Origin of the sequence: Streptomyces sp. NPDC007983, assembly GCF_042958345.1 — a bacterium.
Lineage (GTDB): Bacteria > Actinomycetota > Actinomycetes > Streptomycetales > Streptomycetaceae > Streptomyces.
On the sequence record NZ_JBIBJI010000037.1, the window covers coordinates 1 to 49,765 of the forward strand.

At 68.9% G+C, this 49,765-nt stretch carries 42 protein-coding genes and 4 pseudogenes; 15 read left to right on the forward strand and 31 right to left on the reverse strand.

What is annotated here, in order from left to right:
* From ACFZCY_RS43690 to ACFZCY_RS43745, 12 genes are all read right to left on the reverse strand, one after another.
* Positions 1-5,007 (reverse strand): beta-ketoacyl synthase N-terminal-like domain-containing protein (locus tag ACFZCY_RS43690; RefSeq protein WP_391187094.1); only part of this gene is annotated, 5,007 nt, incomplete at its 3' end.
* A 73-nt stretch (positions 5,008-5,080) separates the two neighbouring features.
* Positions 5,081-5,620, reverse strand: a complete 540-nt coding sequence (locus tag ACFZCY_RS43695; protein ID WP_391187096.1) for a flavin reductase — start codon at positions 5,618-5,620, stop codon at positions 5,081-5,083.
* Between the two features lie 123 nt (positions 5,621-5,743).
* The gene (locus ACFZCY_RS43700) at positions 5,744-6,835 is read right to left on the reverse strand and encodes an alpha/beta hydrolase (RefSeq protein WP_391187098.1); all 1,092 of its coding nucleotides are present in this window, start codon (positions 6,833-6,835) and stop codon (positions 5,744-5,746) included.
* Positions 6,832-7,590 carry a 2-oxo acid dehydrogenase subunit E2 gene (locus ACFZCY_RS43705; RefSeq protein ID WP_391187101.1) on the reverse strand — a complete coding sequence of 253 codons (759 nt, stop codon included), beginning with the start codon at positions 7,588-7,590 and terminating at the stop codon, positions 6,832-6,834. The genes ACFZCY_RS43700 and ACFZCY_RS43705 overlap by 4 nt, the downstream gene beginning before the upstream one ends.
* Positions 7,587-7,814: a phosphopantetheine-binding protein gene (locus tag ACFZCY_RS43710; protein WP_391187103.1), complete on the reverse strand. Its 228-nt coding sequence runs from the start codon at positions 7,812-7,814 to the stop codon at positions 7,587-7,589. The genes ACFZCY_RS43705 and ACFZCY_RS43710 overlap by 4 nt, the downstream gene beginning before the upstream one ends.
* Positions 7,811-9,688, reverse strand: coding sequence for an HAD-IIIC family phosphatase (locus ACFZCY_RS43715; RefSeq protein WP_391187105.1), 1,878 nt, complete (start codon positions 9,686-9,688; stop codon positions 7,811-7,813). Before ACFZCY_RS43715 ends, ACFZCY_RS43710 begins: the two co-directional genes overlap by 4 nt.
* A 3-nt stretch (positions 9,689-9,691) precedes the next feature.
* Positions 9,692-10,720: a 3-oxoacyl-ACP synthase III family protein gene (locus tag ACFZCY_RS43720; RefSeq protein ID WP_391187107.1), complete on the reverse strand. Its 1,029-nt coding sequence runs from the start codon at positions 10,718-10,720 to the stop codon at positions 9,692-9,694.
* 44 nt (positions 10,721-10,764) lie between these two features.
* Positions 10,765-11,340 carry a hypothetical protein gene (locus ACFZCY_RS43725; protein ID WP_391187109.1) on the reverse strand — a complete coding sequence of 192 codons (576 nt, stop codon included), beginning with the start codon at positions 11,338-11,340 and terminating at the stop codon, positions 10,765-10,767.
* A 65-nt stretch (positions 11,341-11,405) separates the two neighbouring features.
* A complete protein-coding gene (locus ACFZCY_RS43730) occupies positions 11,406-11,942 on the reverse strand; it encodes a hypothetical protein (RefSeq protein WP_391187111.1) in 537 nt (178 codons plus the stop codon).
* A 100-nt stretch (positions 11,943-12,042) separates the two neighbouring features.
* Complete coding sequence (locus ACFZCY_RS43735) at positions 12,043-13,260, reverse strand: cytochrome P450 (protein WP_391187113.1); 1,218 nt, start codon at positions 13,258-13,260, stop codon at positions 12,043-12,045.
* Positions 13,261-13,380: 120 nt separating this feature from the next.
* Positions 13,381-13,578, reverse strand: coding sequence for a 4Fe-4S domain-containing protein (locus tag ACFZCY_RS43740; protein ID WP_391187115.1), 198 nt, complete (start codon positions 13,576-13,578; stop codon positions 13,381-13,383).
* Positions 13,579-14,368: 790 nt separating this feature from the next.
* On the reverse strand, positions 14,369-15,166 hold the full coding sequence (locus ACFZCY_RS43745; RefSeq protein ID WP_391187117.1) for a tyrosine-type recombinase/integrase: 798 nt from the start codon (positions 15,164-15,166) through the stop codon (positions 14,369-14,371).
* Here ACFZCY_RS43745 and ACFZCY_RS43750 point away from each other — a divergent pair.
* Entirely contained in the window at positions 15,165-15,752 is a 588-nt protein-coding gene (locus ACFZCY_RS43750) for a hypothetical protein (RefSeq protein ID WP_391187182.1), read from the forward strand. The genes ACFZCY_RS43745 and ACFZCY_RS43750 overlap by 2 nt on opposite strands.
* A gap of 201 nt (positions 15,753-15,953) precedes the next feature.
* Here the strand turns inward: ACFZCY_RS43750 and ACFZCY_RS43755 are convergent.
* The 12 genes and pseudogenes from ACFZCY_RS43755 to ACFZCY_RS43810 form a co-directional block, all read right to left on the reverse strand.
* Positions 15,954-16,331: pseudogene (locus tag ACFZCY_RS43755) on the reverse strand (hypothetical protein); the annotation flags it as partial.
* A 251-nt stretch (positions 16,332-16,582) separates the two neighbouring features.
* A complete protein-coding gene (locus ACFZCY_RS43760) occupies positions 16,583-16,888 on the reverse strand; it encodes a helix-turn-helix domain-containing protein (RefSeq protein WP_391187119.1) in 306 nt (101 codons plus the stop codon).
* A complete protein-coding gene (locus ACFZCY_RS43765; RefSeq protein ID WP_391187121.1) occupies positions 16,885-17,268 on the reverse strand; it encodes a type II toxin-antitoxin system RelE/ParE family toxin in 384 nt (127 codons plus the stop codon). The genes ACFZCY_RS43760 and ACFZCY_RS43765 overlap by 4 nt, the downstream gene beginning before the upstream one ends.
* 427 nt (positions 17,269-17,695) lie before the next feature.
* Entirely contained in the window at positions 17,696-18,970 is a 1,275-nt protein-coding gene (locus ACFZCY_RS43770; RefSeq protein WP_391187123.1) for a tyrosine-type recombinase/integrase, read from the reverse strand.
* 312 nt (positions 18,971-19,282) lie between these two features.
* Positions 19,283-19,489 carry an amidase family protein gene (locus tag ACFZCY_RS43775; protein WP_391187125.1) on the reverse strand — a complete coding sequence of 69 codons (207 nt, stop codon included), beginning with the start codon at positions 19,487-19,489 and terminating at the stop codon, positions 19,283-19,285.
* 274 nt (positions 19,490-19,763) lie between these two features.
* The gene (locus ACFZCY_RS43780; protein WP_391187127.1) at positions 19,764-20,399 is read right to left on the reverse strand and encodes an amidase family protein; all 636 of its coding nucleotides are present in this window, start codon (positions 20,397-20,399) and stop codon (positions 19,764-19,766) included.
* Between the two features lie 131 nt (positions 20,400-20,530).
* Positions 20,531-21,685, reverse strand: a pseudogene (locus tag ACFZCY_RS43785) (AbgT family transporter).
* Between the two features lie 197 nt (positions 21,686-21,882).
* Entirely contained in the window at positions 21,883-22,992 is a 1,110-nt protein-coding gene (locus tag ACFZCY_RS43790) for an ATP-binding cassette domain-containing protein (protein WP_391187129.1), read from the reverse strand.
* On the reverse strand, positions 22,985-24,811 hold the full coding sequence (locus ACFZCY_RS43795; protein WP_391187131.1) for an ABC transporter permease subunit: 1,827 nt from the start codon (positions 24,809-24,811) through the stop codon (positions 22,985-22,987). The genes ACFZCY_RS43790 and ACFZCY_RS43795 overlap by 8 nt, the downstream gene beginning before the upstream one ends.
* Before the next feature lie 60 nt (positions 24,812-24,871).
* Positions 24,872-26,020, reverse strand: coding sequence for an extracellular solute-binding protein (locus tag ACFZCY_RS43800; protein WP_391187133.1), 1,149 nt, complete (start codon positions 26,018-26,020; stop codon positions 24,872-24,874).
* A 70-nt stretch (positions 26,021-26,090) separates the two neighbouring features.
* Positions 26,091-28,757 carry an aconitate hydratase AcnA gene (gene acnA, locus ACFZCY_RS43805; protein ID WP_391187135.1) on the reverse strand — a complete coding sequence of 889 codons (2,667 nt, stop codon included), beginning with the start codon at positions 28,755-28,757 and terminating at the stop codon, positions 26,091-26,093.
* Between the two features lie 205 nt (positions 28,758-28,962).
* A complete protein-coding gene (locus ACFZCY_RS43810; RefSeq protein WP_391187137.1) occupies positions 28,963-29,841 on the reverse strand; it encodes an FCD domain-containing protein in 879 nt (292 codons plus the stop codon).
* Positions 29,842-29,988: 147 nt separating this feature from the next.
* Between ACFZCY_RS43810 and rraA the strand changes: the two genes are divergently transcribed.
* On the forward strand, positions 29,989-30,474 hold the full coding sequence (gene rraA, locus ACFZCY_RS43815; RefSeq protein ID WP_391187140.1) for a ribonuclease E activity regulator RraA: 486 nt from the start codon (positions 29,989-29,991) through the stop codon (positions 30,472-30,474).
* Between the two features lie 325 nt (positions 30,475-30,799).
* The gene (locus tag ACFZCY_RS43820) at positions 30,800-31,036 is read left to right on the forward strand and encodes a hypothetical protein (protein ID WP_391187177.1); all 237 of its coding nucleotides are present in this window, start codon (positions 30,800-30,802) and stop codon (positions 31,034-31,036) included.
* Positions 31,037-31,066: 30 nt separating this feature from the next.
* Here the strand turns inward: ACFZCY_RS43820 and ACFZCY_RS43825 are convergent, their stop codons facing one another.
* The gene (locus tag ACFZCY_RS43825) at positions 31,067-31,654 is read right to left on the reverse strand and encodes a TetR family transcriptional regulator C-terminal domain-containing protein (RefSeq protein ID WP_391187142.1); all 588 of its coding nucleotides are present in this window, start codon (positions 31,652-31,654) and stop codon (positions 31,067-31,069) included.
* Positions 31,655-31,773: 119 nt separating this feature from the next.
* Between ACFZCY_RS43825 and ACFZCY_RS43830 the strand changes: the two genes are divergently transcribed.
* The 3 genes and pseudogenes from ACFZCY_RS43830 to ACFZCY_RS43840 all read left to right on the forward strand — a co-directional run bounded on the left by ACFZCY_RS43830 (position 31,774) and on the right by ACFZCY_RS43840 (position 33,932).
* Positions 31,774-32,205 (forward strand): tautomerase family protein, encoded by a 432-nt coding sequence (locus tag ACFZCY_RS43830; RefSeq protein ID WP_391187144.1) that lies wholly within the window; start codon positions 31,774-31,776, stop codon positions 32,203-32,205.
* Positions 32,198-33,206: pseudogene (locus ACFZCY_RS43835) on the forward strand (zinc-binding dehydrogenase). Before ACFZCY_RS43830 ends, ACFZCY_RS43835 begins: the two are co-directional and overlap by 8 nt.
* 39 nt (positions 33,207-33,245) lie before the next feature.
* Positions 33,246-33,932, forward strand: a complete 687-nt coding sequence (locus ACFZCY_RS43840) for a hotdog domain-containing protein (RefSeq protein ID WP_391187146.1) — start codon at positions 33,246-33,248, stop codon at positions 33,930-33,932.
* A gap of 274 nt (positions 33,933-34,206) precedes the next feature.
* Here ACFZCY_RS43840 and ACFZCY_RS43845 read toward each other — a convergent pair whose 3' ends face one another.
* Entirely contained in the window at positions 34,207-34,662 is a 456-nt protein-coding gene (locus tag ACFZCY_RS43845) for a MarR family winged helix-turn-helix transcriptional regulator (RefSeq protein ID WP_391187148.1), read from the reverse strand.
* 57 nt (positions 34,663-34,719) lie between these two features.
* Here ACFZCY_RS43845 and ACFZCY_RS43850 point away from each other — a divergent pair, with 57 nt between their 5' ends.
* Positions 34,720-35,193, forward strand: coding sequence for a MarR family transcriptional regulator (locus tag ACFZCY_RS43850; RefSeq protein WP_391187150.1), 474 nt, complete (start codon positions 34,720-34,722; stop codon positions 35,191-35,193).
* Positions 35,194-35,212: 19 nt separating this feature from the next.
* Here the strand turns inward: ACFZCY_RS43850 and ACFZCY_RS43855 are convergent.
* Positions 35,213-36,087, reverse strand: a protein-coding gene (locus tag ACFZCY_RS43855; protein WP_391187153.1) for an IS5 family transposase whose coding sequence is annotated in 2 segments (ribosomal slippage) — positions 35,213-35,694 and positions 35,694-36,087 — 876 coding nt in all. Because the reading frame shifts where the segments join, the coding sequence is not laid out codon by codon here.
* Between the two features lie 103 nt (positions 36,088-36,190).
* On the opposite strand from ACFZCY_RS43855, the pseudogene ACFZCY_RS43860 reads away from it, so the two are divergent.
* Together ACFZCY_RS43860 and ACFZCY_RS43865 are read left to right on the forward strand one after the other, a co-directional pair.
* Positions 36,191-37,088 (forward strand): annotated as a pseudogene (locus ACFZCY_RS43860) (IS701 family transposase); the annotation flags it as partial.
* Positions 37,069-37,590, forward strand: a complete 522-nt coding sequence (locus ACFZCY_RS43865; protein WP_391187155.1) for a substrate-binding domain-containing protein — start codon at positions 37,069-37,071, stop codon at positions 37,588-37,590. The pseudogene ACFZCY_RS43860 and the gene ACFZCY_RS43865, both read left to right, overlap by 20 nt.
* Before the next feature lie 69 nt (positions 37,591-37,659).
* On the opposite strand, the gene ACFZCY_RS43870 is transcribed toward ACFZCY_RS43865, so the two are convergent.
* From ACFZCY_RS43870 to ACFZCY_RS43880, 3 genes are all read right to left on the reverse strand, one after another.
* Positions 37,660-38,616 carry an SUMF1/EgtB/PvdO family nonheme iron enzyme gene (locus ACFZCY_RS43870; protein ID WP_391187157.1) on the reverse strand — a complete coding sequence of 319 codons (957 nt, stop codon included), beginning with the start codon at positions 38,614-38,616 and terminating at the stop codon, positions 37,660-37,662.
* A gap of 64 nt (positions 38,617-38,680) precedes the next feature.
* Positions 38,681-38,995, reverse strand: a complete 315-nt coding sequence (locus ACFZCY_RS43875) for a DUF202 domain-containing protein (RefSeq protein ID WP_391187159.1) — start codon at positions 38,993-38,995, stop codon at positions 38,681-38,683.
* A complete protein-coding gene (locus ACFZCY_RS43880) occupies positions 38,992-39,381 on the reverse strand; it encodes a DUF202 domain-containing protein (RefSeq protein WP_391187162.1) in 390 nt (129 codons plus the stop codon). Before ACFZCY_RS43880 ends, ACFZCY_RS43875 begins: the two co-directional genes overlap by 4 nt.
* Before the next feature lie 204 nt (positions 39,382-39,585).
* On the opposite strand from ACFZCY_RS43880, the gene ACFZCY_RS43885 reads away from it, so the two are divergent.
* The 5 genes from ACFZCY_RS43885 (at position 39,586) to ACFZCY_RS43905 (ending at position 46,921) form a co-directional block, all read left to right on the forward strand.
* Positions 39,586-40,191, forward strand: coding sequence for a helix-turn-helix transcriptional regulator (locus tag ACFZCY_RS43885; protein WP_391187164.1), 606 nt, complete (start codon positions 39,586-39,588; stop codon positions 40,189-40,191).
* 80 nt (positions 40,192-40,271) lie between these two features.
* Positions 40,272-41,978, forward strand: coding sequence for a sulfatase-like hydrolase/transferase (locus ACFZCY_RS43890; RefSeq protein ID WP_391187179.1), 1,707 nt, complete (start codon positions 40,272-40,274; stop codon positions 41,976-41,978).
* Positions 41,979-42,023: 45 nt separating this feature from the next.
* Entirely contained in the window at positions 42,024-43,376 is a 1,353-nt protein-coding gene (locus ACFZCY_RS43895) for an MFS transporter (protein WP_391187166.1), read from the forward strand.
* Between the two features lie 95 nt (positions 43,377-43,471).
* On the forward strand, positions 43,472-45,916 hold the full coding sequence (locus ACFZCY_RS43900) for a glycoside hydrolase family 3 C-terminal domain-containing protein (protein WP_391187168.1): 2,445 nt from the start codon (positions 43,472-43,474) through the stop codon (positions 45,914-45,916).
* A gap of 393 nt (positions 45,917-46,309) precedes the next feature.
* Positions 46,310-46,921 carry a hypothetical protein gene (locus tag ACFZCY_RS43905; protein WP_391187171.1) on the forward strand — a complete coding sequence of 204 codons (612 nt, stop codon included), beginning with the start codon at positions 46,310-46,312 and terminating at the stop codon, positions 46,919-46,921.
* A gap of 365 nt (positions 46,922-47,286) precedes the next feature.
* Here ACFZCY_RS43905 and ACFZCY_RS43910 read toward each other — a convergent pair whose 3' ends face one another.
* Positions 47,287-47,880 carry a tyrosine-type recombinase/integrase gene (locus ACFZCY_RS43910; protein WP_391187173.1) on the reverse strand — a complete coding sequence of 198 codons (594 nt, stop codon included), beginning with the start codon at positions 47,878-47,880 and terminating at the stop codon, positions 47,287-47,289.
* A gap of 44 nt (positions 47,881-47,924) precedes the next feature.
* Here ACFZCY_RS43910 and ACFZCY_RS43915 point away from each other — a divergent pair, with 44 nt between their 5' ends.
* Positions 47,925-49,598: an IS1182 family transposase gene (locus tag ACFZCY_RS43915; RefSeq protein ID WP_391187175.1), complete on the forward strand. Its 1,674-nt coding sequence runs from the start codon at positions 47,925-47,927 to the stop codon at positions 49,596-49,598.
* Positions 49,599-49,765 lie beyond the last annotated feature (167 nt).

A 49,765-nucleotide genomic window follows, 5' to 3' on the forward strand; every position in this document is an offset into this window, starting at 1 on the left:
CCACATCACCTCCGGTAGGGGGGCGTCGAGGTGGTGGGTGAAGTGCTGGCACACCTCGTCCAGGGCGCGGGCGAACACGGGATGGGTGTCATACAGCTCCCGTCCCATGCCGGGGCGCTGACTGCCCTGACCGGAGAAGACGAACGCGACCTTGCCGGGCTCCGTGTCGCTGCGTCCAATCACTGTCCGGTCATCCGTCTGGCCGCGTGACAGTGCTTCCAGTGACTCCACCAGTGCGGTGTGGTCGTGGGCAACCACGGCGGCACGCACCTCGAAGGCGGTGCGATGGGTGGCGATGCCCGCCGCAACGGTGGGAAGCGGCAGTTCGGGCCGCTCGGTCAAGAAGCCCCTTATGCGTGCGGCCTGTTCGCACAGTGCAGCCTCACTCCGCGCCGACACGAGCACCGGGACCGGAACGGAACCGGCGGCATCGGGTCCCTCCTGCTGTGAGGGTGCGGCAGGGACGGCCGGCGCCTGCTCCAGAATCACGTGCGCGTTGGTGCCGCTGATACCGAAAGACGACACCCCGGCCCGGCGCGGTCGGTCGTCCGGCGTTTCCCACGGGCGCTCCCGCACCAGCAGCTCCGCGTTGCCCGCCGACCAGTCGACGTGCGGGGTGGGTTCGTCGACGTGGAGCGTCCGGGGCAGTGTGCCGTGGCGCATTGCCATGACCATCTTTATGATCCCGCCGACGCCGGCGGCGGCCTGGGTGTGGCCGATGTTCGACTTCAACGAGCCCAGATACAGGGGCCATTCACGGTTCTGCCCGTACGTGGCGAGCAGTGCCTCGGCCTCGATCGGGTCACCCAGGGTAGTGCCCGTACCGTGCGCCTCCATGGCGTCCACGTCCGCGGCGACGAGACCCGCATCGGCAAGGGCCTGCCGGATGACGCGTTCCTGAGAGGGGCCGTTGGGGGCCGTGAGGCCGTTGCTGGCACCGTCCTGGTTGATCGCGGAGCCCCGCACCACCGCGAGGATCTCGTGACCGTTGCGGCGGGCGTCCGAACGCCGTTCGAGTAGCAGTAGGCCCGCGCCCTCAGACCAGACCGTCCCGTCGGCACCCGCGGAGAACGCCTTGCAGCGGCCACCGGATGCCAGTCCGCGCTGCTGACTGAACTCCACGAACATGCCCGGCGTCGACATCACCGTGACGCCACCTGCGAGCGCGAGCGAGCAGTCGCCCTGCCGCAGCGCCTGCGCGGCCAGATGCAGGGCGACCAGAGAGGAGGAGCAGGCCGTGTCAACTGTGACGGCCGGTCCCTCCAGGCCGAAGGCGTACGCGAGGCGGCCCGACGCGACGCTGGCGGTGCTGCCGGTGAGCAGGTAGCCGTCAGTGCCCTCGGCAGGCTCGTGCAGGCGCGGACCGTAGTCCTGCGCCGTGCCGCCGACGAACACCGCGGTCCGGCTGCCCCGCAGCGCGTCGGGGCGGATGCCCATTCGTTCGAACGCCTCCCAGGCGATCTCCAGGAGCAGTCGCTGCTGCGGGTCCATCGCCACGGCCTCGCGCGGGCTGATGCCGAAGAACTCCGGGTCGAAACGGTCGACGTCGTGGAGGAAGCCGCCCTCGCGCAGGTAGGTGCGGCCCGGCGTGCCCGGTTCCGGGTCGTACAGGGTGTCCAGGTCCCACCCCCGGTTGGCGGGGAAGGGAGTGATCGCGTCACCGGCCGTCGAGACGAGCTGCCACAGGTCCTCCGGTGACACCACGTCCCCGGGGTAGCGGCAGGCCATGCTGACGATCACGATCGGGTCGTCGTCCGGGGATCCGTTCGCTCCGCGCCGCGTCGACGACGGACTTTCGGAGCGCTGCGCGCCGAGTAGCCGCTTGAACAGGTACCGTACCAGTGCCGAGGGTGACGGGTGGTTGTAGAGCAGGCCCGAGGCCAGCCGCAGACCCGTAGCGGACGCGAGCCGGTCGCGCAGTTCCACCGCGCCGAGCGAGTCGAAGCCCAGCTCCTTGAAGGAGAGCCCGGGGTCGACAGCGTCTGCGGACACATGGCTGAGGACGATCGCGACATGGGTGCGGACGAGTTCGAGCAGCGACCGCTCGGCCTCTGCCGTGGACAGCCCGGAAAGCCGCTCGGCGAGCTCCCCGCCCGGCTCCTCGGAGGGTGGTCCGACACCGTCGTCCGGCCCTTGGCCCCCCGAGGTCGGCTTCTCCGAGTCGGCCCCCGGCCCGTGGGCGGACGGCCCAGTCTCCTGCGCCGTACCGGAGCACCCTGCTCCCGAGGGTTCACCGCGCGCCGGTTCCTCCTCGCCCTGCTCGCCGGTCGACCCGTCCGGCTCCTCGATCCAGTACCGTTCCCGCTGGAAGGCGTACGTCGGGAGATCCACACGCCGCGCTCGCCTGCGGTCGAACACCGCCGCCCAGTCCGCTTCCACGTGGTGCGTGAATGCGTGGGTCAGCGCCTCGACGAGGGATTGCGCCTCGCCGCGGTCCTTCCGCAGCACTGGAATCACCGCCGGGACAAGCCCGGAAGCGCCGGTACCGCCGTCGCTGTCGCCGAGCCCGGCCAGGGTCTCGCGCGCCATCGCCGTCAGGACGGGCACCGGGCCGATCTCCAGGAACGCCGTGGCACCCATCTGCTTCAACGCGGCGACACCGTCGGCGAAGCGTACAGCCCGCCGGACGTGACGCACCCAGTAGTCCGCTGAGCGCAATTCGTCACCTGCGGCGAGACGGCCGGTGATATTCGAGACCACGGGTATCCGCGGCTCGTGGTACGTGAGCCCGGCCGCGACCGTGCGGAAGTCCTCCAGCATCGGCTCCATCAGGGGAGAGTGAAAAGCGTGGCTCACCTTCACATCCCGCGTCCTGCGACCAGCGTCGGCGGCCCGCCGAGCGATGTCGGCCACGGCGTCCTCATCACCTGCGACGACCGTCGCCTGCGGCCCGTTGACAGCAGCCACATCCACCCGCTCCCCGGTCGCGTCGACCAGCGCGAGCCAGGCACGCACCTCATCCTCGGCGGCTTCCACCGCCACCATGGAGCCACCGTCCGGCAGCGCCTCCATCATGGTGGCGCGGGCCGCGACAAGCGCTGCAGCGTCGGAGAGCGAAAGCACGCCCGCCACATGGGCAGCGGTGATCTCACCGACCGAGTGGCCCGCCAGGTAGTCGGGGCGCACCCCCCAGTCTTCGAGGTGCCGGAACAGCGCGGTCTCGATAGCGAAGAGAGCGGGCTGGGTGAAGCCTGTGCGGTCCAGGAGGCGGGCCACCGGAGAGTCCTCGGTGGCGAACACGACATCGCGCAGCGGCCGGTCGAGCAGCCCGTCGAAGTAGGACGCCACCTCATCGAAGACCTCGGCGAAGAGCGGATGGGCGGCGTACAGCTCCCGGCCCATGGCAGGCCGTTGACTGCCCTGCCCGGAGAACAGGAACGCGGTCGCCCCCGCGCGCACCACGCCGGTACGGTCGGCGAGGCCGGGGGCGCTGTCGCCGCGCGCGAGCGCTTCAAGGCCGCGCACCAGCCCCTCAGCGGCACCAGGGGCGCCAGGGTCCGCGATGGTGAGCGCGGCGCGATGCTCGAACCGTTCCCTCGCCGTGGCCAGGGAGTACGCGACATCGGTGAGCGACGCACCGGGCGTCGACGCCAGGTGTTCTCGCAGCCGGGCCGCCTGTGCGCGTAGCGCTGCCGCACTCCGGCCGGACAACAGCACCGGTACTGGCCCGGCGGCGTGGCCGACGCTGCGCGAACTTTCCGCATCACGCGTGGAGATGGCGGGCGGCTCTGCCAGGACGACGTGGCAGTTGGTGCCGCCAATGCCGAAGGAGCTCACCCCGGCGACCAGGGGCCGCTCCGGGTGCGGCCAGTCCCCCAGCTCCCGCTGCACCTCGAGGTTCAGCTCGCCCATCGGGATGGCCGGGTTGGGGGTCTCGTAGTTGAGGCTCGGGGGGAGGGCGCGGTGCGCGATGGACAAGGCCGCCTTCAGGAAGCCGACGATGCCCGCGGCGCCCTCCAGGTGGCCCACGTTCGTCTTCGCCGACCCGACACGCAGCGTTCCTTCTGCCCGGCGGGCCGTGCCCAGGGCCTCGCCCAGCGCACGGGCCTCGATGGGGTCGCCTACCTTCGTTCCGGTGCCGTGCAGCTCCACGTACTGCACGTCCCGGGGGTGGGTTCCGGCCTGGCGGTGCGCGAGCCGGATCACATCGCGCTGCGCCTCTGCTCCGGGCACGGTCAGGCCGTCCGTGGCGCCGTCGTTGTTGACCGCGCTGCCCCGGATCACACAGTGCACCCGGTCCCCGTCGGCGACAGCAGCGGCGAGCGGCTTGAGCACGGCGACCGCGCCGCCCTCACCGCGCACATAACCATTCGCACGGGCATCGAAGGTGTAGCTGCGGCCGTCGGGCGACAGCCCGCCGAAGGAACCCAGGTCCGCGGCGGTCTCCCGGGCGAAGTTCAGGTTCACACCGCCCGCGAGCGCGAGGTGCGATTCGCCCTTGCGCAGGCTCTCGAAGGCCAGGTGCACGGCGACCAGCGACGAGGACTGGGCGCTGTCCACCGTCAGGCTTGGACCATGGAGTCCTAAGACGTACGACAGACGGTTCGCGATGACACCACGGCTCAGGCCCGTGACGGTGTGTCGCCCCGGCTGCGCGCCGCTGCGGTGGGTGAGCGCCGTATAGTCGGCGGCGATCGCTCCGATGAACACGCCCGTGCCGGTGCCGCGCAGGTTCGCCGGGATCAGGGCTGCGTCCTCAAGCGCCTCCCACCCCAGCTCGAGCGCCAGTCGCTGCTGTGGATCCATGGCCGCGGCCTCCCGGGGGGAGATGCCGAAGAAGGCCGCGTCGAAGCGATCGATCTCTTTGAGGAAGCCACCGCGCCCGACGCTCGTGCCGCCGGATACCGATGCGGCGGACCACCGGTCGACGGGTGTGTCGACGATGGCATCCCGGCCGTCGCGCAGCAGCTCCCAGAACGCCGCCAGGTGGGGCGCGCCAGGAAGCCTGCAGGACATGCCGACGACGGCGATTGCGTCGTCCCCGGCGGAAACGTGACCGTTGACCATTGCCTGTGCGGCCCTCTCTGTGTCGTCCGGTGTTGCTCAGGGGAGGAAGTAGGAGCGTCCGACGGCCGCCGTCTTAGTCGTGGTCGGACGTGAACCGGCCGTACCCGCTGCGGAAGAACACCAGAGGGTCGCCCGTGCGAGGTCCGCCCAGCGCCCGTACCCGGGCCACCACGATCACGTGGTCACCCGCCGGATGCTCCTGCTCGACGGAACACTCGAGCCAGCCGAGTGAGCCCGCGACCACCGGTGCGCCGCCGGGCGCCGGGAACCAGTCGAGTCCGACTGCCTTGTCCTCGCCCTTGGCGGCAAACCGCTCGCTGACGTGCTGCTGGTGTGCGCCGAGGATGTTCACGCACAACCGGTCGGCGATCCGCAGTCGGGGCCAGCTGGTGCTGGTGCGCGCCACGCAGAAGGACAGGAGCGGTGGGGCCAGCGACACCGACGCGAAGGAGTTCGCTGCGATGCCTGTCGGCCGGCCGCGACGTTTATCGAGCGCGGTGACGGCGACCACGCCCGTGGCGAACGTGCCGAACACGGCGCGCAGCCGCTCCGCTCCATGCCCGGCCTGTTCGCCGTCCGCCAGCGCTGTCGGCCCCACGCCGTTCTGTTCCATGACTCCGTCGCCTTCTCTCGTGCCCTCGTGGCGTTCGCGTTCCCTCTTTGCACCCTCGGTCCCTGCGAAGCCGGGCGCGGTGAGCGTCGTCGTGTGCGGCCGAGCCACGGCGTGGCTGTGCCCTCAGGGGGCAGCACGCCCGAGGCGGCGTCGTAGCCGCTGCCCGGCCAGCGCCCAGCTCAGCCCGAGCCGCTGCCGGTTCACCACACCACGGGCCCGTAGCAGCGCGAGGAGCATCCACAGCTGAGTCTCGGCGAAGTGGCGGGGTGAGCCGTGTACGTCCTCGTGTTCGACCACACGGATGCGGCGCACATGTCGTTTGAGGCGCAGCACGTCGCTGCGCGGGATGATCTCGTCCAGCCTGCTGGCCACACAGCTCACCGGGATGTCCAGGGCGGCAAGCTCCCGGTCGGTGAGTGCCCAGCCGCCGATGTGGCCGAACACCTCGTCCGGCTTGGTGCCGGTCAAGTGAGCGAGCGTGTCCACGGTGACCTTGGGGACGGTGCGCTGCCAGCGTGCGTCGGTGAAGAAGTCGTGCACCGGCGTCCCGGCTCCGACGACCGCCTTGATCCGGCTGTCTTCAAGAGCGGCCCTGAGCGCCAGGTGGCCGCTGAAGCTCAGGGCGAGCGCGTACGTGTGCTCCGTGTCCGCGCGTCCAGCCACCGCGTCCAGGATCGTCGACAGCATGCGGTGGCTCGAGCGATCGTAGCGCAGGGTGTTCTCGCCGACACCGGGCATCTCGACGACGACCCCGGCCATGCCGAAGGCGGGCAGCTGGGCGAGGACGCCGGCCCACTGCTCCTTGACACTGACGATGCCGCCGCACACCACGAGCAGCGGCAGACGCACCGTCGTGGACAGGCCACTGGTCCACGCCCGCACCTTGCCCTCCGGTAGCGTCACCTCCAGCGGCTCGACACCGGGCACGGACGTGCGCCACTGGTCGAACATGGCGACGCAGCGCTCGTGCGCGTCCTGACGGGTGGGGCCGTCCACATACGGGAAGCGGGCCATGTTGTAGAGCTGGCACGCTTCCATCAACTCACCTTGAAATTCCGAGCGTTCCGCTGCCTGCACCCACTCCTGCACCCAAGAGCCGTCGCCGTCGCCGTCGTCGTGGATGCGGCCGAGCAGGGACTGCACGTGGTCCGGCGGCATGTGCTGTGAGCGGGCGTGCGCGATGACGTACTGCTTGAGTTCGTTGATGTCGTTCATTCGTGGCCCTCGTAACTTTCCAGGGCCGACTTCAGCTCGGTCAGGACGTCTGCGGCCTCTGAGCCGTCGATGACCCGGTGATCGAATGCGAGGCTGAGTCGCATGACGGGCGCGATGTCTACCTCCCGGCCGCGGACGACGGGCCGGTCGACGACCCTGCCCACACCGACCGTGACCGTGGTGCCGCCCACCGAGTGGAAGCCGTCCACGTCACGGTGGCCAAGCGAGGTCACCGCGTAGGTGCCTGTCAGAGTGGGCCGCGCGGCCAGGGACCGGGCCGACTTGCGGAATGCCGCGTACGCCAGCGGCCAGGGTCTTTGGTGCAGACGGCGGATCGCGGCGAACTCCGGCATGTGGTCCGGATCGCCGTCCCGAAACCGGTCCAGGTGGGTCTGCACCTGCTGAAGATCCAACTCCTCCACCCGGGGCACAACCGTGGCGAGCACTACTCGATGACCCGCGCGCTGCTTGTCAAGGGTGACTTTGCCGTTGGTGAACGGGTAGTGGGCCACCTTGGGCCACAGTCGTCCACGCACCGCCGCGTTCGCCTCCGGGTGCTTGGCGAGTACCTGTCCCGCGGCCAGGACCACATAGCTCACCAGCGAGTAGCGGCGCCCCGCGGCACGGGCCGCGGTGCGGTGCGCCTGCACCGCCGTCATGTCGACTTCGGTGTCCAAGTACACCGGTGAGAAGGCTCGGATCTCCCGCAGGAAGAGCAGCGTGTGGCGCCGTTCGCGGGGCAGTCGCGTGCTCACCGGCTGACCGCCAGTGTGTAGATCCGCTCCAGGGAGCGGGCCTCGAGGACATCCGGCAGTGACAGGCTCGTGCCGGTCTCACGCTCCAGGAGCGTGCACAAGGACAACAGGTGCAGCGAGTCCCAGCCGGCCACCTCGTCGAGGTCCAGGCCCAATTCGTGGGCGGCGATGGCCAGGCCCAGTTCGTCCTGGATGAGGGTGAGGAAGTCGTCGATGGTCTTCACGCGATGTCCCCCAGTTCGTCCGTCAGGTGGATGTGTTCCGGGACCGGAAGGATGTCGGCGAGGTCGTGCCGGAAATTCACGATGTCGCCGTCGCCCTCGACGACCGCGAAGCCACCACGTGGGTAGAAGTCCTTGACCTTCGTGTTCTTCGCCGTCGGCCGGTAGGTGGCGGTCACGGCCTGAGCGCCGGTCATCTTGGCGTGCCCGAGGACCGCCGACAGGCAGGCGGTCTCTACGCCACGGGAGAACACACGGCAGCTCAGCAGAAAGTTGTCGATGTGCAGTACGTCCCCTTCGCGGCGCGTCAGGACCGCACCGACCAGGCCGCTGTCGCCGAAACGGTCGGAAACGTGCACGGCGAGGACCTGTCCGTCTGGGTCTTCCGCCCAGGCTCGCACCTCGGCGGGCTGTAGCCGCCGCGTGGTGAGGTTGAACTGATTGGTGCGCAGAGTGATCTGGGATACCCGGTCGACATCGACGAGGGCCGTCAGGCGCACCCTTACCTTCAGCTCGCGCAGATAGTCGTCGAGGGAGCTGAAGGTGTCCAGGAAATCCTTGCGAACCAGCTCGTCGCGATAGCGTGTGGCACGCTTCTCGTCCTCGCCAGTCATCTCCCGCACCGTGAACCAGCCGTCGCACAGCAGCCGTTCCACATGGAGCGCGGGGTCACGGTCCAGGCCGACCACCGCCACGTCCGGCAGCTCCCGGCGGACCAGACCGCACTCGAAGGGGCTGTCGTCGACGAACACCAAGCTGTCCACGCCCAGGTTGAGGTCCTGGGCGAGCCGCACGATGTTTTCGTGCTTGGGTAGCCAGTTGGCGATGATCCGGACGAAGTCGTCCTCGCGCAGTGTCATGCGCGGGTGCTCCCGCAGCACGGTGCGGACCGACTCAGCCTCGTTTTTGCTGACGGCCGCCACCAGGACCCCTTGCGAGCCGATCTGCTTCACGACGCTCTGGAACGCCCGGAACGCCTCTCCTCGGTAACTGTCGGCGACCTCGATGCCCTCCGCGCCATCGTCGCCGAGCACTCCGCCCCACACAGTCTCGTCGAGATCGACGACCAGGCACTTCTTCGCCCGCCCCGACACCCCGCGTGCCAAGTGGGCGACCTCACGTGCGTACGCGGCGAGCAGCGCCGGGGACAGGTGCGCCTTGGTGTAGACGCTCAGCCGGTCGTCGGTGGCAGGCACACCCGCTGTCACCAGCGGGTCCAGGTCGACGGTGAGGACGGAGCCGAACTCCTCACCCAGGGTGAGCAGGCGGGCGTTGAAGCGGCGCCAGACTGCGCCCAGGGCGGAACGCGAGCGATGGTCGACGAGTTGCCCGGTGAGCCGCGCGGTCAGCGGCAGCGTATTGAAGACGAGGATACCGCGCCCGGCAGTGTCGAAGGTGGCGGCGAGTGACCGGACCAGAGCCAGCTTCTCGTCCAGGACCCGCTCCACATCGGAGACCCGCCAGGGCGCCGTCAGGTCATCCAGGACCACGTTCGGATCCAGGACGCACAGCACGACGTCTGCGCCCGACGCGTACAGGGCACTGTCCTTATCGCTCAGATCGAACACCCACGAATCGAAGTCCGACAGGCTCGAGGCGAGCAGGATGCCGTGCCGTGCCAGCTCCGCGGTGAGCGCGGGCACCACCGGCACGAGTGTGCCGTGCCCGGTCACCGTGACGCGCAGCAGCGGTGTGTCCGGATGGTGTCTGAGGACCTGCTCCGGGTCGAGACGGTTGAGCAGTCGCCCGGCCTGTGCCAGGTCATCCGAGCTCGTCAACTCCGTGACCAGACCGCGTACATCGGAGTAGCGAGCGGCCAGCTCGTCGGAGCGGTGCAGCTCCATCAAGGCGTCTTTGGGAGAGGTGGTGACAGCCATCGGTCAGACCCCTTCCAGGGCGAAACCCGCCTTGATCCACTTGCTGGATTCGATCGAGATACCGACGGCGCGCTCGCCTGGACCGAGGTGGCCAAGGGCCCGTTCCAGCTGGAAGAAGACCACGCCATTGCCGATGTTGCCGGTCTCCGCCACGCAGCTGACCTCGTGTCCCTTCAACCCCAGACGCTCGTAGATCTTGGCTGTCATCCGGCCGGACAACTGCGGCGGCAGCACATGGCCGATGTCATCGCCGTGCCAGTCCAGTTCGTCGAGGAGTTCATGCAGCACCTCCTCAGCCATGACGGGCACACACTCCTCGATCGCCTTGTAGTCTTCGGCGGCGGGCGGGCCCTCGCGCCCGCGGTCCACGGGCCCGTACCACTCCAATGTCGCTCCGGGTGGGCGGCCCAGACCTACCAGGCGGGTGAAGACCGTGCGCAGCGCGGCCGCGCCGGGTGCCGTCTCCCGGCTGAGCACGGCGGCTCCGGCGCCGTCGCCGAAGAGCACAAAGTTCACCAGCTCGTTGGGCGGCACCTTCCGCAGATCCACGTGGACGTCGTAGAACGGTGCGACGACGTCACCGCCCAGAACCAGAGCGGTGGTGTACTGGCCGCTGCTCAGGAACTGCCGTGCCACGTCGAGCGCCTGCACGGCACCGGAACACCCCGACTGCAACTGATAGCTCGGCACATGGTCGATTCCGAGGCGGTCGGCGATCACGTTCACCGTCGCGGGCATCAGGCTGTCCGGGGTACTCGTAGCCATCACCAAGATGTCGACGTCCTCGGCGCGCATCGCGGCACGGTCCAGGGCCCGCTGCGCGGCGGCCGCTCCGAGTGCGGCCAGCGTGTGCGTCACCTCTCCGGTGGAGAGGTCGACGGCCAGGTGGCGGCTGCGGGTCCCGATGAAGGTGTCGACCCACTGCTCCCACAGCGCGTCCATCGAGAAGTGCCGGGCGAGCGTGGCGTTGTCCACGGCCGGTCCGGGCAGCACGCTTCCTGCCGACAGGAGGTGCACATCGGAGGTGTCCATCGTCAGCTCCTATCTGTCATCACGGAGGTCGAAAGCCGTCCCGTTCAGCCGCACAGCTGCCAGCGGGCATCCGCGGGCGCCCCGTCCACGCCGGTGTTGCGCCACTCGCGCCAGCCGGTCTTGCCCTGGTACACGCCGTCGAGGCCCTGCGCGCGGTACCCCACCCACTTGGTGTTCTTCACGTCGTTGAAGTCGACCCAGCCCTCGGCGTGGATGACGCCGTCGACGAGGAAGAGGTCCTCGGTGTAGTACGTCCACACAGCGCCATCCGGGGCCCTGTGCCGGATCTCGTAACGGCCCATGACCGTACCGGCGTTGGCGCCCTTCGCGTCGGTGAACTTGTCGTGGTAGATGCCGACCTGGCCCACCTTCGGGTCGGCCACGTCGACGTTCTGGAGGTTCTCTGTCTGCGGTTCGGTCAGTACGCGGCGCTCGCACTGCTTCCCCGTCGCCGTGGTTTGCTTCCCGGCCGCAGCGGCCTGGGACGGCGCCGCGGGCCCGGGGGGAGCGGCAGATGCGGTGGCGCCGGTCACGGCGAGCAGCGCGGCGGCGGAGGCTATGACGGCGGCGCCGCGACGGGCGGACAGCAGGAGGGAGCGCCGAGAGGAGAGGGTACGCATGGAGGCCCTTTCGGAGTGGTGGAACGGCGTGCGAAAGGAACGAGGCGGGACAGGGGAGGGGACCCTCATCGGCACAGGACGATGCGGACGTCCGACACCAGAGGGGTGGACGTCATGTGGATGGCGCGGATGCCGGACCAGCCGAGGATGTCGCCGGTCAGGCCGACACCGGGTACGGACACCCAGGCGCCCGCGAACTCGGCAGTGATGTCGTTGAGCCCCGTGAAGCGCAGTGTGCGGCCGAGCAGGCGCACCTCCTCGGTGCGCACGGCGATCATGTGGCTGTCATCCGGGCGCCGGTGGACAATGCCGAGCCGTCCGGCGACGGTGCCGATGAGAGCGCCGGACGCGTCGTAGATCTCGTCGTGGTAGTAGCGGACCTGACCCGGCTGTGGCGCTGGGGTGATCTCGCCATGGCCGCCGAGCACCCGTTCGGTGAGGTGGTCGAGGACGACCAGGCCGGTGTCGTCGGCCGACGGGGGTACGGCCGAGGCCGACCGCGGAGCAGTGGCGGCGATAGTGGCCAGAGCCCCGGGGCCGTCCAGCCCATCGAGGAACGTCAGCGCCATCGTCTCCAGCATGGCGTCCTTGGTATCGGTCATAGGGGACATGGGCTCTTCACTCCTGAGGTTGGCCGGTGTCGGCGCGGAAGGCGATGGGGAATGTGGCACGGACCGGTACGGGAGCGGAGCGACGGCAGAGTCACCACGTCACGGGCAGGGCGACCACGCCGTGCAGTCCGGCCGGGTGTTTGAGCTGGATCTCCTCCGGGGGGACTGCGAGCCGTAGCGTGGGGATGCGGGTGAATACGGTGGACAGGGCGATCTCCATCTCGGCGCGCGCCAGGTTCTGCCCCAGGCATTGGTGGATGCCGTAGCCGAAGGCCAGGTGGCGGCGGGCCGAGCGGTGCGGGTCGAAGGTGTCCGGATCGCTGAAGACCGCCGTGTCGCGGTTGCTGGCGGCAATTGCGACGATCACGCCGTCACCCGCGGCTACGGGCTGCCCGGCGATCTCCGTGTCCCGGGTCGCGAACCGAGGCACCCCGTCGGCGATCGACAGCAGACGCAGCAACTCCTCCACCACATTCGAGATGAGCGGCGGCGTGCGACCCAACTCGTTGCGTACAACCGGGCGTTCGAGCAGCGTCAGCACGCCGAGCGCGATGGCGTTCGCGGTGGTCTCGTGCCCGGCCACCAGTAGCAGGAGCGCCATCTCGGAAAGCTCGTCACGGGTCAGCTCGCCCGAGTCGAGGAAAATGGTGACCATCTCGTCAAGGAGCCCGTCGCCGCGCTCGCGCCGCTTGGCATCGATGAGGTCCGCCATGTACGAGCGGATGTTCGCGAACGCTTGTGTGCTCTCTTCCAGACTCGACTCACCATGCACGATCCGCCGCGACTGCTCCTCGAAGAAGCTGTGGTCGGCATACGGCACGCCCAAGATGTGGCAGATCGCCATCGACGGCACCGGCAATGCGAATGCGGGTACCAGATCGACGGTCGGCTCCTTGGCAAGGAGGTCGTCCAGTAGCCCGTCGACGATCCGCTGGATGCCCGGCCGGTACGAGGCCATGCGCTTGACCGTGAAGCTTGACGTCAGGGGACGCCGCTGCCTGGTGTGGTCCGGCGGGTCCATCCCGAGGAAGTTCCGGATCTTGCTGGCCGCCGCGAAGCGCGGGGCCGTCGCGGGAAACCTCGGATCATTTCGGACCGAGGAGAAGCCCTCGTTGTCAACCAGCACCTGCCGCGCCGCTTCGTAACCGGTGACGATCCACACCTGACGCCCGTCGTAGAGCGTGACCCTCGACACCGGGGCGCCGCCCGCGCGTAATGTGGCGTACCCCGAGGGCTCTGCGAAGGGGCAGCCGCGTGCGGTCGGGAACTCGGGAGCCTGGACGTCGTCGTGGTTGATGGGTGAAACCATGAGAAACCTGTCTCCTGGGTCGCTGGCACGGCATGGTCGCGGACCGGTTGGGGGCTGGAGGGGCGGGATGGTGTCCGCCGCCACCGGACGCATCCCGAATGACGGGCGCCGAGGCTGTCGCTAGTCCTCGCTGACGGACAGAGCTCGCCCTGGACACAGCTCCGCAGCTTCGAGAGCGAGAGCGACCTCTTCCTTGTCGAGCGGAGCGCGCAGGACCACGACCTCACCATGGTCGGTCTGGTCGAAGAGCTCAGGGGCGACCGACTGACACCGACCCGCACCGATACACCGCTCCACCTCGGCTGTCACGCACGTCATGCTGCCCTCCTGGCGAGTTGGCGAGTTGCAGCATCACCCACCGCACTGAGCCGACACTTAACAGATCCTTTGCGTCGTCTAAGCGGATTCCCAGGTGAAGACCTGACTCGACCACGGCCCACTGCTATGAGATCGGGCGCAGAATGACGGAAGAGTCTGCGAGGTCCATAACGACCAGCCTTGCGAGGCTCCACTAGTCATGGAGACTGATCAAGCGGCGTATGCTGTCGGCGTTTTCCTTCGGCGCGCGTACCGGCGCCTTGACGATCTCGATTCTTCGGCCTGGAATGCGCCGTCGAAATGATGCCCGCGACGTGCGGACACCGGGGTTCGAACTCCCCTGCTGACGCACGGAATCCGCGACCACTTCGTCGCGGCTGGGGGTCAAAGAGGCGCAGGTTAAATGAGATCGTGGAGTGGTGCAGGGTCTTCGACGCGATGGTCAGCTCGATGCCTGGGGTCAGCGCCAGATTCGCGTAGGTGGCGGACCGACGTCACCCAGGACAATTAGTGCCGTGCAAGCGGCGGCAGCGGTTCCCCATCCTCGAGGACGGGGTGGAACCGGTGGCGGAGACATACAGGCCGTTGCCGTATCGCATGGGTTCTTGTCGAATGTTGCCAAGCGGTGCATGCTGGAAGTGGGAGTGAAGCTGGCTTTTGGAGGCATTGTCGTGGGGGACCATTTGAGGACCACACGGTGTGCGCGACCTCGCACAACTCAGGCGTTGCCGCACGTATTTTGCCTGCGGAAAGCGCCATAATTCCGGGGAATTCAGCGTTCGCCTGGGGGTCAAGGGGTCGCAGGTTCAAATCCTGTCGTCCCGACCAGCGTTTTCGCAGGTCGGAGGCCGTTTTTCCAGAGATGGAGAGGCGGCCTTCTTCGTGTTGTGCGGCGTGGTGGTCGCATGGTGGTCGCACGCACGCCTTGGGGTGTGGAGGCGCTGGGTGAACTGGCGGCGGGGGCGGCGAAGTAGGGCAGTGTGAGGCGTGTCCGGGGCCTGTTCGGGTGGTCGCGGTGTGGTCGCAGCCAGGTCGGCCAGTGCGGAGGACGGTCGGCGGTGGGGTCGGATTGGGCGAGTGCGGTGTTGATGGCGTCTACGGCGTCGTGGGCGGCTTGCTGGGTGAGGTGGCTGTAGAGGTTCGCGGTGGTGGAGAGCGTGGAGTGCCGCAGGGTTTTGGAGACCACGGTGAGTGGGGTGCCCGCCGTGATGGAGAGGGTGGCGGCGAGGTGCCGCAGGTCGTGCAGGGTGATGCGGGGGACCCCTGCTTCCTTGGCGCGTCGGCGGAAGCGGTCCAGGACGGTCTGAGGCCGTAGCGGGCGGCCGTCGGGTCGGCAGAAGACCAGTCCGGTGAACGGATCGTAGGAGCGGTCAACCAATGCCGAGGGCGGGGCGTCGGCTGAGCGGCGTGTGAGCGCGGCTGCCACGCGCGGCGAGATGGCGACCCAGTTCTTACTGCTGCGGGTCTTGGGCGAGGTGATGACCAGGCGGGCGTTGTTGATGGCCGAGAGGGTGTAACGGACGTAGAGCACCCCTTCGTTGAGGTGGACATCGTGCCAGTGGAGGGCGAGCGCTTCCCCTTTGCGCATGCCAGTGCCGATCAGGAGTTCGCACAGATCCGCGATGAGCGGGTCGGCACTCTGGCCCGGCCGCCGCGAGCTCAACGAGGACGGGTTCGAGCGGGCGTTCTTCACGAATCATCTCGCACCGTTCCTGATGAACCACCTGCTGGAGGAGCGGCTGTGCAGGGTCGTCCAGGTCAGCGCGGGCCTCTACATCAGGGGCAAGATCGATCCCGACCGAACTCCGACCGGCGAGGACTTCCACACCATGAGGACCTACTGCGACACCAAGCTGGCCAACCTGCTGATGGTCCCGCTCTTCGCCGAGCGGTGGAAGGGTGCCGGGAAGACGATCGACGCCGTGCATCCCGGCGTCCTGCGGACCGGGCTCGGCGAGCACGGCCGGGTTACAGGGCTGGTCGTCAACGTCGCCAAGCGATTCTGGAAGTCCGCCGATGAGGCAGCCCCAGCCATTGTTGACCTCGTGACATCCAAGGGCACGGGCCGGTACTTCAACAAGGCGAAGGAGGAACCGTTGAGGGGGCCTGCTCGCGACACCGCCCTTGCACACAGGCTCTGGGACGACGCCGCGAAGGCCCTCGACGTCGCCTGACAGATCGGCGTCCAAGCCGGCCGTCTCCTGACGGCGAGGCCGAAGGCGTAGACCATCTTTGGCCTCGTCGTCGGCCGCGTCCTTGTTCAGGCTGCGGCCGTGGGGATCGGTGTGGTGGGTTTCTGCGCTGTCGCGGGCCGGGTGAATACGCGGCCGTCTTTGATGTGGCGGTGTGGCCGGTTGGCCGGGGTGTCGCCGAAGGGCGAGTTGGGTGACCCAGTCGGCGGTGGGATGTGCGGTCGCGCCGAGGGGTCGCACGCGGCGGGTGGCGTGCTCGATCACCGCGAGGACGTACAGCCTGGCCCTGTCAGGGTCTTGGTCTCGAAGAAGTCGGCGGCGAGGATGGCCTGGGCCTGGGAGCGAACGAACGTCGCCCACGTTGTGTGGTCCCGTTCGGCTGCGGGGCCGATGCCGTGCTCCTTGAGGATGTTCCACGGGTTTGTCGGTCTGTCGCTGCAGCACGGCGAGTTGGTGGCGCAGCGCCAGAATCTCTGCCTCCTTGTCGCGGTCACTCTTCGGTGGGAGCCGTATCAGGGTGAGCATGCTCGTCAAGGTCAGGTAGAGCAGTCGCAGCAGCACTCCACAATGCTGGTGTGGGGGAGGCCAGGTCGGCAACGGGGGGCGTGGTTCCTCTACGGTTATGGTTGACCGGCGGACCCACCGCAGTGCTCGCCCGTCGTGACCAGCACGGATGAGGTTTCTGGCACGTACACCGGCAGTGCGTTCAGGAAGCGGCCGGCCAAGGCGCAGGTCAGCTGCAACCGCCGGTCCCACCCCAGTAATGCGTTCTATTGCTGACCCATGCAGGCGTCAGCAAACCGCCGGTGGGGTCAGGCCGCGTGGCCGATGGTGATGTGGAGGGGCTGGCCCAGGGCGGTGGCTACGCGTAGCAGGGTGCGGGTGGAGGGGAGAGTGAGGCTGGTTTCCAGGCGGGCGATGGCGGGCTGGGTCATGCCGGCGCGGCGTGCGAGTTCGGTCTGGGACCAGCCCAGTTCGGTGCGGCATTGGTGGACGGTGCGGCCGATTTCGATGGCCAGCCCGGTTTCGTCGTAGATCTGCTGGGCCTGGGGGGTGAGCCCGGTCTCCTCGTCGGCCAGTTCCTTGGCGCGGCGGGTCTTCCATGCGGAGTGGTTCATAGTTCCTCCTCCTTCACGTTGCGGTCGTAGATCTCGTGGTTCTGGGCAGGACGGTGTTTGGCTTCGCAGTGTTGCTGGGCGGTGTGGGCGCGGTCGACCTCTGCTGTTTCGCGCATGCGGGTTTTGTGGAACACGGTCAGCATCACGATGCGCCGGGCGGGGGCGAGCCAGTACGTGATGCGTTGTTCCCGGCGGTGCAGGGAGAACCGTAGTTCGCGTAGCTTGCCGCCCAGGTGGCGGGTCTGGGGTTCGCCGAGTGTCTCGGCGTGGTTGGCGAGGAGGTCGGCCAGCTTCATTACGCGCAGATAGTCGGCGGGTGGGAGCGTGTCCAGCCATTGCTGGACTTCTGCTTCAAGCTCGATGTCATACCGCTCACCCATACCAAAAATCATATACCGATGCCGTGAGTAGATCCACCGGCCGACTCGACATCGGTCTCTGCGGGAATGGAGTGGGTGAGCGAGGTGAGGACCGGACGCCGATATCGGTCGCGTGTCGGCCCTGCGACGCGCTGATCTGTTGGAACTGCCGCAGGCGGCGGATCACGTTCATTCGGGTACTCCCTCGCGGATGGGGGCATACCGCTTCGTGCTGGGGCGTACTGGCAGTTACGGCGCGATACGGATCGTCGCGGAGAGTTGCCACGCCCTGGGGGTCAAGGGGTCGCAGGTTCAAATCCTGTCGTCCCGACGGTGTTATTGCAGGTCGGAGGCCGTTTCCGCCGGAAGGCGGGGGCGGCCTTTTCGGTTGGTGGTCGTTGGGTGGTCGTAGATCGGGTACGGGCACGCTTCTGGCGCTGATGATGTTTCATGCCGCTTGTGTGTACTGGTCGCTGTGAGGCTGGCTTCGTGGGGCGGGCGGGCTGGTGGTCGTTGTGTGGTCGTAGCGCTTTTCCTCGCGGTCGAGCTGCTTGGCGATGGCGTCGACGGCTTGGCGGGCCGCGGGTTTGGTGAGGTGGCCGTAGATGTTGGCTGTGGTGGAGATCGTGGAGTGGCGCAGGGTCTTCGACACGATGGTCAGCTCGACGCCGTGGGTCAGCGCCAGCGTTGCCGCGAGGTGGCGCAGGTCGTGGACGCTGGTGCGCGGAACGCCTGCCTGGCGGGCGAGGTAGTGGAAGTGGTTCAGGACGTACTCCGGGTGCAGGGGACGTCCGTCTTCGCGGTGGAAGACGAATCCGCTGCCCGGGTCGCTGGGCGCGTAGTAGTGAGTTTTGCGGCGGGTGAGGGTGGCGTGGATGCGGGGTGACAGGGCGACCCAGTCGCTGCTCTTGCGGGTCTTCGGGCGGGTCAGGGCGAGCTTGTTGTTGTCGATCGCCGAGAGTGTCCAGCGGACGTAGACGGTGCGTGCGTGGAGGTGTACGTCGTCCCAGTGCAGGCCGAGGGCTTCGCCTTTGCGGAGGCCGGTGCCGATGAGGAATTCGATCAGGTCGGCGAAGTCCGGATCGTTCGCATGGCAGTGGCGCAGGAAGCGGATGGCCTGGGCTGGGGTCCAGATGGTGCGCTCCTCGGAGGAGGGGCGGGGGATCACGGTGGGCCGGACGACGTTGGTGGGGAGTCGGTGCTGGCGGACGGCGTCGCCGATCGCGCTGGAGAGGGTGGCGAGGATGTGCCACACGGTGGGGCGTCCGCGGCCGGCGGCGAGCTGGGCCAGTACGAAGTGGTGGATGTGCTCGTAGGCGAGCTCGTCCAGGCGGATCGGACCGAGGGCCGGGATCAGGTCGTGGTGGACATAGTCGCGGTAGCGGACCCATGTGGTGGGCTTGAGTCGCAGCCGCTTGGCCGCGAGCCACTGGATCAGGTAGTCGGCGACGGTCTGGTTCGGGTCGGCGCTGACGCCGATCCGGCGGCCGGCACGGTAGCGGTGCAGGGCGGTACGGGCGTCGTCCTCGGTGGGGAAGCCGCCGCGCCGCACGGTGCGGTTGTGCCCACCGGGCTCGGTGGCAGGAAGATCGATGGCGAAGGTCCACGTCCCGTGGGCGGGATCGGAGATCAGCTGGGGGCAGTGAGTGCCGAGCTGGCGGCGCTGCTCGTCGCGGCAGCCGCAGCGGCGGTAGACGCGCCCCACGGTGTCGTGGGCGCGCATGGCGATCACCTTCTACGGCGACGTGGCATTGTTGCGGCGTTTTCATTGTGAATCGCGGCTAAGGAGAAATGAAAATTCCTTACGACCACAATCCGACCACAATGGTCCTGATTCGTTGCCTGACCAGCGGCGATCCCTTTACTTTCCCGACAAGTGCGGGGATCTTTCGGCGCGCAGTGAGGGTGCAAAATAGTGTGCCAAGCGCTGCTCAGGCAGAGCCGAAGATTACTGATCAAGCCCCACCTGCATAGATGATGTATCGGCACCCGCAACGTCACTCCAGGTCAGGCCCGATAAAGCCATTCTGGAGCGCTACCGAGGGAAAACCGGTGGCCGATGCGACGCCCAGGGGCGTTCCGTTTCCAGTTGCGCCGTGACACAGACCAGCAGGTCTTCCCGTCCGTAGGCCGCCGCAAGCTGGACGCCGATGGGCTTGCCGGTTCCGGTCAGAGCCGCCGGTACCGCGATCGCGGGCTGACCGGTGGTGTTGAACGGCGCGGTGAAGGTGAGCACGTCCACTGACTTCCGGAGGCCGCCGGGTTCCTGCGATGGCTACCCCACGGGCCCCGGCGGTGTGGCGAACACCGGGCTCAGCAGAAGGTCGAACTCCTGCCACCAGTCGGCCATATGGGCCCGGAGCCTGTGCTGCCAGACCAGCGCGTCGGCGAGCTCCAGTCCCGTGATCTCCTGTCCGCGCCGTACCCAGAACCGGGTGACGGGTCGAGATGGTCGGGGCCGGGCCTCTCGCCAAGTTCCCTCGTCAGTGCTTCGACGCTCTGCGCGGCGGTGACGCTCAGGGCGTCGAAGAACGCCGTGAGGCAGCGGGGATCCAGCATGGGAGCGGGATGAGCCTCCTCGATCTCGTGGCCGAGCCGATCGAGATCGCGGCCAGGCCGCCCGGCGGAAGGGGCGCGGGGCCACCCCGGTCTCCGGGCGCGCCACCGCTGACCGCGTCGAGCACCGCCGCCGTGTCGCGCACCGCCCGGGTGACAACGGCCGGGACGCTGTGCCCCCATCTGTCCGGCCTGGCCGGTCCCGCACTGATCCGCCCCAAGCTGGGCTTCAAGCCGACCAGGTGGCAGAACGCGGCCGGCATCCGGATCGAGCCGCCGCCGTCCCCGCCCTGCGCCACGGGCACCATGCCCGCGGCGACCGAAGCCGACGCGCCACCCGACGAACCACCCGGGGTGACATCGGTACGCCACGGGTTCCGCGTCACACCATGGACCAGGCTCTCGCTGACCGAGACCAGGCCGAACTCCGGCGCCGAGGTCTGGCCGACGACGATGAAGCCCGCCTCCTTGAGCCGTCGGTTGACAACGGCGTCCTCCCGCGCGATCCGACCGTGTCTGGCCACCCACGCGCACCCGAAGTTGGCCGGATCGCCTTCGCTGTCGCTGAGGGACTTCATCGTGGCCAGCGTGGTCATCCAGTTCTCTCCTGATCGGTCTGTGGGGACAGCGGAACGACTGACGAGGGAGGCGCCATGCTCCTCACCGAGCCGTGCTTGGCGGGGGGAGTGGTGTGGGCGGCGACCGGCCACCGGCAGCGGAGGTCACTTCAGGCCGATGTGCGCGCCGGTCCCAGCGGCAGATCGAACCCGTAGAAGATGCCCAGGACCGCCAGCCACACCAGCAGGAACGGCATGGCGAAGACCGACAGGCGGGCGATGAGCGTGCCGAGGCGGGCCTCGGGTTCGTACTGGCGGAGCATGGCGAGGATGACGAAGAGGTACGGGTTCATCGGCGTGAGGATGCCGGTGGCGGAGTCCCCGATGCGAAAGGCCGCCTGGCTGAGCGCGGGGCTCATCCCGAGCAGCATGAACGCGGGCACGAAGATGGGGCCGGCCAGGGACCACAGGGCGGAACCGGAGACGATGAAGAGATTGAGACAGGCGGTCAGCAGGATGAACGCCACGATGACCCAGAAGCCTGTGAGGTGGACGGAGTTGAGGAACGCCGCGGACTTCACGGCGAGCAGGATGCCGACGTTGGACCAGTTGAAGAGTGCGATGACCTGAGCCGCCACGAACATCATGACGAGGTAGCCGGACATGGTCTTCAACGAGTCGGAGACGGCCGTGATCAGCTCCTCGGCGCCGGTGACGGTCTTGGCTGCTCGGGCATAGGTGATGCCGGCCAGGAGGAAGGCGCCGAACACCAGCGGGACCATTCCGGTGAGGACCGGGGAGGGCATCAGGGCTCCGCCCTCGCCGCGCAGCGGGGCTCCGGAGGGCAGTCACAGGGCGAGCACGCCCGCCAGGTAGACGGCGACGACGAGCGCGGTGTACCGCAGGCCCCGGCGCTGGGCGAGGGTGAGGGTCAGGTCCTCCGGCTCGGGCTCGCCCTCGGTTACCTGGTAGGGCCCGAGGCGCGGCTCGATCACGCGGCTGATGAGGAAACCGCCGAGCAGGCCGAGCACGATGCTGCTGGACGCGGTGAAGAAGCCGCTTTTTTTCAAGATCTCGATCGTCTTCTGCTGCTCGGTGTTCTGCCTGCGCAGCCGCTTCAGCTCCTCGCGCTCCGCGCTCGTCAGTTCGCCCGACGTGCCCCCGCCTTGGTCGACCCGGTCACGCTTCACCCAGCCACGCAGACTCTCCGGGCTCACGCCCAGATCCCGCGCGACCTCCGTGATCGTCTTGTCGGAGGAGCGGGCCAACGCGATCGCGTCCCGCTTGAACTCCTCCGAATACCGCTTCGAGTACTGACTACCCACCTGGCACTACTTCCTCTGGAACCTCACGTCCCAGTCTCCAGGTGTCCAGTCACAAGTGGAAGCTTCACCATACGCCGCACCCACTTCGCCGACCTCGACCTCACCCCCGACCCCGCAGGACAACACGCACACGCCGTCAGTGAATCGGGCGACAGAGTCGCGCAGGGTGACGCGACGTGCGGTGGTGCGGCTTCGGGTCAGGCCGCTGCCGCCGGGTAGAGAAGGCAGTCCTCGGGGTGGATCAGCAGGTTGATCTCCTGACCTGTGTGCCGGACCGGGCTCTCGGCGTGGAGGTCGAGGTCGCCGACGGACAGCTGGTACTCGAAGCGGGCGCCGGTGTAGAAGCACTGCTTGATCGTCGCGCGCAGGACGTTGACGCCGTCATCGGCGCCGTCCGCGCGCTCGGTGAGCGTGATGCGTTCGGAGCGCAGGCCGATGGTCGCGTCCAGGCCCGCCCTCGCACCGTCCGGCCGTAGCACCTTCAAGTGCTGGCCCGTCGAGCCGAGTTCGACCCGGATGGTCCGGCCCTCTGCGGGCGCCTCGTCGATACGGCCGTCGAGGAGGTTGCAGCGGCCGATGAAGCCGGCGACCTCCGGAGTGGCCGGGGTCTCGTAGATCTCGGTGGGGGTGCCGACCTGCTGGAGGCGGCCGTGCATGAACACGGCGATGCGATCCGACAGAGACATGGCCTCGATCTGGTCGTGGGTGACGTAGACCGTGGTGATGCCGATGTCGCGCTGGAGTTCCTTGAGCCACAGGCGGGCCTGGTCGCGCATCTTCGCGTCGAGGTTCGACAGCGGCTCGTCGAGGAGCAGGACGCCCGGCGAGTAGACGATGCCGCGGGCGAGCGCGACACGCTGCTGCTGGCCGCCGGAGAGCTGGTGCGGATAGCGGTCGCGCAGGTGCAGCATGTCGACCTTGGTGAGGACGTCGTCGATGCGGCGGCGCTGCTCGTCCTTGGGGACCTTGCGGAGCTTCAGCGGCAGGGCGAGGTTGCCGGCGATCGTCATGTGCGGCCACAGCGCGTACGACTGGAAGACCAGGCCCAGGTTGCGTGCCTCGGGCGGGACGGCGGTACGCCCGTGCCCCTTCTCGTCTCCGTCGAAGAAGACCTCGTCGCCTACGCGGATGGTGCCGGAGTCGGGGTTGTCCAGGCCCGCGACGCAGGACAGGGTCGTGGACTTGCCGCAGCCCGACGGGCCGAGGAGGGTGAAGAACTCGCCGTCCGCGACGGTGAAGTCGATGCCTTCCAGAACGGTCGTGCCGTTGAAGGACTTGGTGATGTTCTCGACGGCCAGCTCAGGCATGGGTCTTCTCCTTCATGGACTTCACGGACTGCACGGCCTTCTTGTCCTGCGTGGATTTCCTGTCGCGCAGCAGGAGGCCGGCGAGACCCGCGACGAGGGCGGTGACGGCGATCTGCAGGGTGGCGAGCGCGGCGACGGAGCCGGTCTCGCCCTGGGTCCACAGGTCGATGGCGGTGGTGCCGATGACCTGGGACTCGGCCCCGGCGAGGAACATGGCGGGGGCGTACTCGCGGATCATCTGGGTCCAGATGAGGAGGAACGAGGCGAGCATCGCCGGGACCAGCAGACGGACCAGGATACGGGAGACGGTGCGCCACCAGTCGGCGCCCGCGACCCGCGCGGCGTTGTCGAGTTCGGAGCCCAGCTGCATCGTCGCCGGGGAGATGGCCCCGTATGCCGAGGGCAGGGCGCGCACGCCGAACGCGATGATCAGGGCGAGGAGTGTGCCGCGTACGGCGTCGCCGCCCGGCATCCAGGCGAACGCCCAGAAGAAGCCGATGCCGATGATCAGGCCCGGCACGGCGTGCGGTGACTGGGCGGTGGTCTCCAGGAGGCGGGCGTAGCGGAAGCCGGAGCGGCGGGCCACCAGGACCACGACGGTGCCGAACAGGGTGACCGCGACCGCGCCGATGAACGCGATGGTGATGCTGTTGGTGATCGACTCCGTGTACGGCGCGTAGGCGAAGATCAGCCGGAAGTTGTCCAGGGTGAACAGGTCGAACGGGTTCACCAGCGGCGTGAGGAGCGAGGTGAACGCCCGCATGACCAGCGCGATCATTGGCAGCAGCGCGCCGAAGACGACGTAGATCCCGACGAAGGCGAAGCCGAGCCACTTCCAGCCGCCGATGTCCAGGAGCCCCGACCGGTTGGCCTTGCCGCGTACGGAGACGAACCGCTGCGCCTGCTTGAGCAGCCGGGCCTGCACCACGACCAGGCCGATCGTGGTCAGCAGCATGAAGGTGGAGGCCGCGCCGAGCAGGCCGTAGTCAGGGCTGACCGAGTCGATGCCCTGCTCGTAGAGGAAGCTGGAGAAGAGCGTGATCTCGGCGGGCTGGCCGAGGATGAGCGGGATGGAGAGGGTCTCGACCGCGGTGCCGAAGATCAGCAGGCCCGCGTAGAGCATGGGAGGGCGCAGCATCGGTACGACGACCGAGCGCAGGATGCGCAGCGGTCCCGCACCGACGGTGCGGGCCGCGTTCTCCAGTGAAGTGTCGGACGCGGCAAGAGCGTTGGCGCAGAACAGATAGGCGACCGGGACCTGGGCGACGGCCTCGACGAACGCCATGCCGGGCAGCGAGTACAGGTTCCACGGCACCCAGCCGAGCGACTCGCGGAGGGTGGTGGTGAGGAATCCGGCAGGGCCGTAGACGACGATCCAGCCGAAGGCGAGGACGAGCGGCGAGATGTAGATCGGCCAGCGCAGCACCTGCCCGAACAGGCGGGCCGCCGGGAAGCGGGTGCGCTGCAGGAGGATCGCCATCGGCACGGCGATGGCGAGGGCGAACACCGTGGTGAGGACGGCGAAGTACAGGGTGTCGAGGATGATCGAGCCGAAACCCGCCTCAGTGAACAGGTGCGCGTAGTTCGAGAACGTGAAGGCGCCGCCCGCCGCGTACAGCGGCTGGTTGCGTATGGACTGGTAGAGGATCGGGACGACCGGTGCGAGCACCAGCGCCGTGGTGACGAGGAACGTCAGCCAGTGGATGGTGACTTCACGTCCGGCACCGAACAGGCGCCGGTACTGCGGCGTGCCCAGCGTGTCGGCGCGCTGTGCGCTGCCGCGGGACGGGCTCGGCGCCTCGGGGGTGTGGATGGCCATGGCGACTCCAAGCGAACATGCCGATAAAGAAGGGGAGTTGGGGTGGGGGGGAGGCGGCTGTCAGCCCGCCGCCTTCTCCCAGCGCGCGAGATACGCCGCCTGCTTCTCTTCCGGCACTCGCTCGTAGCGGTAGACGTGGACGTTGTCGGCGCCGAGCTTGCGCCGCATGTCCTGGAGGCTGTCCATGGCGTCCTGCCGCACCCCTGACCGGTACGGCACGAGTCCGCCGTCGGCGACGGCCTCCTGGCCCTTCGCCGAGAGCACGAAGTCGAGGAAGAGGCGCGCGGCGTTCGGATGGGGCGCCGTCTTTACGATCGATACACCGCGCGGCATGACGATGGTCCCCTCCTCGGAGTAGCTCCAGCCGAGCAGGCCGCCGCTGCTCTCGGCGGCCGGGATGACGACGCCGCCGCTGAGGTTGATCGAGAAGTCGTACTCGCCCGAGACGACCTTCTCGACGAGCGCACCTGAGGAGTGGTCGGAGCGGGTGAAGGGCAGCAGCCGCCGGAAGGTGTCCCAGCCGTCGGGGACCATGCTGGTGTAGCCCTGGTTGCTGGCGTAGCCGTAGGCGTTCGACGGATCGTACACGCCGATCCGGCCGCGGAAACGGGATGGTTTCGCCTCGACGATATCGGCCAGCGACTTGAGCCCCGTGGGGTATTGAGACGAGTCGATGGTCTTGCGGTTGTAGAGGACGGCGACCGGGTCGGTCGACATGATCCACACACCGGGGAGTATCTCGCCCCAGGAGGGCAGGTGGTCCTTCTCCGGCGAGCGGTAGTCGGAGGCGATGTTCCGGGTGGCGTAGTCGCCCCACAGTGGGCCGCCGTTGTTGACCAGCAGGTCGACGGGGGAGGTGCCACTGGCGGACTCGCTGTAGTAGCGCTCGTAGACCGCCGAGCCGCCCAGGTTGGTGGCGCGGACGTCGGAGATCCACGGATAGCGGCCCATGAACGCGTCGAAGACCGGCTGCCAGTTGGTCTGCGAGGTGTTCGAGTAGATGAGGAGCTTCTTCTCGTGCCGTGAGGCGTCGACCAACGTGTCGTACGTGGGCGGGTAGTGGGCGGGGACCGAAGGGGCGGCGGCGTTCGCCTCGTCACCGGAGCAGCCGGAGAGCGTGCCGGCGCCGGTGGCGAAGAGGCCCGCGGCTGCGGCGCCGCGCACGATGTGACGGCGGGTCGGCCGGGGTTCTGGGGGGATGGGAGACATGGAGGGCTCTTCTCGGGTATGGCGTGACGGCGCTGTCGGCAGCTTCGAGAGACGTAGCGGAACGGGGGACTCAGGACGCCGCGACCGCACGGCGCACCACATAGGGCAGGAGTCCGCCGTGGCGGAGATAGGCCAGCTCCTGGCGGGAGTTGAGGCGCAGACGCAGGGTGGCCGTCGTACGCGAGCCGTCGGGGCGGGCGAGGTGCAGCGTGATGCGGTTCGTGCCGACGTGGAGGTCATCGAGGCCGGTGAAGGCGAGGTCTTCCTCTCCGGTGAGGGCGTACGCCGACGCGTCCTCGCCCTCGTCGAACTCCAGCGGCAGTACGCCCATCCCGATCAGGTTGCTGCGGTGGATCCGCTCGTACGACTCGGCGACGACCGCCCGCACTCCGAGCAGCGCCTGCGCCTTGGCGGCCCAGTCGCGGCTGGAGCCCGCGCCGTAGTTGCGGCCCGCGACGACCACCAGGTCGTAGCCCGCCGCGCGATAGGTGGGCGCGGCCTCGTGGACGGGGAGGACGGCGGTGCGGCCGGCGGTGTACGCGTGCCCGCCCCTTTCGGATCCGTCCAGGAGCTGGTTGACGACGGCCGCATTGGTGAAGGCGCCGCGCAGCATGACCTCGTGGTTGCTGCGGCGCGTGGAGTACTGGTTCAAGTCCCGCCGCTCGACGCCGAGGTCAGTCAGCCAGCGCCCGGCGGCGCTGTGCAGCGGGATGGCGCCGGCCGGGGAGATGTGGTCGGTGGTGACGTCGTCGCCGAGCAGTATCAGCACCTTGGCCCGGTCGATGCGCGGCCCGTCCGGGGTCGTGGCGGGCAGCTCGTTGAGGTGCGGCGGGCGCCGGATGTACGTCGACTCCGGGTGCCAGGTGAAGCGGGTGCCGCCGGGGGCCTGGATGTCGCGCCAGGCCGGGGTGCCCTCGCGCAGGCGCGCGGCGTTCGCGCGGAACATCTCGGGGCGCACGGACGTGGCGACGCGGGCGGCGACATCCTCGTCCGTGGGCCACAGGTCCTTGAGGAAGACGGGAGCGCCGTCGGCATCGGTGCCGAGCGGGTCGCGTTCGAAGTCGTGCAGGATCGAACCGGCCAGGGCGTAGGCGACGACCCAGGGCGGCGAAGCGAGATAGGACTGGCTGATGCGCGGGTTGACGCGGCCCGCGAAGTTGCGATTGCCGGACAGGACGGCCACGGGTTCGACGGCGCCGTCCTGTGCGAGATGCTCCAACTCCTCCTGCAGCGGGCCAGAGTTGCCGATGCAGGTCATGCAGCCGAAGCCGACGATGTGGAAGCCGGTCCGCTCCAGAGCGGTGAGCAGCCCGCCCTCGCGCAGATAGTCCTCGACGACCCGGGATCCGGGCGACAGGGACGTCTTCACCCAGGGCTTCGTGTCGAGCCCGGCCGCCACGGCCCGCTCGGCGAGCAGCGCGGCCTGCACGATCAGCGCCGGGTTGGCGGTGTTGGTGCAGCTGGTGATCGCGGCGATGGCGACCGGCCCTTCGGGAAGCCGCTCCCCACCTACCTCGTGCCGTAGGGGGGTTGAGTGCGAGGAGGGCCGGAAGGAGTCCGGTACGCGGGACAGCGGCAGCCGCTGGTGCGGCAGGTCGGGTCCGGCGAGGCTCGGCTCCACCGTGGGCAGGTCGAGGTCGATGACGTCGTCGTAGCGCGGCTCGGGGCTGTCGGCGCTGCGCTTGAGCCCCTGCGCGGCGAGGTAGGCGTCGACGAGCCGTACGTGCTCCTCGTTCCGCCCCGTCAGCCGCAGATAGCCGGCGGTCTCGTCGTCGTACGGAAAGAAGACGCAGGTGGCGCCGTACTCCGGGGCCATGTTGGAGACCGCCGCCCGCTCCGCCCAGCCGAGCGCGTCCAGGCCCGGGCCGCAGAACTCGACGAACTGGTCCACCACGCCCTTGGCGCGCAGGAGTTCGGTCAGGGTCAGGGCGAGGTCGGTGGCGCCGACCCCGGGACGCAGCCGTCCGGTCAGGCGCACGCCCACCACGCGCGGGAACGGAATGGTGACCGGCTCGCCCAGCATCGCGGCCTGCCCCTCCAGGCCGCCGACGCCCCAGCCGACCACGCCCAAGGCGTTGATCATCGGGGTGTGGCTGTCGGTGGCGACGAGCACGTCCGGGTGCAGCCACGGGAGGCCGTCGTCCTGCGGGTCTTCTTCCTGCCAGACGACGCGGGCGATGGTCTCCATGTTGACCTGGTGGATGATGCCGGTGCCGGGCGGGACGACCCTGAAGCCCCGCAGGCTGCGCTCGGCCCACTTCACGAACTCGTAGCGCTCGCTGTTGCGGCGGAAGTCGATGAGCAGGTTGCGCTCGACGGCGTCCGGACGGCCGTACTCCTCGACGATGACCGAGTGGTCGACGGTCAGATCCACGGGGATGGCGGGCTGAAGCCGCTCGGGGTCCCCGCCCAGCTCGGCGACGCTGTCGCGCAGCGCGGCGAAGTCGGCGAGCGCGGGCAGGCACGTGGTGTCGTGCAGCATGACCCGGTTCGGGCGCACCGGCACCTCGCAGTCGCCGCTCCCGCTCAGGGCGCGGGCGAGCACCTCGTCGAGCGCGGCGGGCGAGAGGCGGGCGACGTTCTCCACGAGGACCCGTACCGCGTAGGGCAGTTCGTCGAGCCGAGTACCCGGCAGGAGCTGGTTCAGGGGGAGGTAGCGGTACACGTGGCCGTCGACGGTGAGGACGGCGGCGCGGGTGTGGGCATATGCGCGGGTGGGGGTGGGGTCTGGGGTCATGATCCCTGCTGTCGTTCCGGAACGGGCGGAGTCCGTGGCTGCCGCGAAGGCGACAGCGGCGGCTGCCGGGCGGCCAGTATTGTCTCAAGGCGCGCATTGGTACAACCGTTGGAACGGAAGAACTTCCGGCGACCTCGCCGAGGGAGTCCCCGGAGTCCCCGGGGAGGCCCTGAGGTGTGTGAGCGGACCAGGAGGAGTCGGGCGGTCAGCCGCCGGTCTTGATGATCCTCACCTTGTCCAGGTGGCGGCGCAGGAACTCGGCCGCTTCCTCGAGCCGGCCGCTCTCGACCATGTCCAGCATCCTCAGATGCTCGCGGGCCTGGCCGGCGAGGCGGGATCGGTCCACCTGGTGCCGGTACTCGATGAGGCGGCGCAGCCGGTGCTGGCGACGCGCGGCGTCGAGGAGGAACTGGTTGCCCGAGAAGCCCACGAGCATCTCGTGGAACGAGGCGTTGACGTGGAACAGCTCGGCGCGGGGCAGCAGCAGGATGTCGCCGCGCAGCAGTGCCTCCTGCTGCTTGCGGTGCTGGGCCGCCGCTTCCGGATCGACCGTGAAGCCAGGCTCGAGCAGGGCGTTAGGCTCGATGATCATGCGGAAGCGGTAGCTCTGGTCGTGCGCCTCGACGGTCGAGAGCACCTGCTGGAACTCCCAGCCGCGCCCGCCCGGCCTGCGCCGCACCAGATCCTCGGAGTCCATGCGGGACAGGACCCGGTCGGCCTGGCGGGGGGTGAGGCCGTAGGTGCGGCCGATGTCGGCCGACGTGAACGGACCGGTGAACCGGCCGCCCACGTAATCGTCGGCGATCCGGAAGTACGCGTCCTGCTCGATGTCCGCACCCTCACCCAGGTCGGTCCGCGTCAGCGTGGCCGCGCCGCGGTCCAGGAAGAAGCCCCGATTGGGCTCGCGCCGCAGAATGCCGACCTCCGCGAGGAAAAGCATGGCCTTGCGGGCGGGGGTACGGGAGACGTCCAGCTCGTCGGCCGCCCACTGCTCGGTGACATGAGCCCCCTCCTCGAGGCCGCTGCGGCGCAGCAGGTCCACGAGGCGAGTGGCGATGGAGGTGGTCAGGTTCGGCCGCGACATCAACCTCTGCGCTCTTCGGGTGGGGACGTGGGACGCCTCATTTTAAGGGGCGCGGAAGGATTGTATCGAGCTTCGATTTGATGCAAAATCTCGACGCGCCCCGCCAGGTCGGGGGCACATCAACGCGACGCCAGCGAGAGGTACCCCATGCAGACGACGGCGCCCGTCCCCACCGCCGACCTCGCCGACCAGTACGGCGACCAACTTCGGGTGTGCGACGTGCAGTTCACCTCGTACGGGGCACTGCGCTCCTTCGCCGGCCCCGTGCGCACCGTCTCCTGTCGCGACGACAACGCCCTGCTGCACGAGCTCCTGCGCACCCCCGGCGAGGGCTGCGTCGTGGTCATCGATGGCGGGGCTTCCCTGCGCGCCACCCTGTTCGGCGACCGCATGGCCGCCCGCGCCCTGAGTAACGGGTGGGCGGGCGTCGTGGTGCACGGGGCTGTGCGCGACACCGCCGCCCTGGCCGGAATGGAACTCGGGGTCCAGGCGCTCGGTACCAATCCGCGCAGGAGCGCGAAGGCGGGGGCCGGTACGGTGGATGTGCCGGTGACGTTCGGCGGCGTGACGTTCACCCCCGGCGACATCTTGCACGCCGACGGCGACGGTACGGTCCTCCTTCCGCGCGCCTGACAGGCTTATGGCCGTCGCGGCCTATGACGACCGTTATAGATCTCGCGTAGGATCGCGCTATAGCGATCGTCATAGGAGGCAGTCATGACCGTCATTACCGTGAACTCCCCGAAGGGGCGTCTGAGTGTGGAACAGCGCCGCACACTGGCCGAGACGCTGACCGATGCGGTGCTCGTGCCCGAGGTCGGTCAGTTCGCACCGGCCGCCCGGGGCGGGTTCCAGGTGCACTTCACGGAGCGCGAGCCGGACGCGATGGCCATCGGCGGCCGGCTCCTCGCGGACGGCCGGCCCCGGGCCCGACGCCATGGTGATCGACGTGACGGTCATGGACGGGGACTGGCGCCGGGAGGTCCGGGCCGCGGTCATCGAGCGCGTCCTGGCCGCGCTGGCCGACGCCTGCGGACTGCCGGAGCCGTCGCCGGCCTGGTGGGTCACCTTCCGCGTCGTCGACGAGGGCAGCTGGGGCACCGGTGGCGGGGTCCTCTCGATCCTCTCCTTGCTGGAGAGTGGCGTGTTCACCGAGGAGAAGGCCAAGGCGATCCGCGCGGCGCTCGGCGCCTGAGCCGGGTCGGATCGACCGGCCGGCGGCGGGTCAGGCCGACCGGCCGACAGCGCCGTTGATCACCGCTTCCAGCTGCTGTGCCACCTGATCCAGCGCCCGTGTGCTGCGCTGGGCGCGGCACATGGCGATCGCGCCCTCGACGGCCGCCACGACGAGGGCCGCGAGCCCCGGGGCCTGCTCGGTGTCGGCGCCGTGCGCGCGCAGCGACTGTGTGAGCAGTCGCTCCCAGTCCTCGAACGCCTCGGCGGCGGCGGTGAGTGCCGGCGGGATTCCGTCGAGCGGCTCCTCGACGGAGACGGCAAGCACGGGGCAGCCGGCGCGGAAGTCGCTCTCGACGACGATGCCGCGCCATACGTCGAGGAAGGCGCGCAGCCCGGCGGCCGGGCCCGCGTCCAGCGAGTCGCGCAGGATGCGGGACACCGCGGCCCCCGCGTACTGCACCGCCTCGGTGGCCAACTGCCCTTTGCCCTCGGGGAAGTAGTGGTAGGTCGAGCCGAGCGGCGCCTTGGCGTGCTTGGCCAGTTCGCGGATGCTCGTGGCATTCAGGCCACGCCTGCTGATCATGTCGGCCGCACCGGCCACGATGCGCTCGCGCGACGGCGCGCTGGACCTGGCCAAGACCGTGCCCCTCTCTCTGGCTATGACGCTCGTCATAGTCTAGCGTGAGCTCCGGTTATAACGACTGTCATAGACCGTGTGCGCACCGCTGTGCCGCACAGCCGAAGGGAGACTCCGTCATGCCGATGATCCGCCTCACCGTCCCGCCCGGTTCGCTGACCGGGGAGGGCCGCAAAACCGTCCAGCGCGACCTGGCCGCCGTCCTGCTGCACTGGGAGGGCGCGCCCGACACGGCGTTCTTCCGCGCCCAGGCGTGGAGTTACCTCGTTGAGCTGCCGGAAGGCGCGCAGACCACTGCCGGGGACGAGATGCCCCGCTTCCTCGTGGAAGTGACGGTCCCCCAGGGCGCGCTGTCAGAGCGGCGCAAGGCCGGACTGGTACAGGACGCCACCAGGACCGTGCTCGACGCCGCCGGCCTCGGCACGGACGACGCCCTGCGCGTATGGGTGCTCGTGCACGAGCAGCCCGACGGCACCTGGAGCGCGGGCGGCTCCGTCATCCGATACGCCGATCTCGTGGCCCTGGCGAAGGGGCAGAAGACCGATGCGTGAACTGATCTACGTCGCCCGGAACTCGGTCGAATGGCGCGAGGCGCCCGACCCCCAAGTCCGCTCCGGCCAAGAGGCGATCGTCGCCCCGGTGGCCGCGACCTCCTGCGACGTCGACACCGCGATCCTGGCCGGACACGGTTTCATCGACCCGCCGTTCGCCCTCGGCCACGAGTGCGTGGCCCGGGTCGTCGAGACCGGCGGCGCTGTCACGACCGTGACGCCGGGCGACCTGGTGGTCGTCCCCTGGTCGATCAACTGCGGCACCTGCGACCAGTGCCGCGCCGGGCTGACCGCGCACTGCTCGTCCGTACCGCACATGGCCATGTACGGCGCGCCGATCGGCGGCAGTTGGGGCGGCCTCTTCTCCGACCTGGCCCGCGTCCCGTGGGCAGACGCCATGCTCGTCCCCCTGCCTGCCGACCTTGACCCGATCGCCATGGCCTCGGCGAGCGACAACTGGTCGCTGTCCTGGCGCCTCGTCGCCCCGCACCTGAAGAACAAGCCCGGTGCCCGGGTCCTGGTCGTCGCCCGCGGAAGCATCGGCCTGTACGTGTGCGACATCGCCCGCGCGCTTGGCGCCTCCGACGTCCTCTACGTCGACCCGAACCCCGAACACCGCAAGCTCGCCGAGAGTTTCGGGGCCCGCACCGCCGAGGCGATCGAACCGGTCCGGCACGGCTTCGAGCTGGCCGTCGAGGCCACCGGGCGCGTCAACCAGCTCGCCCTCGCCGTCAAGTCCCTCGCCCCGGAAGGTATGCGAGTCGGCGGGTAACCACTTCCGCCCCGGCGAACTGCCCCTGCTCGACATGTACCTCACCGGCGTCACCCTGCGCATCGCCCGCGACAACGTCCGCAGCCACATCCCCGACGCCCTCGCCCTCGCCCGCTCCGGCGACGTCGACCCCGCACGGGTCGTCTCCCACGTCATCGACTGGGAACAACTCCCCGACGCCCTGCCCGAGAAGCACCTCAAGCCCGTCTTCGTACGCCACGACGCCTGACCGCATCACGACCGCCGACCGCCCCGACCGAGAAGACCGATGAACACACCTGTGACCCGAACCCGGGCGCTGAACTCCGACTCCGTACGGCCGAAAGACGAACAACTGGACCACCAGCGGGCGGCGATCACCGTACTCGGCGACGAACTACGGGCTCTGGTGGACGCCACCGTGCGTACCGCGGCCTCCGTGGAAACCCTGGAGAGGGTGGCGGACGGCGTCCGCGGCCTGACGCGGCAACTGACCGGCCGACGACGCGGACCTGCGGACATCCCAGCCGTGGACGAGTTTCCCGGCGGGGTCAGGATGTACAGCCCCGTGACCGGCACCGGCAGCCCGCTGGCCCCGCCCATGCGGGTGGCGACGAACGGCGATGGCGTCGTCGGCCACTGCACGCTCGGCATCGCTCACGAAGGACCGCCCGGCTACGGGCACGGCGGCATGAGCGCCAAGCTCCTTGACGAACTCATGGGCTGGGCCTGTGCCGCGGCCGGGACACCCGGTATGACTATCGCCCTGCGGCTGCGCTACCACCGGCCCGTCCCGCTGGAGACGCCCCTGCGTGTCGTCGCACACGTCACCGGCACCGAGAACCGCAAGATCCTTGTGGCCGGTTCGATCAGCACCGAACGTGCCCCCTCCACCGCGCTGGTCACCGCGGCCGGCACCTTCGTCGCACCCGACCCCGACCGCACCCGCGCCCTGTTCCCGAACATGTCCCCGTAGCCCGCATGTGGTCCCCACAGCAGTGCGGGTGCGCGGACAACACCCGACTGGAGGCCAGGAGTGACGTCCTGATGTGTACGACCTCGGTCCTGGACCAGGACGGCACGCCTCCCCACGGATGGGCAACCTTCGAAGTTGGCGACAACTTGCCTGCAATTAGGGAGTGTTGCGAAAGTGCTAGTCTTAACCGATTGCGGACGGCTGTGACCAGCACATTTTCGCGTGATTGCCCAGGTGGATAACCACCATCTCGCAGAGAGAAGTGCGCACACGACTACTGACGGGGCGTTTCAACCGTCAGGGCGTCAAGCTGGGTGGCGACCCTCTGGAGCAGTTCCATCAACACTCTGTGCTCCTCGGACGAGAGGCACTCCATCATCCGAACCCTCAGGACTCCGGCCTGCTCGGAAACCCGCTGGTGCGCCCGTCGGCCCTCGCCGGTCAATGCCACCGCGCCTTCGTCAGCCGTGTGTGCCCAGCCGCGCTCGATGAACCGGTCGACGTACGGGCGCATGGTTGGCTCGTCGGCGGACAGGAACGCGGCCATTGCCTCGTCGAGTTCGGCGATGGTGATTGAGTCGTACGAGATGGTGTTCAGTACCTGCCACCCTCGCCGGTTCAGGCCATCCGTGGCGAACAGCCGGCCCAGGCTCTCCTCGATCGCCCCGTCGATGTGCTTCAACCAGTAGCCGAGCGGGCGCTGCTCGTGTACGTTGCGCAGCTGAGTCAAGTCAGTCATGACAATCCCCGATGCATGTCTTTTGACAACTATTGTAATCTAGCATGCATGCCGAAGAGGGAACAGGACGAGGCGATCGCCGACGTCGAACGGGCCATGGTGGCGATCCGCCGCAGCCAGACCCGCCGATCGCTGGGGCGGCTCGGGCCACCCGACGGCGACAAGCCGATCGACCCCACACTGTTCAACGTGTTGGACGTCATCGAGGACCGCGACAAGCCGTGCTCCGTCTCGGACGTCGCCACCGCGCTGGGCGTTGATCAACCGAGGGCGAGCCGACTGGTGCTCCGCACCGTCGAGGAAGGGTGGCTGGACCGCAGGACCGACCCTTCCGACGCCCGCCGCACGCTGCTCGCCCTGACCGTCTCCGGTCGGGAACGGCTCGACCGCACACACCAGTTCCGGCAGGAGATCTTCGCGCGGGTGATGGCGGATTGGTCGGACGCCGACCGGTCCGAGTTCGCCCGACTCATCACCGCGTTCGTGACCTCGTTCGCCCAGGTGGTCCCCGAGGCCGAATGAGCCTCTCGGTGCGTGGCGGTCACAGCCAGTCGTTGATGGCGGCAACCAGCACGGTCGCCTCGAACCGCACCGCGAGCTTGTCATAGCGAGTAGCCACGGCCCGGTGGCGTTTAAGGCGATTGATCCCGCACTCCACCGCGTGGCGTTCCTTGTAGTCAGCCTTGTCGAACATGGGTGGGCGCCCGCCACGCGAGCCGAGGTTCTTGCGGTTGCGGACCTGGTCGGCCTTCTCCGGGATGGTGCAACGGATGCCGCGCCGACGCAGGTAGGCGCGGTTCGCACGGGAGCCGTACGCCCTATCCGCGCGGACCTTGTCCGGCCGGGTCCGTGGCCGGCCGGGGCCGACCCGGGGCACCTGGATGCCATCCAGGACCGGTTGGAACTGCGGGCTGTCGTGCCGCTGGCCGGCAGTGACAAGCAGGGACAGGGGCTTCTGTCCCTGCTCGACCGCAAGGTGCAGCTTGGTGGTCAGCCCGCCACGCGAGCGCCCGAGGCCGTGGTCGTCGGGCTCGCTGTCGACGCTTCCAGGGGGTTCCTTTTGGAGATCCCCCTTTTACGCGCCCCGGCGGCGTGCTGGTGGGCACGGGCGATGGTGGAGTCCACGCTCACATCCCACGTGATCAGGCCCTTTGCGTCGGCCTCGACCTGTAGGTGTTCGAAGATTCGTTTCCAGCTCCCGTCACGCTGCCACCGCCGGAAGAGGTCGTACGCCCGGTCCCACGGCCCGTATCGCTCCGGGATATCCCTCCATGGCGCACCGGTCCTCACCCGCCACCGTATGCCATCGATCCGCTGCCGATGGGCCCAGGTCCGCGGACGGCCCGGCTTCTTGCCCACTGGCAGCAGCGGTTCCAGTCGCTCCCACTGGCGGTTCGTCAGATCACTTCGCCCCACGGCCGGAGATCATCTGCGACCTTGATCCACTTTCGCAACACTCCCTAGTAGGGCTCCGTTAGGTGTGTTTGCCGGTTGTGTTCGTCCGAAGCACGGTGGATGGATGGAGAGGCGGCAAGTGGGGGGTCTTCGGGCGGAGTTAGCGGCGTGCGTGGCGGATGTGTTCGCATCGGTGCCGCGGCGGGACCAGCGGGCGAAGGGTGACTGCTACCTGCGGGGACTGATGCTGGACGGTCGCCGTAAGTCGATCCAGCCGATGGCGGAGCGGCTGCCGGACGGCAACGAGCAGAATCTGCAGCAGTTCGTGAACCAGTCACCGTGGAACCCGATACCGGTGCAGCGTCGCATCGCCGAGCGCATGGTGCCACTGATCAGTGGACGCCTTTGTGATCGACGATGTGTCCTTCCCCAAGGATGGTGGATGGTCGGATGTTGGTCGGGGTCGGGCATCAGTACTGCGGCGGCGCTTTGGGCAAGCAGGCGAACTGTCAGGTTTCGGTGAGCGTGCACGCGGTCAGCGATAACGCCTCCGTCCCGTTGCGGTGGCGGCTGTTCCTGCCCGAGGAGTGGGACCAGGACACCCAGCGGCACGTGTCACCGGAGTGCCGGACGAGGTCAGGCACCGGGAGAAGTGGCGGCTGGCGCTGGATGCCCTGGACGAAATGGCCGAGTGGGGCCAGGAGGACCGCACCGTGGTGGCGGACGCCGGATACGGCCAGATGCACGCTTTCCGGGCGGGGCTGAGCGCCCGTGGTCTGGACTACGTAACCGCCGTGCGAGGGGGTATCAGCGCGCACACCGCCCACGCGACGCCCAGTCGTCCGGAGCGGGCCGGGCGCATCGGCGCACCTCATCTGCCCCGCTACCATGACCCGGCCCGCTCCGTGAAGGAGCTGGGCATGGCAGCGGGACGGCGTTCGCTGCGGCGGTGCACCTGGCGGCAGGACAGTCGTGGCCCGATGACCAGCCGTTTCATTGACCATGGTGCTGGACCAGCCGGCCGTGGCCGACCGCGCGGCGCGCCACCTGGTGGACCGCGGACACGGTCAACTGGCCTGTCTGGTCCCCGGTGGTGAGTTGGCGGGCATCGCCCAGAAGCGATTCGACGCCGTACGAGCGGTCGCCGACGCGGCGGGGGTGCCCGTGGAGCGCGTCGACTGCCAACCGGCCGTGGACAGCGTGCGGGCCGTCACGGACCACTGGCGCGATCCCGGAAACCGGCCGAGCGCCGTGTACGCCTACAACGACGAGTTCGCGCTCTCCCTCATCCAGGTGCTTCGGGACGCCGGGCTGGATGTGCCAGGCGACATCTCCGTGATCGGATCCGGTAACCACCCCCTGGGGGCGACGCTCAGACCACGGCTCACCTCGACGTTCCACGACATGTCGGAGTTGGGTACGACGGTGGCGTCAACGGTCCGGCGGCTACTGGACGGCCAAGAGGCGCAAGCAGCGCAGGGCCCGGCCGTGCGGCCGAGGCTCACCATTCGGGAGTCCGCCTGAACCGGAGCCGACCCACCCTGCGGATCCTCTTGCCCATCGTGGCCAGGTGATGGCCAGGGACTCGATCCTTCAGGTCCCGGGTGGAGTGTTCCAAGCGACGCGGAAGCCGGTGTTCCCGCTGGAGCTGTCGGGGCTGTTGCTGGTGCGGGCGGCTACTCGGTAGCGGTTGCAGTAGGAGTCGTGGCACAGGTACGAGCCGCCCCGCAGGACCCGCGCGGTGCCATGGCGCGGCCCGGCGGGGTTGGTACAGGGGCCCTCTGCCGGGAAAGGGGTGGTGGCCCACCAGTCGGCGCACCATTCCCATACGTTGCCGGCGACGTTGTGCAGGCCGTAGCCGTTGGGCCGGTAGGCGGTGACGGGCGCGGTGGCGAGGTAGCCGTCCTCGGCGGTGTTGTGGGAGGGGAAGCGGCCCTGCCAGATATTGCAGTGGTGTTCGCCGTCGGGAGTGAGTTCATCGCCCCAGGGGAAGCGTTTGCCCTCCAGGCCGCCGCGGGCGGCGTACTCCCATTCCGCCTCGGTCGGCAGCCGTGATCCCTCCCATTGGCAGAACGCGTTCGCGTCCGTCCACGAGACGTGCACGACGGGATGGTCCGAGCGGCCGGACACGTCGCTGCCGGGTCCTTCCGGCGCCGCCCAGTACGCCCCCTGGACTCCGCACCACCACGGGGTGCTCTTCGGGCGCGGGGAGGTGCGGAGCAGTTCGCCGGGCAGGAAGGTGGCGAAGACGTAGGACCAGCCGAACCGTTCGGCCTCGGTGCGGTACCCGGTCGCTTCGATGAACGTGGCGAAGCGCTCGTTGGTCACGCAGTGGGCGTCGATGGCGAAGGGGGCCACGGTGACTTCGCGTACCGGCCCTTCGCCGTCGCCGGGGTTGGCGTCGGGGTCCTCGCTGCCCATGAGGAAGGTTCCGCCGGGGAGCCGTATGGCGGAGGCGCGGTCGCCGTGGCCGTTCCCTTCGAAGGCGACAGGGGCCGGGACGGCGGCCGGGTCGCCGGGCCGGCCGGGCGGGCAGCAGTGCGGGGACATGCGCGGCATTGCTCCGTTCGGGGGGTGGATGCCGAGGTTACGCCAAGCGAATGCGTGGCCGATGTCAGTGAGCGAGCAGTGCCACCTGCGCGGTGACCAGGAGACCGGCGACCGTGGCGCAGGACGCCACGGCCCGCAGCCGGTGCCGGCCGGTTCCGGATGACCTGGTGGTCAGGGCCGCCGTCGCCACGAGGCAGGCGCCCGCCGCGGTGACCAGCGGGGCATCATGTGTCAGTCCGAAGCGCAGCGTCAGTGCCGCGGCCACCAGTGCTGAGAGCGCCGTGCGGCGGCGCGCGAGTGCGGTCCGCTCCGCTTGGAGACCGGGGTCGCGCGGGCCTGCGGAGGGCGGGGGCGTTCCGGAGCGGTGCCAGGTGGTCACCGTACTCTCCAGACCAGCAGCAGCACGGCGATGCCCGCCAGGGACGCGCCCCAGGCCAGCGCGGTCAGCAGCCGGGTCATCGGCAGCGGGCGGTTGTGGCGCATCGCGCGCTGGACCCGCAGCCAGCGACCGTAGGACGAAGCGCACAGCGCTGTTCCGGTCACGGCCAGCAGCGCCCCGAGTGCCGCGCCCGCTTCGCTGTGTGCCAGTGGCTGGACGAACTGGGCGACGGCGACGGCGCCCGCTAGCAGGGCCAGACCCGTTCTGATCCAGGCGAGGAACGTGCGCTCGTTGGCCAGGGAGAAACGGTAATCCGGCTCCTCGCCCTCCTCGTACCAGGGTATGGCGGCGCCGGAGCGCGACCCGCTCGGTCGGATGTCCTTCATGCTCGCTCCCACTGTGTGCTCGCGGTCCGGCCAGGCAGGCGGGGCTGCCGTGGCTCTGGGGGTGCTGCTGGTTCCGGCCTGTCCACACTCTTGCGGAGGCATTCAACATGTGTCATGGTCTCCCCACCTTAGCCATTCCACTTGTGGCATGCACTATCTGCCGGGCAGGGACAGCCCGCGGAGAGCCGCCGTGAGGAGCGAGCAATGAAGCTCGAAAGCATTCTGCTGGGTGTGCTCGCCCGGCATCCCAGTACCGGGTACGACCTGAAGAAATATCTGGACACCCATGGGCGCTTTCTGCGGTCCAACACCCAGATGAGCCAGGTCTACCGGTCCCTGGGGAAAATGGAATCCAGTGGGTGGGTGATGCACACCGTTCAGCAGCGAGCCGGTGCCACCGACGCCAAGACGTACCGGATCACCGACGAGGGAATGACCGTCTTCCTCGACTGGCTCACCGGCCCGTACAGCCCCCCGACGCGTTTCGAGGATCCCGATTTCGGTGCGCGGCTCGCCTTTGCCGGATTCATGACACGCGAGCAGCTCTTGCGTCTCATCGACACCGAGCTCACTGCGCGTCGCGAGCAAGTGGCCCGCTACCGCTACCGTGACCGCCGCGAAGCCGTCGAGACGTCCGCTCCGTTCGACGAGGACCTGGCGACGCTCGTGGGCGAGTGGGCCCACGAGTCCGGGACGCGGGCGATAGACGCATATCTGGAACGCCTGGAGACGCTGAGGCGGGTGCTGCTCGACGCTCCGGAGGGCGCCAGGGCCCCGGATCTCCTCGTGCTTCTCCGCGACGCCCGCTGAACGTCCGCGACACCCGCTGAACGAAGGAAACACCTCCCGTGCGTGCCATCATCCTCATGTTCGACAGCCTGAACCGGCACATGCTCGCTCCGTACGCGGATACGATCGTGGACGCGCCGAATTTCGCGCGGCTGGCTTCCCGGGCGGTGACGTTCGACAACTTTTACGCCGGATCGATGCCGTGTATGCCGGCCCGCCGGGAACTCCACACCGGGCGTTACAATTTCCTGCACCGTTCGTGGGGGCCTCTGGAGCCTTTCGACGATTCGATGCCGCAAATGCTGCGGGACGCGGGAATCCACACCCACCTGGTCTCGGACCATCCGCACTACTGGGAGGACGGCGGGGCGACGTACCATACCCGCTACACCACGTGGGAATTCTTCCGCGGCCAGGAAGGCGATCCGTGGAAGGGCGTCGTCGACGGGCTCCGCGAGGGCGAAGGCCCGCACATGCACCGCCAGGACGCGATCAACCGCACCTATATGCCCACCGAGGCGGAACACTCCCAGACCCGTACCGTCGACGCAGGCGTGCACTTCCTGCACACCAACGCGGACGCGGACCGCTGGCTGCTGCAGCTGGAGCTCTTCGACCCGCACGAGCCCTTCTTCGTGCACGAGCCGTACACCTCCCGCTACCCGGACGACCACGCCGGCCCCGAGTTCGACTGGCCCGGCTACCAGAAGGTCACCGAGCCCACGGACCAGGTCGAGCACGCACGACGCCGGTACGCCGCTCTCGTGTCGATGTGCGACCACTCCCTCGGCCGGGTGCTCGACGTCATGGACGAGCACGACATGTGGGACGACACCCTGCTGATCGTCAACACCGACCACGGCTTCCTGCTCGGCGAGCACGGCTGGTGGGCGAAGTCGGTCATGCCGTGGTTCAACGAACTCGTGCATCTGCCGATGTTCATGTGGGACCCGCGCACCCGGGGCGCGGACACCCGCCGAGGCGCGCTCGCGCAGACGATCGACATCGCCCCCACCCTGCTGCGCTACTTCGGGCGCACGACCCCGCCCGACATGCAGGGGCGTGACCTCGCGGCCGTTCTCGACGACGACCGGCGCCTGCGCGAGGGCGCGCTGTTCGGCATCCACGGCGGCCATGTGAACGTGACGGACGGCCGCTACGTGTACATGCGCGCCGCGGCGACCCCGGAGAACGGCCCGCTGGAGGAGTACACGCTCATGCCGACGCACATGCGTGCGCGCTTCGCCGTGGAGGAACTCACCGACTGGGAGCCGGCCGACCCATTCCCCTTCACCAAGGGGCTGCGCACCCTGCGAATCCCCACCACCGGCGGGTGGATGAACCCCTGGCGCCACGGAACCCTGCTCTTCGACCTCGAACACGACCCGGAACAGCAGCACCCCCTCGACGACCCGGAGGCCGAGCTGCGGATGCTGCGCCTGCTGGCCGACCTCCTCCATGCCGGTGACGCCCCCCGCAGCCAGTTCGAACGGCTCGGCATCCCCTACGACAGCGAGATCACCGAACGGCACCTGCTCGTCCGGGAGCAGGCGGAACGCGCGGAAGCACTCGCGGAGCCGATGCCGACGCCGGAAGAGCTGCCGAACGGCCCTCTCCTCCAGCGGCCGGTCCTCGAACTGCTGAGGGACCCCGCCGTCAGGACGGTGGTCGAGGACCACCTCCCCGCCCTCACGCACACCGAACTCATCGCCTTCCCCGCACAGTCGAGCCTGCTCGACCTGGCGCGGCTCGCGGTCATCCCCACCAGCACGCTGCGGTCCCTCGCGGACTGTCTTCAGGACCTGTAGCCACTTTCCCCATGGCTGCCTGAGAACACCGAACAGGAACACCCCATGGCAACGGAACAGTCCGCGGCACCGACCGCCGCACCCCACACCGCCACCGCCTCCCGCGTCCCCCACCGCTGGCGCAACCTGCTGACCCTCACCGGTGTCATCTCCGTGGACAACACGGAGAACAACGCGACCACCACCCTCTTCCCCTCCATATCCACCGCGCTCGGCCTGACCAGCGGCAATCTGGGCACGCTCGCCGCGCTCGGCAAGGTCGCCTCCGTGCCGACCGGTCCTTTCTGGGTGTGGCTGGCGGGACGGATGGGCCGCCGCGCCACCCTCGTGCTCACCACCGTCCTCGGCGGCCTGTTCGGAGTCCTCGCGGGCTTCGCGCACAACTTCGGCTTCCTGCTGCTGTTCAACACCCTCATGGCCGCTTGTCTGATCGGCGCCTCCCCGATCGCCAACGCCGTCATCGCCGACTCCTTCACCGACCGCGAGCGGGGAAAGGCGGTCGGCATCCTCTATGGCGCCGCCAACACGTTCGGGCAAATCATCGGCCCCGTCATCGCTCTCTTCACGGGCTTCAGCGACGGCTGGCGCTACGGGATGTGGGCGATCGGCGGGGTCTGCATTCTCGCCGGGCTCATCGTCGCGGTCGCCTTCAAGGACCCCGGCGTCGGGGCGGCCGAGGAACAGCTCGCGGACCTGAGCGAGACGGCGCGGGTGAAGAAGACCGTCACGGTGAAGTCCGTGCTGTCCCTGTTCCGCATCCCGACCTACTCGGTGATGATGCTCTCGCGGCTCCTCTCCGGTCACCTGCTCATCGTCATCTTCGGGATCCAGTTCCTGGTCGCCGAACGCGGCTTCAGCAACGCCGTCGCGGCCGTGGTGGGCATTCCGTTCGGCGCCGGATATCTCGCCGGGACCGTCGGCGGCGGCTACCTCCTGGCGTTCGTCGACCGGCGGTGGCCCCAGCGGGGCCGCGTGTCCTACCTCCAGCTCGCACAGGTCCTCTTCGCCGTCGTGGCCTTCTTCGGCACCCAGTTCCACTACTCCGGCGGGATCGGGATCTACTGCGTCTTCTGGGCCCTCATGGGCTTCGGCCAGGGGGTGAACCCCCCGGTGAACCGGCCGCTGGTGTCCGCGGTCGTCCTCCCCGAACTCCGTGGCCAGGCGTTCGCCATCTGGCTGTCCGTCTTCGAGACCATGGCCTGGGCCGTCTTCGCCCTCGCCGCCGGCCAGCTCGCCGAGAGCTTCGGCATACAGGAGGTCTTCCTCTGGATCATGGTGGTCCTCATGCTCCTCAACGCCGCGGTGCTCGGCGTACTCCACACCACCTACCCACGGGACGCGCGGCGCGTTACGCACACCCTTGAGGAGCGCCGCAGGCTCGCCCGCGACACCGCCTGATCCGCGCGGCCGCGCGACCCCGGCGACGTACGTCTACCGCACACACCACGCGGTGAAGATCCCGCTTCCCCGCACCCACCGAGAAAGGCAGCACCGTGTCCGCCAACCCCGCCGCCCCCGATGCGCGCGAACTGCTGGGGCGCCTGACGCTCGCCGAGAAGGTCAAGCTGCTGACCGGGCGTGACTTCTGGTCGACGTGGCCCCTGGAAAAGATCGGACTGCGGAGCATCCTCATGTCCGACGGTCCCTCCGGGGTACGCGGGCCGGTCTGGGACGAACGCGAGCCCTCCCTGAACCTGCCCAGCGCGACCGCCCTGTCGGCCTCCTGGGACGACGCCCTCGCCTACCGCTACGGCGCGGTCATCGCCCAGGAAGCCCGTCACAAGGGCGTCGACGTGGTGCTCGGCCCCACCATCAACCTCCACCGCTCCCCACTGGGCGGGCGGCACTTCGAGGCGTTCAGCGAAGACCCGCTGCTGACCGGCCGCCTCGCCGCCGCCTACGTGCGAGGCATCCAGGACAACGGCGTGGCCGCGACACCGAAGCACTACATCGCCAACGACTACGAGACCGACCGCTTCACCGCCTCCACGGAGGTCTCCGAGCGCACACTGCGCGAGGTGTACCTGCTGCCGTTCGAGAAGGCCGTGACCGAGGCACGGGCCTGGGCCGTGATGAGCGCCTACAACGCCGTCAACGGAGTCACCGCGACCGAGAACGACCTTCTGGAAACCCCGCTGAACTCGGAGTGGGGCTTCGACGGCGTCGTGGTCAGCGACTGGACGGCCGTGCGCTCGACGAACGCCGCCAGCGCCGCCCAGGATCTGGAGATGCCCGGACCCCGCGGAGCCTGGGGCGACGCCCTGCTCGCCGCCGTCGAGTCCGGCGCCGTCGACGAGGCGGATATCGACCGCAAGGTCCTGCGCATCCTCGCCCTCGCCGCGCGCGTCGGCGCCCTGGAGGGCACCAAGGCAGTAGAGCCGGCGACGGCTGACTCCGACACCCCGTTCGCCCGCGAGGCGGCGGCGGAGGGAATGGTACTGGTGCGCAACACCGGTGGTGTGCTGCCGCTCGACCCCGGTGCGGTGACCCGGATCGCCGTCATCGGGCACAACGCGGACCGCGCCCGCACCCAGGGCGGCGGCAGCGCCACCGTCGTGCCGGAGAAGGTCGCCAGCCCCCTCGACGGCATTCTCGCCGCTTTCCCCGAGGCCGACGTCGAATACGCGCTCGGCGCCGTCGCTCAGGAAGGCGTCGCCGAACTGCCGCTGGACACTCTCACCAACCCCGCCACCGGTGAGCCGGGGGTGCGCGTACGCTTCCTGAACGAAGGGCGCGAACTCTTCACCGAGGACCGCCGCGCCACCCGCCTCGTCTGGTTCGGCGGAGACGCCCCGGTCGACCGCTCCGACACCCTGGAGATCACCACCCGCTACACCTCCCCCCGCACCGAGACGCTGCGCCTCGGCGTCGCCGCCCCAGGAGTCTCACGCATCTGGGCCGACGGGAAGCTCGTCCTGGACGCCGATGCCCAGCTCGCCGACGAACAACTCGGCGCCGCGTTCCTGCACCCGCCGACCACGTCCGCGGCCGTCCAGGTGACCACGGGCCAAGCGGTGGACATCCGCGTCAAATACCAGATCCCCAAGGACACCGGCCTCGCCGGAGCCCTCGCGTACACACTCGGAGCGGAGGCGGACGACTCCGACCCCGACGGGCTGATCGAGCGCGCTGCCGCCGCGGCGGCGTGGGCCGACGTGGCGGTGGTCGTCGTCGGCACGAACAGTGAGGTCGAGTCGGAGGGCTTCGACCGGACCTCACTCGCCCTACCCGGCCGCCAGGACGCACTCGTATCCGCCGTCGCCCGCGCCAACCCCCGCACAGTGGTGGCCGTCAACTCCGGCTCACCGGTCGAAATGCCCTGGCGCGACGACGTCGCCGCCGTCCTGCTGACCTGGTTCGGCGGCCAGGAATACGGCAACGCGCTCGCCGACGTGCTCACCGGATCCCGCGAGCCCGGCGGCCGACTGCCCACCACCTGGCCGGCCCGGCAGAGCGATGTGCCCGTGCTCGACGTCACGCCGGTGAACGGCACCGTGCGGTACGACGAAGGCGTCCACGTGGGCTACCGGGCCTGGCTGCGATCCGGCACCGCCCCCGCCTATCCGTTCGGATACGGACTCGGCTACACCACCTGGGGCGTGGACCGGGCCACCGCCACCGCGGAAGTCGACCCCGGCGGTGCCGTAGAGGTCCGCGCCGAGGTCACCAACACCGGCGGCCGCGCGGGCAAACACGTCGTCCAGGTCTACGCCTCCCGCGCGCGCACGTCCGTCGACCGCCCGGCGCGGTGGCTGGTGGGCCACGCGGTGGTCCGCCTCGCCTCGGGCGCCACGGAAACCGTGAACGTCACCGTCCCGGCCCGCGCCTTCGCGCACTGGGACGAGGGCGCGTGGGCTTATGAAATAGGGGAGTTCACCCTGCACGTGGGCTCAAGCGTCGACGACCTGCCCGCCTCGGTGCCGGTGCGCCTGCGCTGACCGCCGGTCGCAGCGGGGCCTGCGGCTGGCCGGGTACCGGGCCCGGCCCGCCGCGGACGACTCGGCGGCAGCGGACACATCCGCGCGGTGGAACGCGTGCTCGGCGTCACATCGCCGCGGCGCTTGCGGGGTCAAGGTCGACGTAACGAGTACGTCGGTCTCCGCCGAGGGACGCGGACTACGACGAGTACTGGGTCGACCCGGCCAACGCCCGGTTCGCGGACTGCGACCCGTCCAAGGCCGAGATCAAGTGCAAGATGAACTGACCGGCCGCTGCGCCGTGAAGGTGCTGATGGCCCGGCCTGTGTAGTACGGCAAGCGGGGCACGCCTACCCGGTGGACATCGGGTAGGCGTGCCCCGCTTCCCTCTCGTCTACGCCAATGGAGGACACGATGAGTGACATTCTGCCCGCTTGGACCGCCATCGCAGACTGGCTGGCGGTGCACGCACCCGCCTCGCACGCCACCTTACGGCCGGGCGCTGCCGTGGCAGACGTGCGATCCGCGGAGGACCAGTTGGGGATGGGCCTGCCCGCCGACCTGGCGACGCTGCTGATGGTGTGCGACGGAACGGTCGATGCCTCAGCCCTTGACCGCGACCCCGACGAATACGATCCAGGGCTGTTTCTCGCCCAGCACCATCTGCTGCCGCTTGAGGAGATCGCGCACGTCCGGGGGAGCGGAGGGACCACCGATCAGTTCTGGGGTTCCTGGGTGCCTTTCGCCGTCACCGACTACTCCCTGCCTCCGTGGGGCGGCCTGGCAATCGACGCCGAGGGCCGACTCGCTACCTTCAGTCAGGACGCTGGTGAGCCGCCGTCGGAACCGCTCACTTCCCCCGGGCACGGATCCCTCAGCGAGTTCTTGGACACCGTGGCTGAAGCCCTCGCCCAGGGCACCGGCCTGTTGATGGCCGAGGCCACCCCCGGGATTCACCGGGGCGCGCTCGTGTGGGGGCCGTTGCCGGGTGACGGCGCTCCATGGACGCCGGCGCACCCGGAGTAGCGCCCCGAGGCCACCCCTGGACTGGGCCGACCGCGCAATCTGGCTGGAATATCCGTCGCTGCACCTCAGGCGGCGTACGGCTACTCGTGCCACGGCCATGTGGCAGACCGGGGTGCGCCCGCACATTCCTCTCCCGGGTGGGCTTTTGTCCAATGTTGCCAAGCGGTGCATGATGGAAGTGAATGCGAAGCTGGCTTATGGAGGCGTAGTCGTGGGGACCATTTGGGGACCACACGGTGTGCGCGACCCCGCACAACTCAGGCGTTACCACACGTATTTCGCCTGCGGAAAGCGCCGTAATTCCGGGGAATTCGGCGTGCTGGGGTCAAGGGGTCGCAGGTTCAAATCCTGTCGTCCCGACCGTGTTATTGCAGGTCGGAGGCCGTTTCCGCCGGAAGGCGGGGGCGGCCTTTTCGGTTGGTGGTCGTTGGGTGGTCGTAGCGCTTTTCCTCGCGGTCGAGCTGCTTGGCGATGGCATCGACGGCTTGGCGGGCCGCGGGTTTGGTGAGGTGGCCGTAGATGTTGGCCGTGGTGGAGATCGTGGAGTGGCGCAGGGTCTTCGACACGATGGTCAGCTCGACACCGTGGGTCAGCGCCAGCGTTGCGGCGAGGTGGCGCAGGTCGTGGACGCTGGTGCGCGGAACGCCTGCCTGGCGGGCGAGGTAGTGGAAGTGGTTCAGGACATACTCCGGGTGCAGCGGGCGTCCGTCTTCGCGGTGGAAGACGAATCTGAAGTTTCCCCGTGGTCCTGGACACTCTTCTTCTACGCTGCGAGTGCTTGGTCGTTCTGGAGAGCCGCTGGCGTGTCTCGCGGGGCGTGATGTACCCGAAGGCAGCGTGTTTCCGCAGGCGGCGCCGGTTGTAGAAGGTCTCGATGACCCCGTTGCCCAATTGGGTGAAGCCGACGTGATCGTGGGGCGCGTGCCAGCCGGAGCCACGAGTGTGGTGAGCGGTGGCATACGGGCGTGAACAGGACGTCCGGCCGTGGAACGGGGGTGGGACGATGTCCATGCAAGCGGACTCGGGGGCGGATGTCCCCGCCGGAACGCGCGAGGTGGCCCAAGCGGCGTTCCCCAAGGGCTGCTTGGTCATGCGGATCCGGGATGCCCTCGGCCCGCTGTTCTCGGACGAGGAATTCCGGGAAGCCTTCGGAGTCCGGGGGCGTCCCGGTATCTCCCCTGGCCGGCTGGCTCTGGTCAGTATCCTGCAGTTCGCCGAGAACCTCACCGACCGCCAGGCCGCGCACGCGGTGCGGGCCAGGATCGATGTGAAGTACCTGCTCGGCCTGGAGCTGACCGATCCCGGCTTCGACCACACCGTATTGACCGGCTTCCGGGACAGGCTCCTGGCACACGGCCTGGAGGGCAGGATCTTGGACCTGCTCCTGGAACGGCTGGCCGACATGGGGCTGGTTGCCGCCGGCGGGCGGCAGCGCACCGACTCCACACATGTCCTGGCCGCGGTCCGTACCCTCAACCGCCTGGAGTTTGTCGGGGAGAGGTTGCGGGCCGCACTGGAGGCCCTCGCCGCGGCGGCGCCCGACTGGATGCGCGCGTGGATGGCCCCTGACTGGCAGGACCGCTACGGGACACGGGTCGACGCCTACCGGCTGCCAACCGACGAGCAGGAACGCCGTGAGCTCGCCCAGCAGATCGCAACCGACGGATACCGCCTCCTCGAAGCGGCCTTCGCGCCGACGACACCGGCATGGCTGCGTCAGGTGCCTGCTGTCGGTGTTCTGCGCACGGTGTGGGTGCAGCAGTTCACCCGCACCGTCACCGAGGGCGCTGAGGAGGTGGCCTGGCGGGGGAAGGATGATCTCCCGCCGAGCAGAGTACTGATCGCCTCGCCTTACGATCCTGACGCCCGGTACGCGAAGAAACGCGGATCAGCCTGGGTCGGGTACAAGATCCACCTCAGCGAGAGCTGCGACGACGTCACGGAGGCGCGGCGCCCGCACTTGATCACCCATGTGGTCACGACGGACGCCACGGTCAACGACGCGATGGTCGTCGACGCGGTCCATGGCGGCCTCGCCGACCGGAAGCTTCTCCCCGCGGAGCATCTGCTGGATGCCGGCTACACCTCTGCCGAGCTGTTGGTGACCGCGCCGGTCGCTCTCGGTGTGAGCGTCGTCGGCCCGGTCCGGTCGAACAACACCCCGCAGTCGGTGAAGAAGGGCGGTTTCGGCAAGGCCGCCTTCACCATCAACTGGCAGGCCCGGCAGGCCACATGCCCGACCGGCGCCACGAGCCGGTACTGGACGCAGGGAGTGGACAGCACCGGCCGCGAAGCAATCCGGATCCGCTTCGCGACCACCACCTGCGCGCCCTGTCCCGTGCGCGACCAGTGCACCCGATCCATCCAGTACGGACGCCAGCTGACCGTCCGCCCCCAGGATCAGGACGCCATGCTGGAACGCGTACGCGCCGAGCAGGCCACGGACGAGTGGAAGGACCGCTACGCAGCCCGCGCAGGCGTGGAAGGCACCATCCACCAGGCCGTCACGACCACGGGAGCCCGCCGGACACGCTATGTGGGCCTGGCCAAAACACACCTAGCGCACGTTCTCACCGCAGCAGCAATCAACCTGATCCGTCTGGATGCCTGGTGGAACGACACCCCACTCGCACGCACCCGCACATCACGGCTGGCTGCTCTCGCCCTTGCCGCATGAGCGAATTGGGCAACGGGGTCTCTCGATGAAGGTGAAGACCTCGGCGCGGCGGTGGCCCGGTCGGGCCAGACCCGGGTGCCGATCTCCTCTTTGAGTACCGCCCAGAAGCTCTCGGCCGCCGCGTTGTCATAACAAGACCCGGTTCGGCCGGTGCTCTGCCGGAGCCC

Coding starts and splice junctions, on each gene's coding strand:
- ACFZCY_RS43840 (WP_391187146.1), top strand. CDS start 33,246: ATGAACACACCTGTGACCCGAACCCGGGCGCTGAACTCCGACTCCGTA.
- ACFZCY_RS43915 (WP_391187175.1), top strand. CDS start 47,925: ATGTCCATGCAAGCGGACTCGGGGGCGGATGTCCCCGCCGGAACGCGC.
- ACFZCY_RS43795 (WP_391187131.1), bottom strand. CDS start 24,811: ATGGCCATCCACACCCCCGAGGCGCCGAGCCCGTCCCGCGGCAGCGCA.
- ACFZCY_RS43750 (WP_391187182.1), top strand. CDS start 15,165: ATGCCAGTGCCGATCAGGAGTTCGCACAGATCCGCGATGAGCGGGTCG.
- ACFZCY_RS43760 (WP_391187119.1), bottom strand. CDS start 16,888: ATGAACCACTCCGCATGGAAGACCCGCCGCGCCAAGGAACTGGCCGAC.
- ACFZCY_RS43905 (WP_391187171.1), top strand. CDS start 46,310: ATGAGTGACATTCTGCCCGCTTGGACCGCCATCGCAGACTGGCTGGCG.
- ACFZCY_RS43740 (WP_391187115.1), bottom strand. CDS start 13,578: ATGACGTGCGTGACAGCCGAGGTGGAGCGGTGTATCGGTGCGGGTCGG.
- ACFZCY_RS43850 (WP_391187150.1), top strand. CDS start 34,720: ATGCCGAAGAGGGAACAGGACGAGGCGATCGCCGACGTCGAACGGGCC.
- ACFZCY_RS43720 (WP_391187107.1), bottom strand. CDS start 10,720: ATGGACACCTCCGATGTGCACCTCCTGTCGGCAGGAAGCGTGCTGCCC.
- ACFZCY_RS43770 (WP_391187123.1), bottom strand. CDS start 18,970: ATGCGCGCCCACGACACCGTGGGGCGCGTCTACCGCCGCTGCGGCTGC.
- rraA (WP_391187140.1), top strand. CDS start 29,989: ATGCAGACGACGGCGCCCGTCCCCACCGCCGACCTCGCCGACCAGTAC.
- ACFZCY_RS43695 (WP_391187096.1), bottom strand. CDS start 5,620: ATGGAACAGAACGGCGTGGGGCCGACAGCGCTGGCGGACGGCGAACAG.
- ACFZCY_RS43910 (WP_391187173.1), bottom strand. CDS start 47,880: ATGCCACCGCTCACCACACTCGTGGCTCCGGCTGGCACGCGCCCCACG.
- ACFZCY_RS43800 (WP_391187133.1), bottom strand. CDS start 26,020: ATGTCTCCCATCCCCCCAGAACCCCGGCCGACCCGCCGTCACATCGTG.
- ACFZCY_RS43870 (WP_391187157.1), bottom strand. CDS start 38,616: ATGTCCCCGCACTGCTGCCCGCCCGGCCGGCCCGGCGACCCGGCCGCC.
- acnA (WP_391187135.1), bottom strand. CDS start 28,757: ATGACCCCAGACCCCACCCCCACCCGCGCATATGCCCACACCCGCGCC.
- ACFZCY_RS43830 (WP_391187144.1), top strand. CDS start 31,774: ATGCCGATGATCCGCCTCACCGTCCCGCCCGGTTCGCTGACCGGGGAG.
- ACFZCY_RS43780 (WP_391187127.1), bottom strand. CDS start 20,399: ATGACCACGCTGGCCACGATGAAGTCCCTCAGCGACAGCGAAGGCGAT.
- ACFZCY_RS43790 (WP_391187129.1), bottom strand. CDS start 22,992: ATGCCTGAGCTGGCCGTCGAGAACATCACCAAGTCCTTCAACGGCACG.
- ACFZCY_RS43885 (WP_391187164.1), top strand. CDS start 39,586: ATGAAGCTCGAAAGCATTCTGCTGGGTGTGCTCGCCCGGCATCCCAGT.
- ACFZCY_RS43865 (WP_391187155.1), top strand. CDS start 37,069: ATGGTGCTGGACCAGCCGGCCGTGGCCGACCGCGCGGCGCGCCACCTG.
- ACFZCY_RS43715 (WP_391187105.1), bottom strand. CDS start 9,688: ATGGCTGTCACCACCTCTCCCAAAGACGCCTTGATGGAGCTGCACCGC.
- ACFZCY_RS43725 (WP_391187109.1), bottom strand. CDS start 11,340: ATGCGTACCCTCTCCTCTCGGCGCTCCCTCCTGCTGTCCGCCCGTCGC.
- ACFZCY_RS43895 (WP_391187166.1), top strand. CDS start 42,024: ATGGCAACGGAACAGTCCGCGGCACCGACCGCCGCACCCCACACCGCC.
- ACFZCY_RS43810 (WP_391187137.1), bottom strand. CDS start 29,841: ATGTCGCGGCCGAACCTGACCACCTCCATCGCCACTCGCCTCGTGGAC.
- ACFZCY_RS43700 (WP_391187098.1), bottom strand. CDS start 6,835: ATGAACGACATCAACGAACTCAAGCAGTACGTCATCGCGCACGCCCGC.
- ACFZCY_RS43890 (WP_391187179.1), top strand. CDS start 40,272: ATGCTCGCTCCGTACGCGGATACGATCGTGGACGCGCCGAATTTCGCG.
- ACFZCY_RS43745 (WP_391187117.1), bottom strand. CDS start 15,166: ATGCGCAAAGGGGAAGCGCTCGCCCTCCACTGGCACGATGTCCACCTC.
- ACFZCY_RS43820 (WP_391187177.1), top strand. CDS start 30,800: ATGGACGGGGACTGGCGCCGGGAGGTCCGGGCCGCGGTCATCGAGCGC.
- ACFZCY_RS43730 (WP_391187111.1), bottom strand. CDS start 11,942: ATGACCGATACCAAGGACGCCATGCTGGAGACGATGGCGCTGACGTTC.
- ACFZCY_RS43765 (WP_391187121.1), bottom strand. CDS start 17,268: ATGGGTGAGCGGTATGACATCGAGCTTGAAGCAGAAGTCCAGCAATGG.
- ACFZCY_RS43880 (WP_391187162.1), bottom strand. CDS start 39,381: ATGAAGGACATCCGACCGAGCGGGTCGCGCTCCGGCGCCGCCATACCC.
- ACFZCY_RS43735 (WP_391187113.1), bottom strand. CDS start 13,260: ATGGTTTCACCCATCAACCACGACGACGTCCAGGCTCCCGAGTTCCCG.